This window comes from Pseudomonas sp. H1_D05, from assembly GCF_054682705.1.
The window spans coordinates 1297844-1355514 of sequence record NZ_CP162825.1 but is presented as its reverse complement, the minus strand read 5'-3'; the positions used below and the strand labels follow the sequence as shown (position 1 = coordinate 1355514).

General features: G+C 60.0%; 47 protein-coding genes (2 of these 47 running past the window's edge). 23 read left to right on the top strand and 24 right to left on the bottom strand.

Annotated features, from left to right (window positions below):
* From AB4O11_RS06185 to betI, 4 genes are all read right to left on the bottom strand, one after another.
* Positions 1 to 1314, bottom strand: partial view of a TldD/PmbA family protein gene (locus tag AB4O11_RS06185; RefSeq protein WP_460097190.1) — the 5' portion only. 129 nt of this gene lie to the left of the window's left edge; only the first 1314 of its 1443 coding nucleotides appear in the window; it begins with the start codon at positions 1312 to 1314; its stop codon lies beyond the left edge, outside the window.
* A 257-nt stretch (positions 1315 to 1571) separates the two neighbouring features.
* Positions 1572 to 3275: a choline dehydrogenase gene (gene betA / locus AB4O11_RS06180; RefSeq protein WP_099757387.1), complete on the bottom strand. Its 1704-nt coding sequence runs from the start codon at positions 3273 to 3275 to the stop codon at positions 1572 to 1574.
* A 153-nt stretch (positions 3276 to 3428) separates the two neighbouring features.
* On the bottom strand, positions 3429 to 4901 hold the full coding sequence (gene betB / locus AB4O11_RS06175; RefSeq protein WP_007949771.1) for a betaine-aldehyde dehydrogenase: 1473 nt from the start codon (positions 4899 to 4901) through the stop codon (positions 3429 to 3431).
* Positions 4902 to 4990: 89 nt separating this feature from the next.
* Positions 4991 to 5584 carry a transcriptional regulator BetI gene (gene betI, locus AB4O11_RS06170; protein ID WP_460130347.1) on the bottom strand — a complete coding sequence of 198 codons (594 nt, stop codon included), beginning with the start codon at positions 5582 to 5584 and terminating at the stop codon, positions 4991 to 4993.
* A gap of 486 nt (positions 5585 to 6070) precedes the next feature.
* Here betI and AB4O11_RS06165 point away from each other — a divergent pair, with 486 nt between their 5' ends.
* Positions 6071 to 8011 (top strand): BCCT family transporter, encoded by a 1941-nt coding sequence (locus AB4O11_RS06165; RefSeq protein ID WP_460092282.1) that lies wholly within the window; start codon positions 6071 to 6073, stop codon positions 8009 to 8011.
* Between the two features lie 186 nt (positions 8012 to 8197).
* Here AB4O11_RS06165 and choV read toward each other — a convergent pair whose 3' ends face one another.
* The 3 genes from choV to AB4O11_RS06150 all read right to left on the bottom strand — a co-directional run bounded on the left by choV (position 8198) and on the right by AB4O11_RS06150 (position 11229).
* Positions 8198 to 9376 (bottom strand): choline ABC transporter ATP-binding protein, encoded by a 1179-nt coding sequence (gene choV / locus AB4O11_RS06160; protein WP_034153601.1) that lies wholly within the window; start codon positions 9374 to 9376, stop codon positions 8198 to 8200.
* The gene (gene choW / locus AB4O11_RS06155) at positions 9373 to 10218 is read right to left on the bottom strand and encodes a choline ABC transporter permease subunit (RefSeq protein WP_093429887.1); all 846 of its coding nucleotides are present in this window, start codon (positions 10216 to 10218) and stop codon (positions 9373 to 9375) included. Before choW ends, choV begins: the two co-directional genes overlap by 4 nt.
* A 66-nt stretch (positions 10219 to 10284) precedes the next feature.
* On the bottom strand, positions 10285 to 11229 hold the full coding sequence (locus AB4O11_RS06150; protein WP_007918300.1) for a choline ABC transporter substrate-binding protein: 945 nt from the start codon (positions 11227 to 11229) through the stop codon (positions 10285 to 10287).
* 436 nt (positions 11230 to 11665) lie between these two features.
* Between AB4O11_RS06150 and AB4O11_RS06145 the strand changes: the two genes are divergently transcribed.
* Positions 11666 to 13042 (top strand): L-serine ammonia-lyase, encoded by a 1377-nt coding sequence (locus AB4O11_RS06145; RefSeq protein ID WP_257356472.1) that lies wholly within the window; start codon positions 11666 to 11668, stop codon positions 13040 to 13042.
* Between the two features lie 542 nt (positions 13043 to 13584).
* Entirely contained in the window at positions 13585 to 14688 is a 1104-nt protein-coding gene (gene gbdR, locus AB4O11_RS06140; protein WP_007949927.1) for a choline metabolism transcriptional regulator GbdR, read from the top strand.
* 165 nt (positions 14689 to 14853) lie between these two features.
* Here gbdR and AB4O11_RS06135 read toward each other — a convergent pair whose 3' ends face one another.
* From AB4O11_RS06135 to AB4O11_RS06110, 6 genes are all read right to left on the bottom strand, one after another.
* The gene (locus AB4O11_RS06135) at positions 14854 to 15117 is read right to left on the bottom strand and encodes a hypothetical protein (protein WP_093429889.1); all 264 of its coding nucleotides are present in this window, start codon (positions 15115 to 15117) and stop codon (positions 14854 to 14856) included.
* Positions 15118 to 15504: 387 nt separating this feature from the next.
* Positions 15505 to 16668, bottom strand: a complete 1164-nt coding sequence (locus AB4O11_RS06130) for a gamma-butyrobetaine dioxygenase (RefSeq protein ID WP_460130346.1) — start codon at positions 16666 to 16668, stop codon at positions 15505 to 15507.
* A gap of 23 nt (positions 16669 to 16691) precedes the next feature.
* Positions 16692 to 17168, bottom strand: coding sequence for a thioesterase family protein (locus AB4O11_RS06125; protein WP_460130345.1), 477 nt, complete (start codon positions 17166 to 17168; stop codon positions 16692 to 16694).
* A 337-nt stretch (positions 17169 to 17505) separates the two neighbouring features.
* The gene (locus AB4O11_RS06120; protein ID WP_093429892.1) at positions 17506 to 18471 is read right to left on the bottom strand and encodes an L-carnitine dehydrogenase; all 966 of its coding nucleotides are present in this window, start codon (positions 18469 to 18471) and stop codon (positions 17506 to 17508) included.
* Positions 18472 to 18612: 141 nt separating this feature from the next.
* Complete coding sequence (locus AB4O11_RS06115) at positions 18613 to 19500, bottom strand: beta-keto acid cleavage family enzyme (RefSeq protein ID WP_093429893.1); 888 nt, start codon at positions 19498 to 19500, stop codon at positions 18613 to 18615.
* A 119-nt stretch (positions 19501 to 19619) separates the two neighbouring features.
* Entirely contained in the window at positions 19620 to 20564 is a 945-nt protein-coding gene (locus AB4O11_RS06110) for a choline ABC transporter substrate-binding protein (RefSeq protein WP_095050254.1), read from the bottom strand.
* 206 nt (positions 20565 to 20770) lie between these two features.
* Between AB4O11_RS06110 and AB4O11_RS06105 the strand changes: the two genes are divergently transcribed.
* A complete protein-coding gene (locus tag AB4O11_RS06105) occupies positions 20771 to 21715 on the top strand; it encodes a GlxA family transcriptional regulator (RefSeq protein WP_093429895.1) in 945 nt (314 codons plus the stop codon).
* A gap of 140 nt (positions 21716 to 21855) precedes the next feature.
* On the opposite strand, the gene AB4O11_RS06100 is transcribed toward AB4O11_RS06105, so the two are convergent.
* From AB4O11_RS06100 to AB4O11_RS06090, 3 genes are all read right to left on the bottom strand, one after another.
* Positions 21856 to 22272 carry a DUF3010 family protein gene (locus AB4O11_RS06100; protein ID WP_186619993.1) on the bottom strand — a complete coding sequence of 139 codons (417 nt, stop codon included), beginning with the start codon at positions 22270 to 22272 and terminating at the stop codon, positions 21856 to 21858.
* Positions 22273 to 22301: 29 nt separating this feature from the next.
* Complete coding sequence (locus AB4O11_RS06095) at positions 22302 to 22625, bottom strand: helix-turn-helix domain-containing protein (protein WP_093429897.1); 324 nt, start codon at positions 22623 to 22625, stop codon at positions 22302 to 22304.
* Between the two features lie 101 nt (positions 22626 to 22726).
* A complete protein-coding gene (locus AB4O11_RS06090) occupies positions 22727 to 23128 on the bottom strand; it encodes a lysozyme inhibitor LprI family protein (RefSeq protein ID WP_186619990.1) in 402 nt (133 codons plus the stop codon).
* A 234-nt stretch (positions 23129 to 23362) separates the two neighbouring features.
* Between AB4O11_RS06090 and AB4O11_RS06085 the strand changes: the two genes are divergently transcribed.
* The 9 genes from AB4O11_RS06085 to AB4O11_RS06045 all read left to right on the top strand — a co-directional run bounded on the left by AB4O11_RS06085 (position 23363) and on the right by AB4O11_RS06045 (position 39038).
* On the top strand, positions 23363 to 24340 hold the full coding sequence (locus tag AB4O11_RS06085; RefSeq protein WP_460130344.1) for a dipeptidase: 978 nt from the start codon (positions 23363 to 23365) through the stop codon (positions 24338 to 24340).
* Between the two features lie 106 nt (positions 24341 to 24446).
* Positions 24447 to 24977, top strand: a complete 531-nt coding sequence (locus tag AB4O11_RS06080) for a DUF5943 domain-containing protein (protein ID WP_005792152.1) — start codon at positions 24447 to 24449, stop codon at positions 24975 to 24977.
* 15 nt (positions 24978 to 24992) lie between these two features.
* Complete coding sequence (gene dgcA / locus AB4O11_RS06075; RefSeq protein WP_099757377.1) at positions 24993 to 27053, top strand: dimethylglycine demethylation protein DgcA; 2061 nt, start codon at positions 24993 to 24995, stop codon at positions 27051 to 27053.
* 164 nt (positions 27054 to 27217) lie between these two features.
* Entirely contained in the window at positions 27218 to 29167 is a 1950-nt protein-coding gene (gene dgcB, locus AB4O11_RS06070; RefSeq protein WP_186619988.1) for a dimethylglycine demethylation protein DgcB, read from the top strand.
* On the top strand, positions 29167 to 30387 hold the full coding sequence (gene etfA, locus AB4O11_RS06065) for an electron transfer flavoprotein subunit alpha (RefSeq protein WP_460089134.1): 1221 nt from the start codon (positions 29167 to 29169) through the stop codon (positions 30385 to 30387). The genes dgcB and etfA overlap by 1 nt, the downstream gene beginning before the upstream one ends.
* Before the next feature lie 9 nt (positions 30388 to 30396).
* Entirely contained in the window at positions 30397 to 31167 is a 771-nt protein-coding gene (etfB, locus tag AB4O11_RS06060) for an electron transfer flavoprotein subunit beta (RefSeq protein WP_116254351.1), read from the top strand.
* A 1144-nt stretch (positions 31168 to 32311) separates the two neighbouring features.
* Positions 32312 to 35764, top strand: a complete 3453-nt coding sequence (locus tag AB4O11_RS06055) for an alpha/beta fold hydrolase (RefSeq protein ID WP_460130343.1) — start codon at positions 32312 to 32314, stop codon at positions 35762 to 35764.
* Positions 35765 to 35900: 136 nt separating this feature from the next.
* The gene (locus AB4O11_RS06050; protein ID WP_460089132.1) at positions 35901 to 37769 is read left to right on the top strand and encodes a c-type cytochrome; all 1869 of its coding nucleotides are present in this window, start codon (positions 35901 to 35903) and stop codon (positions 37767 to 37769) included.
* 24 nt (positions 37770 to 37793) lie between these two features.
* Positions 37794 to 39038 carry a metallophosphoesterase family protein gene (locus AB4O11_RS06045; protein ID WP_093429905.1) on the top strand — a complete coding sequence of 415 codons (1245 nt, stop codon included), beginning with the start codon at positions 37794 to 37796 and terminating at the stop codon, positions 39036 to 39038.
* 96 nt (positions 39039 to 39134) lie between these two features.
* On the opposite strand, the gene gbcA is transcribed toward AB4O11_RS06045, so the two are convergent.
* The gene (gene gbcA, locus AB4O11_RS06040; RefSeq protein ID WP_093429906.1) at positions 39135 to 40430 is read right to left on the bottom strand and encodes a glycine-betaine demethylase subunit GbcA; all 1296 of its coding nucleotides are present in this window, start codon (positions 40428 to 40430) and stop codon (positions 39135 to 39137) included.
* A gap of 297 nt (positions 40431 to 40727) precedes the next feature.
* Between gbcA and gbcB the strand changes: the two genes are divergently transcribed.
* Positions 40728 to 41828 carry a glycine-betaine demethylase subunit GbcB gene (gbcB, locus tag AB4O11_RS06035; RefSeq protein WP_093429907.1) on the top strand — a complete coding sequence of 367 codons (1101 nt, stop codon included), beginning with the start codon at positions 40728 to 40730 and terminating at the stop codon, positions 41826 to 41828.
* Between the two features lie 180 nt (positions 41829 to 42008).
* Here gbcB and AB4O11_RS06030 read toward each other — a convergent pair whose 3' ends face one another.
* From AB4O11_RS06030 to AB4O11_RS06020, 3 genes are all read right to left on the bottom strand, one after another.
* Positions 42009 to 42833, bottom strand: a complete 825-nt coding sequence (locus AB4O11_RS06030; RefSeq protein ID WP_099757370.1) for an SDR family oxidoreductase — start codon at positions 42831 to 42833, stop codon at positions 42009 to 42011.
* Between the two features lie 151 nt (positions 42834 to 42984).
* On the bottom strand, positions 42985 to 43518 hold the full coding sequence (locus tag AB4O11_RS06025) for an REP-associated tyrosine transposase (RefSeq protein WP_093429909.1): 534 nt from the start codon (positions 43516 to 43518) through the stop codon (positions 42985 to 42987).
* A 314-nt stretch (positions 43519 to 43832) separates the two neighbouring features.
* Positions 43833 to 44873, bottom strand: coding sequence for a threonine aldolase family protein (locus tag AB4O11_RS06020; RefSeq protein ID WP_093429910.1), 1041 nt, complete (start codon positions 44871 to 44873; stop codon positions 43833 to 43835).
* A gap of 126 nt (positions 44874 to 44999) precedes the next feature.
* Here AB4O11_RS06020 and AB4O11_RS06015 point away from each other — a divergent pair, with 126 nt between their 5' ends.
* The 8 genes from AB4O11_RS06015 (at position 45000) to fdhA (ending at position 55090) form a co-directional block, all read left to right on the top strand.
* Positions 45000 to 45710, top strand: coding sequence for a TraX family protein (locus tag AB4O11_RS06015; protein WP_116254355.1), 711 nt, complete (start codon positions 45000 to 45002; stop codon positions 45708 to 45710).
* A gap of 284 nt (positions 45711 to 45994) precedes the next feature.
* Positions 45995 to 47248: a serine hydroxymethyltransferase gene (glyA, locus tag AB4O11_RS06010; protein WP_460089128.1), complete on the top strand. Its 1254-nt coding sequence runs from the start codon at positions 45995 to 45997 to the stop codon at positions 47246 to 47248.
* 20 nt (positions 47249 to 47268) lie between these two features.
* A complete protein-coding gene (locus tag AB4O11_RS06005; protein WP_034155011.1) occupies positions 47269 to 48519 on the top strand; it encodes a sarcosine oxidase subunit beta in 1251 nt (416 codons plus the stop codon).
* A gap of 14 nt (positions 48520 to 48533) precedes the next feature.
* Positions 48534 to 48863 (top strand): sarcosine oxidase subunit delta, encoded by a 330-nt coding sequence (locus AB4O11_RS06000; RefSeq protein WP_007913119.1) that lies wholly within the window; start codon positions 48534 to 48536, stop codon positions 48861 to 48863.
* Positions 48860 to 51877, top strand: a complete 3018-nt coding sequence (locus tag AB4O11_RS05995) for a sarcosine oxidase subunit alpha (RefSeq protein WP_460130342.1) — start codon at positions 48860 to 48862, stop codon at positions 51875 to 51877. The genes AB4O11_RS06000 and AB4O11_RS05995 overlap by 4 nt, the downstream gene beginning before the upstream one ends.
* Before the next feature lie 132 nt (positions 51878 to 52009).
* Complete coding sequence (locus tag AB4O11_RS05990) at positions 52010 to 52642, top strand: sarcosine oxidase subunit gamma (protein ID WP_008086919.1); 633 nt, start codon at positions 52010 to 52012, stop codon at positions 52640 to 52642.
* 217 nt (positions 52643 to 52859) lie between these two features.
* Positions 52860 to 53717 (top strand): formyltetrahydrofolate deformylase, encoded by an 858-nt coding sequence (gene purU / locus AB4O11_RS05985; protein WP_064589552.1) that lies wholly within the window; start codon positions 52860 to 52862, stop codon positions 53715 to 53717.
* 173 nt (positions 53718 to 53890) lie between these two features.
* Entirely contained in the window at positions 53891 to 55090 is a 1200-nt protein-coding gene (fdhA, locus tag AB4O11_RS05980; protein WP_093429915.1) for a formaldehyde dehydrogenase, glutathione-independent, read from the top strand.
* Between the two features lie 71 nt (positions 55091 to 55161).
* Here fdhA and AB4O11_RS05975 read toward each other — a convergent pair whose 3' ends face one another.
* The 4 genes from AB4O11_RS05975 to AB4O11_RS05960 all read right to left on the bottom strand — a co-directional run bounded on the left by AB4O11_RS05975 (position 55162) and on the right by AB4O11_RS05960 (position 57470).
* Positions 55162 to 55374, bottom strand: coding sequence for a cold-shock protein (locus AB4O11_RS05975; RefSeq protein WP_460130341.1), 213 nt, complete (start codon positions 55372 to 55374; stop codon positions 55162 to 55164).
* A 37-nt stretch (positions 55375 to 55411) separates the two neighbouring features.
* Positions 55412 to 55636 (bottom strand): hypothetical protein, encoded by a 225-nt coding sequence (locus AB4O11_RS05970; protein WP_460130340.1) that lies wholly within the window; start codon positions 55634 to 55636, stop codon positions 55412 to 55414.
* A gap of 527 nt (positions 55637 to 56163) precedes the next feature.
* Positions 56164 to 56838 carry an anti-sigma factor gene (locus tag AB4O11_RS05965; protein WP_460130339.1) on the bottom strand — a complete coding sequence of 225 codons (675 nt, stop codon included), beginning with the start codon at positions 56836 to 56838 and terminating at the stop codon, positions 56164 to 56166.
* Complete coding sequence (locus AB4O11_RS05960) at positions 56835 to 57470, bottom strand: sigma-70 family RNA polymerase sigma factor (RefSeq protein WP_257356440.1); 636 nt, start codon at positions 57468 to 57470, stop codon at positions 56835 to 56837. The genes AB4O11_RS05965 and AB4O11_RS05960 overlap by 4 nt, the downstream gene beginning before the upstream one ends.
* Before the next feature lie 150 nt (positions 57471 to 57620).
* Here AB4O11_RS05960 and AB4O11_RS05955 point away from each other — a divergent pair, with 150 nt between their 5' ends.
* Positions 57621 to 57671, top strand: partial view of a DUF2780 domain-containing protein gene (locus tag AB4O11_RS05955; RefSeq protein ID WP_099757364.1) — the 5' end (the start) only. 507 nt of this gene lie beyond the right edge of the window; 51 of the gene's 558 nt are visible here — the first part of the coding sequence; it begins with the start codon at positions 57621 to 57623; the stop codon falls past the right edge of the window.

Sequence of the window (57671 nt, the reverse complement as noted above, 5' to 3'; positions counted from 1 at the left end):
GTCGCCGACGGCGCGCAGGCTTTTCCAGAAGTGCGCGGAAATCGCCCGGTAGTTCGGGTTTTTCACCACACCTTTCAGTTCACCGTTTTCGATCAACTGGCCCCATTCACAGCCGAACTGGAATTTGTTGCGCGCATCGTCGATCGACCATGAGCGGTTGGTGCTCATCAGGATGCCGTGCTCGATGCCTTCGATCAGTTTGTTCAGAGGCTGATCGCCCGGTTCGATATTGAGGTTGGCCATGCGGTCTATCGGCGGGCGGTTCCAGCCGCAGGCGCGGCTGTTGGCAACGCCATCGAGACCGGCGCGGAACTGCGACAGCGCACCGCCCAGCGGGCGCAACAACAGGCCATCGCGGATCAGGAATTGTTTGCTGGCCTTGCTGCCATCGTCATCGTGGCCATAGCTGGCGAGTTCTTCGGGAATGCCCGGGTCGAACGTCACGTTGAGCAGTTTCGAGCCGTATTGCAGGCTGCCGAAGTCGCTGGCTTTGACGAAACTGGTGCCGGCGTAATTGCGCTCGTCGCCGAGGATGCGGTCGAGTTCCAGCGGGTGGCCGATGGATTCGTGGATTTGCAGCATCATTTGATCGGGCATCAACAGCAGGTCGCGCGGGCCTTGCGGGGTGTTCGGCGCAAGCAGCAGTTGCAGGGCCTGATCGGCGACTTGCGGGCCGGCGCCGATCAAACCGCAGCGGCTGATCACATCAGCGCCGCCCTGTTGGCCGAAATTCTCGCGGCCAAGGCTACGAGTCTGGCTGTCGTTGCCATCGTAAGCGGTGACGTCGAGGCCCGGATAGACGAAGCGCTGCGCTTGGCGCAATTCAGCCCCGGCGCTGCTCAGGTAGATCTGTTCGACGTGGGTAAGGCCAATGCTCACTTCCCAATTCACCAGGCGCTCATCCTTTGGCACCGAGGCGGATTCCGCGCCGAGCAGCTCAAAACATTCGCTCAGGGACGGGAAGGCTTGGTCGAGATTGGGTGAAAAGTAATCAGCACGATCGCTGGACACCGGCTGATCGCGCAGGTCGAGCAAGGCGTGCGGTTTGAGGCGGCGGGCTTGCTGCTCGGCGCGTTCGAGGGCGGCTTGCAGACCTTGTTGCGAGAGGTCGTTGGTCGCCGCGTAGGCCTCAACGCCATTGACGCGCACGGTGAGCATCGCGCCTTCGTCGCGTCTCAGGCTCGGCGGCTCGGCGACATTCTTGCGCACCGACAGATATTGCCCGGACTCGCGTACATACCGCAGGGAAAAAAACTCAGCGCCCGTGCGCAAGGCAGCAAAGCGCTGCTTGAGCTGGGGGTGGAAATCGAACATTCGGGAACCTCCTTGTCAGGGGGAAGCGGTAGAGCAGCGGCGGGGAGGGGGTGAAACGGTTGCGCGAGGTCTAGAGTAGGCCTGCGTGGGGGGTAGGATCAAGTGAAGAGGGGGTGTAGGGGGATTTACTGTGCGAGGCAGGAGATCGTTCCCACGCTCTGCGTGGGAACGCCGCCATGGACGCTCTGCGTCCGCTGTGTGACGCGGAGCGTCAGGGGATGCATTCCCACTCAGAGCGTGGGAACGATCACTTCAGGCTACTGAGCAGCCGGGGTGATATCACGCATCGGCTTGCCCTTCACCGGCGCATCGCCCGCGACGTAGTACGGCGCGGTGCTACGCGGCAGCGGCTGGCGGCCACGGATCTTGTCGGCGATTTTCTCGGCGATCATGATCGTTGGCGCGTTGAGGTTGCCAGTGGTGATGATCGGCATGATCGAGGCATCGACCACACGCAGGCTCTGCATGCCGTGCACGCGACCTTCGCCATCCACTACAGCCATTTCGTCGGTGCCCATCTTGCACGAGCAGGACGGGTGGAACGCAGTTTCGGCGTGCTCGCGGATGAACTTGTCCAGCTGCTCATCGGTTTGCACTTCGATGCCCGGGCTGATTTCGCGGCCACGGAAAGCGTCGAGCGCCGGCTGTTGCATGATTTCACGGGTCAGGCGAATGCCGTCGCGGAATTCCTGCCAGTCTTGCTCGGTGGCCATGTAGTTGAACAGGATGCTCGGGTGCTGGCGCGGGTCTTTCGACTTGGCCTGGATGCGACCACGGCTTGGCGAACGCATGGAACCCATGTGTGCCTGAAAGCCGTGCTCTTTCACACCGTTGCTGCCGTTGTAGTTAATCGCTACCGGCAGGAAGTGGTACTGGATGTTCGGCCATTCGAATTCCGGACGCGAACGGATGAAACCGCCGGCTTCGAACTGGTTGCTGGCGCCGATGCCGGTGCCGTTGAACAGCCACTCGGCACCGATGGCTGGCTGGTTGTACCAGAGCAGCGACGGGTACAGCGAAACCGGCTGAGTGCAAGCGTATTGCAGGTACAGCTCAAGGTGATCCTGCAGGTTTTCACCGACGCCCGGCAGATCGTGAACGACCGGGATGTCGAGGGATTTCAGCAGTTCGGCAGGGCCGACACCGGAGCGCTGCAGAATCTGCGGCGAAGCGATGGCGCCGGAGCACAGCAGCACTTCTTTGCGCGCTTTGGCTTCAACGCGCTCTTCAGCGTCGCCGACCAGGTAACGCACGCCGACCGCACGTTTGCCTTCAAACAGAATCTTGTCGGTCAGGGCGTGGGTGACGATGGTCAGGGTCGAACGCTTCTTGGCGACGTCGAGGTAGCCACGGGCGGTGGATGCACGACGGCCGTTCGGCGTCACGGTGCGGTCCATCGGGCCGAAGCCTTCCTGCTGGTAACCGTTGAGGTCTTCGGTGCGCGGGTAACCGGCCTGCACACCGGCTTCGACCATGGCGTGGAACAGCGGGTTGTTGCCCGCCTTCGGCGTGGTCACGCTGACCGGGCCTTCGCCACCGTGGTAGTCGTTCGGGCCGATGTCGCGGGTTTCCGCTTTGCGGAAGTACGGCAGGCAGTCGAGGTACGACCAGTTTTCCAGGCCTGGCAGTTTTGCCCAGCCGTCGTAGTCCATCGCGTTGCCACGGATGTAGCACATGCCGTTGATCAGCGAGGAACCGCCGAGGCCTTTGCCGCGACCGCATTCCATGCGGCGACCGTCCATGTGTGGCTCTGGATCGGTTTCGTAGGCCCAGTTGTAGCGACGACCTTGCAGCGGGAATGCCAGGGCAGCGGGCATTTGCGTGCGGAAGTCGAAACGGTAGTCCGGACCGCCAGCTTCGAGCAGCAGAACGGTGACGCCTTCGTCTTCAGTCAGACGGGTCGCCAGGGTGTTACCGGCCGAGCCGGCACCGATGATGATGTAATCGAATTCTTGGGACATTGAATGCACCCTCTTTAGATGTGGTCAGGTCGGGCCTGACGAGTGCTTTGCACTCGAATCGCGAGCGGGCTCACTCCCATAGGAGACACTGTTCCAATGTGGGAGCGAGCCTGCTCGCGAAGACGGCCTCACGAGCAATACAAGACTCGGGTCTTAGAACACCGAGACGTAATCGCCCAGCTCGACCTGTACCGATTTGATGCGGGTGAAGTTGTTCAGCGAGCTGATGCCGTTCTCACGGCCAACACCCGACTGCTTGTAACCGCCGACCGGCATTTTTGCGTCGGACTCGCCCCAGGCGTTGATCCAGCAGATACCGGCTTCCAGTTGATGAATCACGCGGTGTGCGCGGTTCAGGTCTTTGGTGACGATACCGGCGGCCAAACCGAAGTCGGTGTCGTTGGCGCGGCGGATCACTTCTTCTTCGGTCTCGTAGGAGAGGATCGCCATCACTGGGCCAAAGATTTCTTCGCGAACGATGGTCATGTCGTCGGTGCAATCGGTGAACACGGTAGGTGCCACGAACGCGCCTTTGGCGAATTCGCCGTCGGTCAGACGGTCGCCGCCGCACAGGACGCGGGCGCCTTGTTCTTTACCCTTGGCGATGTAACCCAACACGCTTTCCATGTGCGCGAAGCTGACCAGCGGGCCGAAGTTGGTGTTTTCGTCTTCCGGGTTGCCGACGCGGATGCGTGCAACGCGCTCAACGATCTTGGCTTCGAAAGCGGCTTTCAGGTGCGCCGGAACGAACACGCGAGTGCCGTTGGTGCAGACCTGGCCGGAGCTGTAGAAGTTGGCCATCATCGCGGTGTCGGCAGCACGATCGAGATCGGCGTCGTCGCAGATGATCAGCGGAGACTTGCCGCCCAGTTCCATGGTCACGTCTTTCAGCGACGAAGCCGAAGCGCTGGCCATCACCTTCTTGCCGGTGTCGGTGCCGCCGGTGAAGGAGATTTTTTCGATGCGCGGGTGCTCGGTCAGCCAGGTACCGACTTCACGGCCGCTGCCGGTCAGTACGTTGAAAACGCCATTTGGAACGCCGGCTTCGGTGTAGATCTCGGCCAGTTTCAGGGTGGTCAGCGAGGTCACTTCGCTTGGCTTGAAGATCATCGCGTTACCGGCCGCCAGGGCTGGCGCGGATTTCCACAGCGCGATCTGGATCGGGTAGTTCCACGCGCCGATACCGGCGACAACGCCCAGCGGCTCGCGACGGGTGTAGACGAAAGAAGTGTCACGTAGCGGGATCTGCTCGCCTTCGATCGCTGGCACCAGGCCTGCGTAGTATTCCAGCACGTCAGCACCGGTAACGATGTCGACGTACTTGGTTTCGGAGAAGGCTTTACCGGTGTCCAGGGTTTCCAGCGCGGCCAGTTCATCGTTGCGCTCGCGCAGGATGTCGACGGCGCGACGCAGGATGCGCGAACGCTCCATGGCGGTCATCGCGGCCCAGATTTTCTGGCCCTTTTCAGCGCTGACCACAGCGCGCTCAACGTCTTCCTTGGTCGCACGTTGCACCAGTGCGAGGACTTCACCGTTAGCCGGGTTGATGGCTTCGAAGGTGGCATCGCTGCCGGCGTCGGAGTACGCGCCATCGATGTAAAGTTTTTGCAGTTCGAAACGGGCCATAGTGTCCTCGCAAGTGCATTGGTGGTTGGCGTTGACCACCGCGGTGAGGCTGCGGTGGCGGTTCAGGGGCCGAGCGTTTTCTGTGTGCTCTAGCTCACCTTCTTGGCCAATTGGAAATCCATGTATTCGTAAGCGATCTGTTGCGCCTGCGCCGTGTCGAAAGCGTCTCCCGACAGCGCGCCGCGCAACCACAAGCCGTCAATCAACGCTGCCAGCCCCCGCGCTGCGCTGCGCGCATTTTCGAGCGGCAGCACACGGCGGAACTGACAGCACAGGTTGGAATACAGACGGTGATCGTTGATCCGCTGCAACCTGTGCAAAGACGGCTGGTGCATGCTGGTGGCCCAAAAGGCCAGCCAGGTTTTCATTGCCGGGCCATTGACCTGGCTGGCGTCGAAGTTGCCTTCGATGATCACCTGCAGATGCGCCCGTGGGCTGTCATCTGCCAGCGCCTGCCGGCGCGCGGTGACGCTCTCGCTGAGGGCGGTCATCAGATACCGCATCGTGGCGGCAATCAGGCCGTTCTTGTCCTGAAAGTAATGACTGATGATGCCATTCGAGACACCGGCCAAACGGGCGATCAGCGCAATGCTGGCGTCCCCCATTCCGACCTGATCGACCGCCTGCAATGTGGCTTCGATCAGTTGTTGGCGGCGGATGGGTTGCATACCGACCTTGGGCATCTTGCACATCTCCTTAGGCCTTCCGAGCGGCGAATCACGCCGATCGGATTGAGGGCCAGTCTATTTTGTTTTGATTGAACGTTCAATCAACAAAGAATAAGATCTGCGACAAATCGTCGCTGCCTACAGCTTTTTCCTACGTGTAAGTGGCGATAAAACCGACATCCGAAAAAGCTCGAAACCTGCGTGGGGCATGGCGCGGTTCGCGATTCGATGGACGTGTTGAAAGGGCAAGACGCTCAGGGCCAGGTTTCGGATGACCGTCCGTCCACCTTCGGCCACGAAAGCGATTCGCAGCGCCATTTCGGCAGGTTCGGGCTTTTTTCGGGGTGTCTTTATATCACCCGCCGGTCGGCTGCCAACTAACCGATTGGTCGGGTTCCGTGTTGCCTTGTGTTCTTCTCTCGCACTGCCTGGAGCATTTGTGCCATGAGTTCTGCCTCGCTTATAAAGACCCCGCCCGAGAAGGTGACGGTCAACGGTTGGGTGTTTTACACCTCTACCGCGCTGATTCTGTTGTTGACCGCCATTCTGATTATCGCCCCGCAAGAGGCCGGCAGACTGTTGGGTATCGCTCAGGCCTGGTTGTCGCGCAGCTTCGGCTGGTACTACATGGTGGTCATCGCCGCCTACCTGGTGTTTGTGGTGGGCCTGGCGTTTTCTTCGTACGGCAAACTCAAACTGGGCAGCAAGGACGACACCCCGGATTTCAGTTACGGCGCCTGGGCGGGGATGCTGTTCTCGTCGGGTATCGGTATTTCGCTGTTGTACTTCGGCGCATCCGAGCCACTGGATCACTACTTCAACCCGCCGGAAGGCGCTTCGGCCAGCAACTTGGCCGCGCGCCAGGCGGTACAGCTGACCTTCCTGCACTGGGGTCTGCACGGCTGGGCGATCTACGCACTGGTCGGTCTGGCCGTGGCGTACTTTGCTTATCGTCATAACCAGCCGCTGGCCCTGCGTTCGGCGCTGTATCCGCTGGTCGGCGAGCGTTGGGTCAAGGGTGCGGCCGGTCACGCGGTGGACGGCTTCGGCATGTTCGTGACCCTGCTGGGTCTGGTGACCAACCTGGGGATTGGTTCGCTGCAAGTGTCCTCGGGCCTGGAAAACCTGTTCGGCATGGAACACAGCAACACCAACCTGCTGATCGTGATCATCGTGATGAGCACCGTGGCGACCATCGCAGCCGTGTCCGGCGTGGAAAACGGCATCCGTCGTCTGTCCAACCTGAACATCGTGCTGTTCAGCGGTCTGCTGATTTTCGTGCTGTTGTTTGGCCCGACTTTGCACCTGCTCAACGGCTTCGTGCAGAACATCGGCGACTACCTCAATGGCATCGTGCTGAAAACCTTCGACCTTTATGTGTACGAAGGCGACAACGCCAAGTCCGAGCGCTGGATGGGCCTGTGGACCCTGTTCTACTGGGCGTGGTGGATTTCCTGGGCGCCATTCGTAGGCATGTTCATCGCGCGTATTTCCCGTGGTCGTACCGTGCGTGAGCTGGTGGCGGGTGTACTGCTGATTCCGCTGGGCTTCACCCTGGCCTGGCTGTCGATCTTCGGTAACTCGGCACTGGACCTGGTGATGAACCATGGCGCGGTGGAGCTCGGCAAGACGGCGCTGGAACAGCCGTCGATGGCGATCTATCAATTGCTTGAGCACTACCCGGCGTCGAAAGTCGTTATCGGTGTGTCGATCTTTGTTGGCTTCGTGCTGTTCCTGACCCCGGCCGACTCCGGCGCGGTGATGATGGCGAATCTGTCCTGCAAGGGCGGTAACGTCGATGAAGATGCGCCGCACTGGCTGCGGATCTTCTGGTCGGTGGTGATCACCCTGGTGACCATCGGTCTGCTGTTTGCCGGTAACTTCGAAGCCATGCAAACCATGGTGGTGCTGGCCGGTCTGCCGTTCTCGGTGGTGCTGGTGTTCTTCATGTTCGGCTTGCACAAGGCCATGCGTCAGGACGTGCAGATCGAACAGGAGCAGGCGCAGCTGGCGGAGCGCGGTCGTCGTGGTTTCAGCGAGCGTCTGACGCAACTGGATCTGCAACCGAGCCAATCGGTGGTGCAACGCTTCATGGACAAGCAGGTCAGCCCGGCGCTGGAAGATGCTGCTGCGCAGATGCGTGCGCAGGGTCTGGAAGTGCAGACGCTGTTGGGTAAATCCAAGCGCTGCATGGGTGTGCGCGTGGAGATGGAAGAGGGCAACCCTTTCGTTTACGAAGTGAGCCTGGACGGCTATCTGGCGACCCCGACCGAATCGGCGCAGTCCGATGAAGCGCGCCAGCGTTACTACCGCGCCGAGGTGTACCTGCACAACGGCAGCCAGGATTACGACCTGATGGGCTTCACGCAGGATCAGATCACACGCGATGTGCTCGATCAGTTTGAAAGCCATCGGCAGCTCCTTGGCCGGGTGTATAGCTAAACCGCTAAAACAAAAGGGGCTCGATTGAGCCCCTTTTGCATGATCGTTCCCATGCTCCGCGTGGGAATGTCTCAATGGACGCTCTGCGTCCGCTGTTGTGGGACGCGGAGCGTCCCGGCTGCATTCCCACGCAGAGCGTGGGAACGATCAGGGATCGCTCACCGCGATCCCTTTTTTTATCCCGCCTTAACCGAGATTCTTGCCCAGCAACGCGTGATACAACTCACTGTCGCCCAAGATCCCCACCACATGATTGTCATCGTGCAGCACCAGCTTGTTGCCGGTCTGATAACGAATCTGCAACGCATCGCGCATACCGATATTAGAGTCCACCAGCGTCGGCTTGCGCTCCAGGCCTTCCACCGCTTGGCCCGGTGCCCAGTTCTGCAGGTTCAGCACCGAACCATTCTGCCGCGCACCTTTGATGGTGTTGCCTTCGGCCAGGTCCAGCCACGAATCGCCGCCCGGATCGAGGCACACCGAACCATTGATGCGTTTGCACTTGTCCAGGGTGCGCATCAGGCTGCGGCCGCAGAGCACGTTGAGCGGATTGGTGTGCGCAACGAAAGTGCGCACGTAGTCGTCCGCCGGGTTCAGCACGATCTCTTCCGGCACGCTGTACTGGATGATCCGGCCGTCTTTCATGATCGCGATGCGGCTACCCAATTTGAGCGCCTCGTCGAGGTCGTGGCTCACGAAGACAATGGTCTTGCTCAGCTTGCGTTGCAGTTCCAGCAGTTCATCCTGCAGGCCCTGACGGATCAGCGGGTCGAGGGCCGAGAACGGTTCGTCCATCAATAGAATGTCGGCGTCCATCGCCAGCGCCCGCGCCAGACCAACACGCTGCTGCATGCCGCCGGAGAGTTCGTCGGGCTTCTTGTTGCGCCATTGGGTCAGGCCGACCAGTTCGAGTTTCTCGTCGACGAGCTTCTTGCGTTCCTTCTCCGGGCGACCCTGCATTTCCAGACCGAAACTGATGTTCTCGCGCACCGTTAGCCAAGGCATCAGGGCGAACTTCTGAAAGACCATGGCGATGCGTTTGGTGCGCATCATTTTCAGTTCGGCCGGGGTGCAGGAGGCGATGTCGATCTGACGGTTTTCATGCTCGACGAACAGCTTGCCGCGGCTCACGGTGTTGAGGCCGTTGATGCAGCGCAGCAGGCTCGACTTGCCCGAGCCGGACAAGCCCATCAGCACGCAGATCTCGCCTTTATTGATGTCCAGCGTGGCTTTTTCCACGCCGACGATCTGTCCGGTCTTCTTCAGGATCTCGTTGCGGGTCATGCCCTGATCCAGCAGCTTGAGCGCCTCGCGCGGGTCTTTGGAGAAGATTACGTCGACGTCTTCGAAGCGAATTATGCTCATGCGTCACCCCCTGCTTTAGCGTCGGGTTGTTTGCAGATACGGTCGAGCATGATCGCCAGCAGTACGATCGCCAGGCCCGCTTCGAAGCCCAGGGCGATATCAGCAGTGTTCAGTGCGTTGACCACCGGTTTGCCGAGTCCGTCGGCGCCTACCAGTGCCGCGATCACCACCATCGACAACGACAGCATGATGCACTGGGTGATGCCGGCCGCGATGCTCGGCATGGCGTGCGGCAGTTCGATCCGTGAGAGCAATTGGCGACGCGAGCAGCCGAAGGCCTTGCCGGCGTCCATCAGTTCTTGCGGGACATCGCGGATGCCCAGGTAGGTCAGGCGGATCGGCGCAGCGATGGCGAACACCACTGTGGAGATCAGGCCTGGCACCACACCCAGCCCGAAGAGGGTCAGGGTAGGAATGAGGTAAACGAAGGTCGGTACGGTCTGCATCAGATCGAGTACCGGACGCATGACCGTGTAGAACATCGGTTTGTGCGCGGCGACGATGCCCAACGGCACGCCGATGACCACGCAGACCAGGGTTGCGAACATGACCTGGGCGAGGGTTTCCATGGTCTCCTGCCAGTACCCCAGATTGAGGATCAGCAGGAAGGAGGCAATGACGAACGCAGTCAGGCCCCATTTACGCTGAATGAAGTGAGCGAGTAGTGCGATCAGGCCAATCAAGACCAGTGGGTTGAACCAGGTCAGCGCAAACGTCACGCCGTGGATCATCGTTTCCAGTGTCACGGCGATTGCGTCGAAGGTGTTGGCGCCGTGTTGCGTCAACCATTCAACGAAGCCCGCGATGTACTGGCCTAAAGGTATTTTCTGATCAATCAGCATGGTAGTGAACGTCCGCATGCAAGGAAATAAACAGCCCGGGCGGGCGAACCCACCCGGCATAAGCGATTACTGAAGCTTGGCTTTCACGGCCTCCAGGCCAGGTTTACCGTCAATGGTGGTCACGCCAGCGAGCCAGGTATCGAGCACTTGTGGATTCTTTTTCAGCCAGGCCTTGGCGGCCGCGTCAGGCTTCATCTTGTCGTCGAGGATGTTGCCCATCAGTTCGCTTTCCATGTCGACGGTGAACTCCAGGTTCTTCAGCAACTGACCGACGTTGCTGCATTCCTCGGCGTAACCCTTGCGGGTGTTGGTCGCTACGGTCGCAGCACCGAAATCGGGGCCGAAGAAATCATCGCCACCGGTCAGGTATTGAATCTTGAAGCGCTTGTTCATCGGGTGCGGCGCCCAGCCGAGGAAGACCACGGCGGTGTCGCGTTTTTGCGCGCGATCCACCTGCGAGAGCATGCCCGCTTCCGACGATTCGACGACTTTGAAACCGGCGGTTTTCAGGCCGAAAGCGTCCTTGTCGATCATGCTCTGGATCAGACGGTTGCCGTCATTGCCGGGCTCGATGCCGTAGATCTTGCCGTCGAGTTCTTTCTTGAATTTGGCGATGTCGGCGAAGTCATGCAGACCTTTGTCATACAGGGCTTGCGGCACGGCGAGGGTGTACTTGGCGCCCTTGAGGTTGGTGCGCACGGTTTCCACGGTGCCGGCGTCGCGGTAAGCCTTGATGTCGTTTTCCATGGTCGGCATCCAGTTGCCGAGGAAAACGTCCATGTTCTTGCCGTCGGCCAGCGACTTGTAGGTCACGGGCACGGAGATCATGGTGGTCTTGGTCTTGTAGCCGAGGGCGTTGAGGACAACGGAGGTGGTAGCGGTGGTAGCGGTGATGTCGGTCCAGCCGACATCGGAGAAGTTAACGGTACTGCACTGTGCCGGTTCTGCAGCTTGCGCCAGTAACGGCAGACTCAGCATGGCGGCCAACAACAACGACGGGGAACCTTTCATGGATGGACTCCTTGGTGTTTTTTTTGGCAGTGTTCCGACTGTGGACCACCGCACTTATAGGTTGCGGTTGGATGGCGTTCTGGAGACAGCTCTACCACGGCGCCTTGCAATCGAGTCATAACGATCATGTACCAGTGAAAATCTGACGCCTACAGGGGGGGTCGTATCCAGTACAGGGATGGTCGCATCCAGTGTCAGTGACGTCGTTTACAGCTTTTTTCAGCCCCGAATGGCCATCTGAACCGCACAAAAACGGCGAAAAACCGGGGCGAAAACGGCGCGGCGCTGGTGGACATGAGTGCGTCGGTGTCAGACGCCGTGCGCTCCGACAAAAGCCTGATGATGCGGGCATTCCGGCGGATCGCAGCTTGAGCGTAGCAGCTCCGCCAGCGGGCGCTTCACGCCCCGGACCGGCATCCTCAGGAGCTCTGCAGCAATGGCTATCAGCGTTTTCGACCTGTTCAAAATCGGCATCGGCCCTTCCAGTTCCCACACCGTCGGGCCCATGCGCGCCGCGGCGTTGTTCGTCGAGTCGCTTCGGGACAAGCACCAGTTGGAACAGGTGCGTCGTATAGAAGTGCAATTGTTCGGATCGCTGTCGGCTACCGGTATCGGTCACGGCAGCGACAACGCGGTGATCATGGGGTTGATGGGCGAGTGGCCGGACGCAATCGACCCGTCGCAGATCGGCCCACGTATCCAGGCGCTGCGCGAAACGCACACCCTGCTATTGGATGGTCGCTTGTCGGTGCCGTTTGTCTGGGCACGGGACATGCGCCTGATCGATGAAAATCTGCCTTTCCATCCCAATGCCATGACGATTGTTGCTGACGGCGATCACGGCGAACTGCATCGCGACACCTACTATTCGGTGGGTGGCGGTTTTGTCGTCGATCAAAAGCAGGCGTCCAGCGGAGTGGTCGATCTGGATCGCACTGAGTTGCCGTACGACTTTTCCAGCGCGGTTGAGCTGTTGGAGTTGTGCAAGAAAAACAACCTGCGCGTTGCCGAATTGATGCTGGCCAACGAAAAGGTCTGGCGCAGTGAAGAAGAGATTCGCGCCGGGCTGATGAAGCTGTGGCGAGCGATGCAGGATTGCGTTGAGCAGGGCCTCAAGCACGAAGGCATCCTGCCCGGCGGTTTGAATGTACGTCGACGTGCGGCGAAGTTGCATCGCAGTCTTCAGGAATTGGGCAAGCCCAATGTGATCGGCTCGACGCTGAGCGCGATGGAGTGGGTCAACCTGTTCGCTCTGGCGGTTAATGAAGAAAACGCGGCGGGTGGGCGCATGGTCACGGCGCCGACCAATGGCGCGGCGGGCATCATTCCGGCGGTGTTGCACTACTTTATGAAGTTCAGTGAAGCGGTGACTGACGCCAACGTGGTCGATTACTTCCTCGGTGCAGCGGCGGTGGGGATTCTGTGCAAGAAGAATGCTTCGATCTCGGGCGCCGAAGTGGGTTGCCAGGGCGAAGTCGGTTCGGCGTGTGCGATGGCGGCGGCGGGGCTGGCGGAGATTCTTGGTGCCACGCCGGAGCAGTTGTGCAACGCAGCGGAGATTGGTCTTGAACACAACCTTGGGCTGACTTGCGATCCGGTCGGTGGCCTGGTGCAGGTGCCGTGCATCGAGCGTAATGCGATTGCCGCGGTCAAGGCGATCAACGCGGCGCAAATGGCATTGCGTGGCGATGGTCAGCACTTTATCTCGCTGGATCGGGTGATCCGCACCATGCGTGATACCGGCGCTGATATGCATGACAAATATAAAGAGACATCGCGTGGTGGATTGGCGGTCAGTGCGGTTGAGTGCTGAGACCGAGTCGCCTCCATCGCGAGCAGGCTCGCTCCCACAGTAGATCTCCAGTGAACACAAAATGTGTGAACGCCAGGGTCCAATGTGGGAGCGAGCCTGCTCGCGAAGGGGCCAGACCAGTCAAAATTGCTCATCAAGTGAACACAGACAATAAATCACGCCACCTTTTAGCGCGTCGCAAACAGATAAGAGTCTTTCCCAGCTGTTACATGCATTCAGCACCCCCTACCGTCCGTCACCCGTGCTTGCGGTGACACTCCCCACAAACTGCGCGCAGGCCAGTTCCCACAAGTGCTACCGATTTGCTCACACCCTTGGGGGCAGGGCGCTCAGCAACGCTGATGGCACTTCGAAACACCTTTCGTCGGACGGCTCGTATAGACACGTCGCGACGTCGTTTTCAGGAGTTATTGAACAGCCATTCAATTTTAGGCATGGCAATTGCTCTGTCATAACAAAGCCCGTCTCCCACGCGAGAACGCTGGCAATAACAAGAGCCTCCGCCTGAGGCCATCACCCGCTTTGAGTGAGGAGATACCGCGATGACGTCGTTCAACTCCGGGGCCCAACCCCAGAACCGTGCGCCTCAATCCATCGGCTTTCTGCTGCTGGACAATTTCACGCTGATTTCTCTGGCGTCCGCAGTAGAACCCCTGCGCATGGCCAACCAATTGTCCGGTCGCGAGCTGTATCGCTGGAGTACCCTCACCGTCGATGGCGGCCAGGTGTGGGCCAGTGACGGTCTGCAAATCACGCCAGACGCCTCCATGCACAAAGCCCCGCCACTGGACACTGTGATTGTCTGCGGCGGCATCGGCATTCAACGCACTGTTACCCGTGAACACGTTTCCTGGCTGCAAAGCCAGGCGCGTCAGTCCAAGCGTCTCGGCGCGGTGTGCACCGGCAGTTGGGCTTTGGCCTGCGCCGGGTTGCTCGATGGTTTCGATTGCAGCGTGCACTGGGAATGTCTGGCGGCGATGCAGGAAGCTTTCCCGCGCGTGGCCATGAGCACCCGTTTGTTCACCCTCGACCGTAACCGTTTCACCAGCTCCGGCGGTACCGCGCCGCTGGACATGATGCTGCACCTGATCAGTCGCGATCACGGCCGTGAACTGTCCGCCGCGATCTCGGAGATGTTCGTCTACGAACGTATCCGCAACGAACAGGATCACCAGCGTGTGCCGCTCAAGCACATGCTCGGCACCAACCAGCCGAAGCTGCAGGAAATCGTCGCGCTGATGGAAGCCAACCTCGAAGAGCCGATCGACCTCGATGAACTGGCGGTGTACGTCGCCGTGTCGCGTCGACAGCTGGAGCGCCTGTTTCAGAAATACCTGCACTGCTCGCCGTCCCGTTACTACTTGAAGCTGCGCCTGATCCGCGCCCGGCAGTTGCTCAAGCAAACGCCGATGTCGATCATCGAAGTGGCGTCCGTGTGTGGTTTCGTCTCGACGCCGCACTTTTCCAAGTGCTATCGCGAATACTTCGGCATTCCGCCGCGTGACGAGCGCGTAGGGTCCAACACCACCCAGCAAGTGGCGATGCTGCCGCTGCCGCAGGCCATCGTGATGTCGCCGCTGTCGGGGCCGATGTCGGCGTTGAGTCAGGCGCGCAATGAATCGACGTTTGCCAGCGTAAGGCTCTGATGAGGATCGTTCCCACGCTCTGCGTGGGAACGCAGCCCGGGACGCTCTGCGTCCCAAAAGGCCGAACGCGGAGCGTCCGTTGAGGCATTCCCACGCATAGCGTGGGAACGATCATTGTGTCAGACGCAAACCCTGTGGGAGCGAGCCTGCTCGCGAATGGATTTATCAGGCGCTATGGCTTTGCTGATAGTCCGCCAATGCCGGCAACAACTGCTTGTCGATCGCCTGACGTACGCACGGCAGAATCGTCGCGCTGCTGGTGTACATCTCCTTGACCATCCTGCGCAGTTCATTTGCCCGAGCCTTATCCAAGCCACGCACCGCGCATTCGCAAGCCTGCTCGGCCGTTGAACCGCTCGGCACCTGGAAACCCAACGCCTTGAGCTGGCCCAGCAAATCTTCCTGATCGATCAAATCGGCATACATCATGACGCGCATCCTTCTTCGGTAACGGAGGTCGTGGCTCGATTCTGGTAGCCATGCGGGAGCACGGCAAGGGCGATTTGTCGCAGTGGCTGCGACGGCTATGAACAGGTCGTTTTCGGCTAACTCGCCGCTCAAGGGAGTGGGCACACTGAACTCAGCTTGCAACACGAAGGTTTGGTCACCCTCGCTTGGCAGCTCCTCAACAGTAGCTTGAGCCCCGATCCAGTCACGGCTGGTATCGGGGCTTTTTTTGTCTGTGATTCAGTTAGTGACGCGTTGTCTGGACTGACGCTTTCGCGAGCAAGCTCGCTCCCACAGGTGATCGCGTTCATTCATGGGAATGAGGTTGAATGTGGGAGCGAGCCTGCTCGCGAAGAACGATGACGCTGTCTACCGCTGCAACACCAGAATCCGCGACAACAACTCATCCCGGTCGATATAGCAGCCTTGGAAGTGCCGCGCCCCGGTGGCCGGGTCAAACGCATTGCGCGCATGCAGCGTGCGGCGATTATCGAAGCACCACAGCTCACCGGGATTGAGCCTTTGCATGAGCCGAAACCGTGGCTCACGGGTCATCGCAATAAACCGCCGATAAGCCCGATAAAGCACCGGCATCTGCTCTACCGAGGTATCGAACGCTCCGCGCAGAAAGTTTGCCATGCGGATTTCCGCCACGCGTCCCAAGGCGTCCAAAGCGATGATCGGCGCCAGGCAGCGATAGTCGCTATGACGATCCTTGTTGCGAAACTCCACCGGTATTTCACACAGCGCCTGAAACGATGCAGGGTCTTCACTGCGCAACGCATCGGCAATCGCAAAACCGTCGACAAAAATACTTTCGCCACCCTCGGCGTCATTCACCAGGCAATGCAGAAATTGCAGCCCCGGTTGCAGCTCGCGGGTCGGTAGATCGGTGTGCAACGGCAGGTTGAAAGCGGTGTAGGCATTGCTGTCGGCATCGGCTTTGGATTGCACGTTGAACAGCACACCGAAGTTGCTCTCGCGAATGAAGGAAATGCGTTGCGCGATGAGCTTCAGTGAACCGGCCTCGGTGGGCACGCCGCGTACTTGCGTCAGGCCGATGTCGCGTACGGCGAGCAGCCATTGCAGCAGGGCGGCGTTGTCGTTCATCAATGCCGCATATTCGAACACTGGCAACTGCAGATCGCTGCGCCACAGATAAGACTTAGGTTTGCCGGCCAAGCGTTCGGCGCGGGATTCATCGTCATAGGCATGAGCGCGCAGCCAGCCGGGATCGAAACGGCTGAGATGACCGTCCTGCCAGTCGATGCGCAGGCAGCCGTCGGTATCGATATGGGCGGCGGCAGGTTTGAGGTCTTCAGCGACATCGACAATCTCGAACACCTGCTCGCGGGTAACGTTGTAGACGCACTGCGGGCACGGGCAGTTATCCCGCAACCAGACGTGGTGAAACGGGCTGACGCGACCGTCAGCCCATTCAATGGCAACGCGATCCGCCAGGGTCTGCACGCCACCGAGCGCGCTGATCAACGGATAAGTACGGAAATCGGCAACAGCGGCAGCGGTGTTCATGGCGGCTCCTTGTGATCGATGGATTACCTGGCGGGTGGCAGTGCGATAACGCGGCCGATGTAAGCGGGAGCGGGCAAGTCTTGCTGATCGGCGACGATGCTTTGCAGGCGGCTCAGGGTGTCCGCGCTGAACGGCGCCGAACGCGGGCCGGCGAGATCGACGTGCAACAGCATCTGTTCGTTGCCGGCCAGTTCCTGCTCGTCACCGACCTTGTGCAGGCTGTGATAGAGGTGCAGGCGTTTGCTGTCGTGGGCGATGATTTGCGTGCGTACTTCGACTTCGCTGTCGAGCTTCACTTCGTGCAGATAGTTGAGGTGCAGTTCAAGGGTGAACAGTGAGTGGCCGCTGGCTTCGCGGTTGTTGCTGTCCATGCCGAGGCGATCCATCAGGGCGTCGGTGGCGTAGCTGAAAATCAGCAGGTAGAAGGCGTCGCGCAGGTGGCCGTTGTAGTCGACCCAGTCGGGGATGATTCGGGTTTGGTACGTGGTGAGCTGGGGCATGGTTTGGGTTCCGGCAGTTAGGTGGTCTTCAAGATCAAAAGCTACCCCCTCACCCCATCCCTCTCCCCCAAGGGGAGAGGGGGAAAGGGAGTAGATCGGGGGCCTTTCAAAACTTGAGTTCGGCTCGATAGATCAAGTCGGCGTAGCTCGGGAAAAACACCGCGGTCAGTCCCCTTTCCCAATGGAGGAGAGGAGAAAGGGGGCTGATCTTCAAGCTTTTCAAGTCTTGAATTCGGCTCGATGGTGCAAGTCGGCGTAACTTGCACACTCAACGCGGTCAGTCCCCTCTACCTCTGGGAGAGGGCTAGGGTGAGGGCAGCGGTCTGACGCGAACGCATTACTCGCTGAACGCCATCCCATGCTTTTCCTTTGTGGTCTTCACCGCCTCAAGCACCGCCAGCAAGCAATCATCACGATAGCGCTCCAGTGCCGAAATGCTGTGACGACCAAGCTGATCACTGGTGCCATCAACCACATCATCAATCAACTTGTCAGTCAGTTCCGGCGCCGGCAGATAGGTCCACGGCAACTGCAACGCCGGGCCGAATTGCGACATGAAGTGGCGCATGCCGGCATCACCCCCGGCCAAGGTATAAGTCAGGAACGTACCCATGAACGACCAGCGCAGGCCGGCGCCAAAGCGGATCGCATCATCGATCTCGCCAGTGGTCGCGACACCATCGTTGACCAGGTGCAGCGCCTCACGCCACAGCGCTTCGAGCAAGCGGTCGGCGATAAACCCCGGCACTTCTTTGCGCACGTGCAGCGGACGCATGCCGAGGGATTCGTAGACTTTCATCGCTGCCTGAACGGCCTCGGGCGCGGTGTTCTTGCCACCCACGACTTCGACCAACGGCAGCAGATAAACCGGGTTGAACGGGTGGCCGACCACGCAGCGTTCAGGGTGCGTTGAGCTCTCGTAGAACTCACTTGGCAGCAGGCCCGAGGTACTCGAACCGATCAACGCATTGGGCTTGGCCGCGGCGCTGATTTTGCTGTGCAGATCGAGTTTCAGTTCCAGGCGTTCCGGAGCGCTTTCCTGAATGAAATCGGCATCGCGCACGCACTCCTCGATGGTCGCGACGAAGCGCAGACGATCCTGCGAAGCGCCCGGTGCCAGACCGTTTTTTTCCAGCGCGCCCCAGGCGTTGGCCACGCGTTTGCGCAGTGCCGCTTCGGCACCGGGTGCCGGGTCCCAGGCGATCACATCCAGGCCATGGGCGAGGGCGCGGGATACCCAGCCGCTGCCGATGACACCGCTGCCCAGCGCGGCGAAGGTTTTGATTTCGGTGATAAAGCTCATGGTGATTTCCTGAATAGTTCGGCGATCAACTGTGGGAGCGAGCTTGCTCGCGAAGGGGGCGGTACATCCGCAGTATCTTCATCAGCAGATCCATCGCATTCGCGAGCAAGCTCGCTCCCACAGGGTTTTGAGGTGAGTTCGTTAGCCGCGCTGGGTCAGGCCCATTTTCTTGCGGCCCTCGGCCGGGGTCAGCACCCGGGCGCCGAGGCGGCTGAGGATTTCGGTGGCGCGTTCGACCAGTTGGCCGTTGGTCGCCAGCACGCCTTTGTCCAGCCACAGGTTGTCTTCCAGCCCCACCCGCACGTTGCCGCCGAGCAGCACTGCTTGCGCGGCCATTGGCATCTGCATGCGGCCAATGCCAAACCCGGCCCACACCGCATCGGCGGGCAGGTTGTCGACCATGGCTTTCATCGTGGTGGTATCCGCCGGCGCGCCCCACGGGATGCCCAGGCACAGCTGGAACAACGGGTTATCGAGCAGACCTTCCTTGATCATCTGCTTGGCGAACCACAGGTGACCGGTGTCGAAAATCTCCAGCTCGGCCTTCACGCCCAGCTCGGTAATGCGCTTGGCGCCGGCACGCAGTTGCGCCGGTGTGGAGACGTAAATGGTGTCGCCATCGCCGAAGTTCAGCGTGCCGCAATCGAGGGTGCAGATTTCCGGTAACAGCGCTTCAACGTGAGCCAGACGAGTCAACGGGCCGACCAGATCGGTATTCGGGCCAAACTCCATCGGGTTCTCGCCAGCGCCGATTTCCAGGTCGCCGCCCATGCCGGCGGTGAGGTTGACGATGATGTCGACGTCGGCCTCGCGGATGCGCTCCATCACTTCGCGGTACAGCGCCACGTCACGGCTGAACTTGCCGGTCTGCGGATCGCGCACATGGCAGTGCACAACCGTGGCGCCGGCCTTGGCCGCTTCCACCGCAGCAGCAGCAATTTGTTTCGGGGTGACCGGCACGTGCGGGCTCTTGGCGGTCGTGTCGCCAGCACCGGTGAGTGCGCAGGTGATGATGACGTCGTGGTTCATGGTGCGGTTTCCTTCAGGCGTGATGGGTCTGTCCGCAGCCCTTTTCGGGGCTGCGAGCTTCGTCCGGTTCCCTCTCCCCTTGGGAGAGGGCTAGGGTGAGGGGCTTTTAAATGAGAGGGTTATTTGCTGGTCAGTTGCAGGTTTTCAGCCGCCGGTTTGCCATCGAACGTGGTCACACCTTCCAGCCAGCGCTGCTTGTCTTCGGGGTGATCCTTGAGCCATTGCTTGGCCGATTCGAAAGCGTCCTTGTGGTCGAGCAGCGGCTGCATCATCCGGCTCTCGTCCTCGGCGGTGAACGTCAGGTTGGTCAGCAGGCGACCAATGTTCGGGCACTGCTCGGCGTATTTCGGCGCGGTCACTGTCCACACGGTGGCCATGCCTTCATTCGGGCCGAGGGCGTCGTCGCTGCCGGTCAGATAAGTCATCTTGACGTTGACGTTCATCGGGTGCGGCGCCCAGCCAAAGAAGACCACGGCCTCTTTGCGGCGCACAGCACGGTCGACGGCGGCGAGCATGCCGGCCTCGCTCGACTCGACCAACTGGAACTTGCCGAGGCCGAACTGGTTCTTGGCGATCATTGCCTTGATCTGCGTGTTGGCGCCCGAGCCCGGCTCGATGCCGTAGATCTTGCCGCCCAGTTCTTTTTCAAACTTGGCGATGTCGGCGAAGGTTTTCAGGCCCTTGTCGGCCAGATAGGTCGGTACGGCGAGGGTCGCGCGAGCGTCTTTCAGGCTTGGTGCTTCAAGAACTTTGACCTGATTGGCGTCGACAAACGGCGTGATGGTCTGGGTCATCAGCGGGTTCCAGTAACCGAGGAACAGGTCCAGGCGCTGATCGCGGATCCCGGCGAAGATGATTTGCTGGGACGCGCTGGTTTGTTTGGTGTTGTAGCCGAGGCCGTCGAGCAGGACCTGGGTCATGGCACTGGTGGCGATCACGTCGGTCCAGTTGACCACGCCCATGCGTACGTTCTGGCATGACGCAGGTTCGGCCGCCATGACGCTGGCGCTCAAGAAAGCGGTACCGCTGAGTGCAAGAACACAGCTGCTGATCAGTCGTTTCATGTCGGGTTCCTCGGCAGGTCGTTATTGTGAGTTCCGGCATCTGTCGTGCCGGTGATGCAAAGTTACGCAGCTATACGCCCATGAAAGCGCACTGCGGCGACTGGCATTTGCACTGTAGCGACCTGTGCGCTTGAACGCTGACGACAATCGGCGTATCAACGAGCCACGCTCCCCTCCCTCTCGTTACCCGCGAATCGAGTGCGCCCATGTCCCAGGATTTCTACTTTCTGCTGATGCCGGGGTTCTCCGCCATCGGCTTTATTTCGGCGATCGAACCGCTGCGCGTGGCCAACCGCTTTCGTGGCGAGTTGTACCGCTGGCACGTGCTCAGCGCCGACGGCGGGGCGGTGCTGGCGAGCAATGGCATGTCGGTCAACGCCGATGCGGCGCTGGAGCCGCTGAAGAAAGGCGCGACGCTGCTGGTGGTGGCCGGGTTTGAACCGCTGAAGTTCGCCACGCCAACCCTTGAACACTGGTTGCGGCGACTGGATAACGAAGGCGTGACCCTCGGTGCTATCGACACCGGCAGCTTTGTCCTCGCTGAAGCAGGTCTGCTCGACGGTCATCGCCTGACCCTGCACTGGGAAGCCATCGACGCATTCAAGGAATCTTATCCAACGCTCAGCGTCACCCAGGAACTGTTCGAGATCGACCGCCGGCGCATCACCTCGGCGGGCGGCACGGCGTCCATCGATTTAATGCTCGATCTGATCGCCCAGGCCCATGGCCCGCAACTGGCGATTCAGGTCAGCGAGCAGTTTGTGCTGGGGCGCATTCGTCCGCGCAAAGACCACCAGCGCATGGAAGTCGCCACGCGTTATGGCATCAATAACAAGAAGCTGGTTCAGGTGATCGGCGAGATGGAGCAGCACAGCGAACCGCCGCTGACTACTTTGCAATTGGCAGAATCGATCAAGGTCACGCGGCGGCAATTGGAGCGCTTGTTTCGGCTGCATCTGAACGATACACCGAGCAATTTCTATCTCAGGTTACGGCTGGAAAAAGCCCGGCAGTTATTGCGCCAAACCGACATGAGCGTGCTCGAAGTCAGCATCGCCTGCGGCTTCGAATCGCCGTCGTACTTCACCCGCAGCTACCGGGCACGCTTCGCCCGCTGCCCGCGTGAAGACCGCCGTACCGCCCAGGCCTGATCTTGAGACCAGCAAATAAACCTGTGGGAGCGAGCTTGCTCGCGAATGCGGTAGAGCATTCAAAAAAACTGTCGACTGACACTCCCTCTTCGCGAGCAAGCTCGCTCCCACATGGATTTACTGTGATTTCGGAAATCGGGTTACTTCTTCATTAACGCCGAACACGCCGCTTTATAAGCCTCATGCTGATACTTGTTCAACGTCCCCGGCAGCTCGAAATTATGCTTCTTCGCCTGCGCATTGATCGTCTGCGGCGACAACAACGTCACCTCGCAACCATCCAGCAACTGCAAAATCCCCTCAATCTTGAACGTCGTCGGGCCACCGGCAAACTCGCCCTTCTTGCTGCGCTTCTTGATCGCAATCCGGTCAACCGAATTCTCCCGCACAAACGACGCCACCTGCGCCGCAAACATCTTCACGTTCGCCGCCTCGTCATCGTCTTCGAGGGCAATCTTCTTGGTGGCGAGGGGAACGTGGCTCAGGTTCGAACCGTCGAGAGCGGCCACGGCGATGATCGCTTCGCTGCCTTTGATTTCGATGCCGCAGATGTTCATGGGGAATTCCTTGAAGTGAAGAGGGCAGCTTACAGCTCTAGCTGATTGGCGGTGATGCCGAACGCCGACGCAATTTTCTCACGCGTAACCTTGCGAGGCTTGGCGACTGTTTCCTGCTGGGCAAACGCCGGTTGCGAAATACCCATGCGTTTGGCGACTTCTTCTTGAGTCAGGTTGAGGTGTTCGCGCCAGGCACGGATCGGTGTTGCCCCATCGACCATCCGACTGACGACCTCATGGGGAATCAGGTCGGGCTGCATTTTCTGCGCAACGTACTGCGCGTAAGGGATGACGACGAAGGCGGGGTTGCCCTCGGCGTCGTTGATGATTTGGATATCTGTGGGTAACTTCATATTAGGAGAAATATAAGTCTTTTATAAGATTTCAGAATCTTTGCTTATATTTTTCCCAAAGCCAATCAACAAGTTTGACCGCATGTTGCGAGAAGTCAGGATCACTCCTGCCCAATAGACTCCAAAAACTCCGACCGTTCATCACTCATCCGCGCCACGCAATCGTTCTGCGCAATCTTGAACGCCTTGCTGCCTTCGGTCGCCGGAAACGCTTCCACCGCACAATCCGCGTCCCGCGTCTTCAACCACTGCTGCTGAGCCGTCTTGATCTTGGCGGTAATGTCCGCCAATTGCGTCGGGTTCTTGCCATACGCCGTCTGCATGCGTTCGTTGAGGCTGGCGTAGTTGTCCTTGAGCAGGTCTTCGGCGGTGGTGCGGCTATAGGTCGAGCATTCCAGGGTCTGGACGTCGTTTTCGACGGCGTCGCACGGGTTGTTGTCGGACTCTTCAGCGGCGTGCACGCCGGTCGCAAGCAAAGCCAAAGCCAGGAAGATCGATTTCATTGTTGTCGCCGCTCTAATCCAGTGGTGTTTCCAAGATGGGCCAGATTCTGGCTCAAGCTGGCGGGCTTGAACAGGTAGCTGATCGGAGCGTCTGGCGACCCTTTGTCGCGGATTGACGCTTTCGGCAATTCCCCTGTCGTTTTTGCACCCGGTCGCCCCGGCACCGAGGCATATGCTGGCCCCAAAGCGCCGGCAGACGATTCGGCGCATGAATCGCCAATAAGGGGACGCCTGATGAGCCCAGCCGAATTACACGCCGACAGCATCGTTATCGACGGTCTGATCATTGCCAAATGGAACCGCGAGCTGTTCGAAGACATGCGCAAGGGCGGTCTGACGGCAGCCAACTGCACTGTGTCGGTGTGGGAAGGCTTTCAGGCGACCGTGAACAATATTGCCGCCAGCCAGAAGCTGATCCGCGAAAACGGCGACCTGGTGATGCCGGTGCGCACCACCGCCGACATCCGTCGCGCCAAGGAGCAAGGCAAGACCGGCATCCTCTTCGGCTTCCAGAATGCTCACGCGTTTGAAGACCAGATCGGCTATGTCGAAGTGTTCAAGCAGCTCGGCGTCGGCATCGTGCAGATGTGCTACAACACCCAGAACCTGGTCGGCACCGGTTGCTATGAGCGTGACGGCGGCCTGTCGGGTTTCGGTCGCGAGATCGTCGCCGAGATGAACCGCGTCGGCGTCATGTGCGACCTGTCCCACGTCGGCTCGAAGACTTCCGAAGAAGTCATCCTCGAATCGAAAAAACCGGTCTGCTATTCCCACTGCCTGCCGTCGGGTCTCAAAGAGCACCCGCGCAACAAGTCCGATGCAGAATTGAAGTTCATCGCCGACCACGGCGGCTTCGTCGGCGTAACCATGTTCGCGCCGTTCCTCGCCAAGGGCATCGATTCGACCATCGACGACTACGCCGAAGCGATCGAATACACCATGAACATCGTCGGCGAAGACGCCATCGGCATCGGCACCGACTTCACCCGGGGTCACGGCCAGGACTTCTTCGAATACCTGACCCACGACAAGGGCTACGCCCGCCGTCTGACCAGCTTCGGCAAGATCATCAACCCGCTGGGCATCCGCACCGTCGGCGAGTTCCCGAACCTGACCGAAACCCTGCTCAAGCGCGGCCATTCCGAGCGCGTCGTGCGCAAGATCATGGGCGAAAACTGGGTCAACGTCCTGAAAGACGTCTGGGGCGAGTAACGCTGACTCAAGACCGCCGCCGATCTGCCCCCTCTCCTGTGGGAGAGGGCTGGGGTGAGGGCAGCGGTCACCACTGAATCCACTATTTTTCTGGAGTTAAGTTTCCATGGCCAAGATCGCCCCGCAATTGCCAATCGAAGTCGACAGCGAAACCGGTGTCTGGACCTCCGACGCCCTGCCGATGCTCTACGTACCGCGTCACTTCTTCGTCAATAACCACATGGGCATCGAAGAAGTTTTGGGCGCCGACGCCTACGCCGAAATCCTCTATAAGGCCGGCTACAAATCCGCCTGGCACTGGTGCGAGAAAGAAGCTGAATGCCACGGCCTGGAAGGCGTCGCGGTGTTCGAGCACTACATGAAGCGCTTGTCGCAACGCGGCTGGGGTCTGTTCAAGATTCAGGATATCGACCTCGACAAAGGCACTGCCAGCGTCAAGCTCGAACACTCGGCGTTCGTCTACGTGTACGGCAAGGTCGGGCGCAAAGTCGATTACATGTTCACCGGTTGGTTTGCCGGGGCCATGGATCAGATTCTTGAGGCTCGCGGCAGCAAGATTCGCACCGTCGCCGAGCAAGTCTACGGTGGCTCCGAAGAAGGCCACGACGACGGCCTGTTCACCGTCAAGCCGTTGTAAGTCGAGGAACCCGCCATGGCTTTCGAAGCAATGTTCCAGCCGATCCAGATCGGCAAACTGACCATCCGCAACCGCGTGCTCAGCACCGCGCACGCTGAGGTCTACGCAACGGACGGCGGCATGACCACCGACCGCTACGTCAAATACTATGAAGAGAAAGCCAAGGGCGGCATCGGCCTGGCGATCTGTGGCGGCTCCTCCGTGGTCGCCATCGACAGCCCGCAGGAATGGTGGAGCTCGGTCAACCTGTCGACCGACCGGATCATCCCGCACTTCCAGAATCTGGCCGACGCCATGCACAAGCATGGCGCCAAGATCATGATTCAGATTACCCACATGGGCCGCCGCTCGCGCTGGGACGGCTTCAACTGGCCGACGCTGATGTCGCCGTCGGGCATCCGTGAACCGGTGCACCGCGCCACCTGCAAAACCATCGAACCAGAAGAAATCTGGCGGGTGATCGGCAACTACGCCCAGGCTGCGCGCCGGGCCAAGGCCGGTGGTCTCGACGGCGTTGAACTGTCGGCGGTGCACCAGCACATGATCGACCAGTTCTGGAGCCCGCGCGTCAACAAGCGTACCGATGAATGGGGCGGCACCTTCGAAGGCCGGATGAAGTTCGGTCTGGAAGTGTTGAAAGCCGTGCGCGCCGAGGTTGGTGATGACTTTTGCGTGGGCATGCGTCTGTGCGGTGACGAGTTCCACCCGGACGGTTTGTCCCACGAGGACATGAAGCAGATCGCCAAGTATTACGACGACACCGGCATGCTCGATTTCATCGGCGTCGTCGGCTCGGGTTGTGACACCCACAACACCCTGGCCAACGTGATTCCGAACATGAGTTATCCACCGGAGCCGTTCCTGCATCTGGCCGCTGGGATCAAGGAAGTGGTCAAGGTGCCGGTGCTGCACGCACAGAACATCAAGGACCCGAACCAGGCCACACGGATTCTTGAGGGCGGTTACGTCGACATGGTCGGCATGACCCGTGCGCACATCGCTGATCCGCACCTGATCGCCAAGATCAAGATGGGCCAGATCGATCAGATCAAACAGTGCGTCGGCGCCAACTACTGCATCGACCGCCAGTATCAAGGCCTCGACGTGCTGTGCATCCAGAATGCCGCGACGTCCCGCGAATACATGGGCGTGCCGCACATCATCGAGAAATCCACCGGGCCGAAGCGCAAAGTGGTGATCGTCGGTGCCGGCCCTGCCGGGATGGAAGCGGCACGTGTTGCTGCCGAGCGAGGCCACGACGTGACCCTGTTCGAGAAGAAGGAATTCATCGGCGGGCAGATCACTACCGCATCGAAAGCGCCGCAGCGTGACCAGATCGCCGGTATTACCCGCTGGTTCCAGCTGGAACTGGCGCGGCTGAAAGTCGATCTGCGTCTGGGCACGGCGGCTGATGCCGAGACCATCATGGACTTGCGTCCGGACGTGGTGGTGCTGGCGGTCGGCGGGCATCCGTACCTGGAACAGAACGAACACTGGGGCGCCGCCGAAGGCTTGGTGGTCAGCAGTTGGGACGTGCTCGACGGCAAGGTTGCGCCGGGCAAGAACGTGCTGGTCTACGACACCATTTGCGAGTTCACCGGGATGTCGGTTGCTGACTTCCTCGCCGACAAAGGCAGCCAGGTCGAGATCGTCACCGACGACATCAAACCGGGCGTGGCCATCGGCGGTACGTCGTTCCCGACCTACTACCGCAGCATGTACCCGAAAGAAGTGATCATGACCGGCGACATGATGCTGGAGAAGGTCTACCGCGAAGGCGACAAACTGGTCGCGGTGCTGGAAAACGAATACACCGGCGCCAAAGAGGAGCGGGTGGTCGATCAGGTGGTGGTGGAGAACGGCGTGCGTCCGGATGAAGAAATCTACTACGCGCTCAAAGAGGGTTCGCGCAACAAGGGCCAGATCGACGTTGAAGCGTTGTTCGCGATCCAGCCGCAACCTTCGCTGAGCGAGGCGGGCGAAGGCTACTTGCTGTTCCGCATCGGCGACTGCGTGGCGCAGCGCAACACCCACGCCGCGATCTATGACGCGCTCAGACTGTGTAAAGACTTCTAAAGGCTTGCACACAACCCTGTGGGAGCGAGCTTGCTCGCGAAAGCGGTGGATCAGTCGACATCGATGTTGAATGTCAGTCCGCCTTCGCGAGCAAGCTCGCTCCCACAGTGACCGAGTAAGGCAACTCGACCTGCAAGACCCTGCGGTCTTTGGGAGCTTCACCTATGTTGAACACCCTTCTTCCAATCCTGTTGTTCGCCGCCCTGGGCCTTGGTGTCCTTGGTGCGTTGCGACGGGTAGCGATGTGGCGTCGGGGCCGGGCCTCGAAGGTCGATCTGATCGGCGGCCTGTTCGCCATGCCCAAGCGCTACATGGTCGACTTGCACCATGTCGTGGCGCGGGACAAATACATCGCCAACACCCACGTGGCCACGGCCGGCGGTGCGGTGGCGTCGATTGTGCTGGCGCTGCTGGTGCATGGTTTTGGCCTGCACAATCGCATCCTCGGTTATGCCTTGCTGCTGATGACGGCGGTGATGTTCGTCGGTGCGATCTTCGTTTATCTGCGTCGGCGCAACCCGCCGGCGCGGCTGTCGAAAGGCCCGTGGATGCGCCTGCCGAAAAGCCTGCTGGCGTTCTCGGCGTCGTTCTTTCTGCTGACCTTGCCAGTGGCCGGAATTCTTCCGGTGAACTTTGGCGGCTGGATACTCGCGGTCATCCTCGGGATCGGCGTGTTGTGGGGCGTGTCGGAACTGTTCTTCGGCATGACCTGGGGCGGGCCGATGAAACACGCCTTTGCCGGTGCCTTGCACTTGGCCTGGCACCGTCGCGCCGAACGTTTTGGCGGCGGCCGTTCCACGGGTTTGAAGCCGTTGGATCTCAATGATCCGTCAGCGCCGTTGGGTGTTGAGAGACCCAAGGATTTCACCTGGAACCAGTTGCTCGGCTTTGACGCCTGCGTGCAGTGCGGCAAGTGCGAAGCGGCGTGCCCGGCCTTCGCCGCCGGCCAGCCGTTGAACCCGAAAAAACTGATTCAGGACATGGTCGTCGGCCTCGCTGGCGGCACCGATGCCAAGTTCGCCGGCAGTCCGTATCCCGGCAAACCAATTGGCGAGCACAGCGGCGATCCCCATCAACCCATCGTCAACGGTCTGGTCGACGCCGAAACCCTGTGGTCGTGCACCACCTGCCGTGCCTGCGTCGAGGAGTGCCCGATGATGATCGAGCACGTCGATGCCATCGTCGACATGCGTCGCCATTTGACCCTGGAAAAAGGCGCAACCCCGAACAAGGGCGCAGAAGTCCTCGAAAACCTCATTGCCACCGACAACCCCGGCGGTTTTGCCCCGGGCGGACGGATGAACTGGGCAGCGGACTTGAACCTCAATCTGCTCAGCGAGAAGAAATCCACTGACGTGCTGTTCTGGGTCGGCGACGGTGCCTTCGACATGCGCAACCAGCGCACTTTGCGCGCGTTCGTCAAAGTACTGAAAGCGGCAAAAATCGACTTCGCCGTATTGGGGCTGGAAGAACGTGACAGCGGTGACGTGGCCCGTCGTCTGGGCGATGAAGCGACCTTCCAGTTGCTCGCCAAACGCAATATCCAGACCTTGGCCAAATACAGCTTCAACCGCATCGTCACCTGCGATCCGCACAGTTTCCATGTGCTGAAAAACGAATATGGCGCCTTCGACGGCAACTACCTGGTGCAGCACCACAGTACCTACATGGCGGAAATCATTCAGGCCGGTGCGCTGAACCTCGGTCAGCACAAAGGCAACAGCGTGACCTATCACGACCCGTGCTACCTCGGTCGTTACAACGGCGAGTACGAAGCGCCGCGCGAAGTGCTGCGTGCCCTCGGCATCGAGGTCAAAGAGATGCAACGTTCCGGCTTCCGCTCGCGTTGCTGCGGCGGCGGTGGCGGGGCGCCGATCACCGACATTCCGGGTAAGCAACGGATTCCTGATATGCGCATGGAAGACATCCGCGAGACCGGCGCCGAACTGGTGGCCGTGGGTTGTCCACAGTGCACGGCGATGCTCGAAGGCGTGGTCGAACCGCGTCCGCTGATCAAGGACATCGCCGAACTGGTGGCCGACGCGTTGCTCGAAGACGCCGCGCCGAACAAGCCTGCCACCCCGGCCAAACGTGAACCTGCGGAGGCCCATTGATGAGCGACATTATCCGCCGCGACCCACGCGCCGAATGGATTGCGCGTAACCGCCTGCATCCGCTGCACGCGGCGATGCAACCGGCGCAACACAGCTGGATGGGGCCCAACGGCATCATCCGCAAGAACCTGCACGGTATTGGTTTTATCGGCCCCAACGGCATCAAGCGGATCGATCGCAGCGGCGCGCAACAGGGCGGGGCGGTCAAACGTTCGGCCACGGTTGAAGTGCAATTGCCGCTGCATCAGGTGCCGGCCCCGGCGTTCTATATCAGTGTGGTGCCGGAAATGGTCGGCGGCCGCCTGAGCAGCCACGATCGCGACTTGCTCGGCCTCGCTCATCAGCTCGCCGGCAATGACGGCGCGGTGCTGGCGGTGGTCTTTGGCGAGCACAAGGAAAACGCCTTCGCCACAGCAGGCGTCGATCGTTTGCTGGTGCTCGAAGGCGAAGCCTTTAGTGGTTATGCACCGGAGCAACGCGTGCAAGGTTTGCGCGCTGTGGATAACCAGTTCAACCCGCGTCACTGGCTGCTCCCAGACAGTCGCAGCGGTGGCGGCGAACTCGGCCGGCGTTTTGCCGCTGCACTGGGCGAGCGCCCGGCCACGCGAGTCTGGCAGGTCAAGGATCAGGAATGCATCGGCCGTGCCGGTGCGGGTCTGCAAGACCTCGCCCGTCCGTTCGCACGGTTGATTCTGGCCGCCGCTGAATGCGCCGAACCGGTCAGCGAAACCCGTCATGAAGCCTTGTCGGTGGAGTTATCCACAACAGTAGCGCGCAGCCTGTCGCGGATTGAAGATCTCGGCGCCGTGGCGGTCGACCCGGCAGCAATTCCTATGGCCGAAGCGGAGTTCATTTTCTCCGGCGGCAACGGGGTCAAGGACTGGGCGCTGTTCCACGAAACGGCGGCGGCACTCGGCGCTACCGAAGGCGCGTCGCGGGTGGCGGTGGACGATGGCTTCATGGCCCGTGATCGCCAGGTCGGCGCGTCCGGCACCTGGGTTACCGCGCGGGTCTATGTGGCTGTGGGCATCTCTGGCGCGATCCAGCATCTGCAAGGCATTGGTGCCTGCGACAAGGTGGTGGCGATCAACCTCGATCCGGGTTGCGACATGATCAAGCGTGCCGACCTCTCCGTGATCGGCGAGAGCGCAGAGATTCTTCAGGCGTTGATCGAGGCGGTGGCGGCTTACCGCAACGAAGCCAAGCGCGATGCGGCTTAAGGAAACGCTATGAACACGAAAGTAATCAGTCTGGTTTCAATCGGCGCTCACCCTACTTCCGGGCGGCCACGCCGCGCTGATCAGGACGCGCGCGCCGTGGAACTGGGTTTGCAACTGGCTGGGGATAACTTGCAAGTGCTGCATGCCGGCGACGTTGCGGAGCCGGCGTTGCGCGCTTATCTGGGCATGGGTCTTGAGCAGATGCATGTGCTGGAGCAACCGGCTGGTGCCGATGCGCTGCCGGCGCTGACCGCGTATCTGCGTGATGCCGGTGCGCAGGTGGTGCTGACCGGCAGCCAGGCAGAGACCGGTGAAGGTTCGGGGATGTTGCCGTTCTTGCTGGCGGAAGGTCTGGGCTGGCCGCTGGTGGTGGGACTGGCGCAGGTCGAGTCGATCAATGACGGTTCAGCACTGGTGCTGCAAGCGTTGCCGCGCGGGCAACGGCGCCGGTTGAAAGTGAAACTGCCGTTTCTGGCGACTGTGGATAACGCCGCGCCGAAACCTCGGCAGAGTGCTTATGGACCGGCGCGACGTGGGGTTTTGCAGGCTGAAGACGTTGAGGTGGTGGACGATGAGTTGCTCGCGGTCGGCACTTTGCAAGCGGCCAAGCCACGGCCGAAACGCTTGAAGGTGATCAAGGCCAAGAGTGGGGCGGACCGGATGAAAGCCGCGACGGCCAAGGCCAGTGGGGGCGGGGGGCAAGTGCTCAAGGGTGTTACCCCTCAGGCCGGTGCTGAAGCGATCCTCAAGTTGCTGATTGAAGAAGGCGTTGTCCGCTGAAAAGCCCCTCACCCTAGCCCTCTCCCAGAGGGAGAGGGGACCTACCGAGTGGTATTGGCTAATTACATCGACCTGCGACTGCGCGGTGACCTTGGCTTGGCCAAGCCTGAGATCGCAATGTTCGTTCAGGTCGATGGAGTTCAAATAGGCGATTCGGTCGGCTCCCTCCCCCTCCGGGAGAGGGTTGGGCGGGCGGCGTTCCGATGAGGGTAGGCGGTTTACCCACAATCCCTGTTGGCGGATCTGTGGATAACGTGTTCGCCCATCCCTGCACCCCGTGCCAATCAAGCCCTACAGCCCTCCGATCAAAAAACAACCAGCCTAAGTCACGGATTTTCAGGGCTTTTTCGCCAGAATAACTCAGCAAGTTGCCCCCAATCTCTGTTGGCGCTTCTGTGGATAAGATGTTCGCTATCCGCTGCGACCCATACAAAACGTGGCCTGGGAAGGATTGATCGAAAAATAATCAAATCATCTCTTTCTACGCAAAACTCCCACGTAAACCCCGATTTCACACAGTCAGGAACACTTTTCCACAGCACAGGCAAAGTTACCCCCGATCTCTGTTGGTGCTTCTGTGGATAACGTGTTTGCCATCCTCTGAAAGCCATGAAAGGCGTGGCTTTCAAGCTTATGATCAAAAAACAACCAATGCGTCTCGCAAACCGTCCTTCTGGATAAGTCACGATTTTTCTTCATAAATCAGCGGTTTATTTTTCCAGTCATCCACAGTTACCCCCATTTGCTGTGGGTGGCTATGTGGATAACTTGTTTGCCAAACCTTGCAAGCCCCGTCCGGCATAGTCCAAACGGCAATTGATCACATTTCATACAGTTCTAAGACGTTGCCTTGACTTCGATTCCTGCGCTGTCTTCACTGCAATGGCACAAGGACAGCCGTCACTTATCCACATCAGGTTCTGGGAGAACGCATGATGGATAGTCAGCCGCACCGCCCCCCGCCCTCGCCACGCAAGCGCACGCTACGGCGCGCCGCCAATCAGCACGCTCGCCTGTAGCGCGCCCCACCCGCCAGACCGCTGTGCTGTCGCCGGACTTGATCCGGTGGCCAGGTGCCCGTTCGCCCATCGATTGCAGGCAACCGCAGAGTTGCCCCCATCTGCCTGATTAGAGGAACCACCTCATGACACGGATCGCAACGCCCATCAGCGAGATCAAGGAACACTACGATGTGATTGTCATTGGTTCAGGCTACGGCGGCGGCATCGCTGCCTCGCGCCTGTCCCGTGCCGGCAAACGTGTGTGCCTGCTCGAACGCGGTCGGGAAATCCAGCCCGGCGAATACCCCAACACCATGATCGCCGCCACCGAGGAACTGCAGGTGCATGACCCGGATGGCCATATCGGCTCGCGCACCGGGCTGTTCGATTTACATGTGAATGCCCAGCAGAACGTCGTGGTCGGTTGCGGCCTCGGCGGCACGTCGCTGATCAATGCCAACGTGGCCCTCGAACCGGAGCCGGGCGTATTCGATGATCCGCGCTGGCCGCAAGCGGTGCGTGAACACCGCGATACGCTGCTCAAGGACGGTTATGCCCGCGCCCGGGAAATGCTCAAACCCAATCCTTACCCGAACACTGCGCCGAACCTGCCCAAACTCGACGCCAACAAGAAATCCGCGGATTACCTCAAGCAAGGCGCGCACTTCTACAAGCCGCCGATCAACGTGACCTTCGACAAGCTGCCGAACAACCTCAACCATGTCGGCGTCGAGCAACTGCCGTGCAACCAGTGCGGCGACTGCGTTTCGGGCTGTAACAACAAGGCCAAGAACACCACGCTGATGAACTATCTGCCGGACGCCTGGAATCACGGCGCGGAGATTTTCTGTCAGGCCGAAGTGCGGCACCTGGAGCGTGATGGTGAAGGCTGGATCGTGCACTTCCAGTACCTCGACAGCGGGCGGGAGATGTTCAGCGCGCCGACGTTGTTCGTGAAGGCCGACATCGTCGTGGTCTCCGCCGGCACCCTCGGCTCCACGGAAATTCTTCTGCGCACGCGCGACAAAGGCGTGGTGATGTCCGCCCAGCTCGGCGAGAACATGAGCGGCAACGGCGACATCCTCGGCTTCGGCCACAACTGCGAGCAGACCATCAACGGCATCGGTTTCGGTGCGCACCCGGCCAAGGAACTGCACCCGGTCGGCCCGTGCATCACCTCGGTGATCGACATGCGCACCGAGGGCGATTGGCGCAGCCGCATGGTCATCGAGGAGGGCTCGATCCCCGGCGCGCTCGGCCGGCCGATGGTGCCGGCCATGGCCGGGTTTGCCGAGATGATTGGCGTGGCCACGGATGACAGCTTCAGCGGCAAGGTGAAATACAAGGAGCGTGAAGCGGAAAGCTTTCTGCGCGGCCCGTATTACGGCGCACTGCACAACATGCAGACTTACCTGATCATGAGCCACGACAGCGGCCAGGGACGGATGGTCCTCGACAACAAGGATCAACTGCGTATCGACTGGCCGGGCGTTGGCGAGCAGGAGAACTTCAAGCTCGGCAACGAGCGTTTGCAGCAGAGCACCAAGGCACTGGGTGGCGTGTGGGTGGAGAATCCGATCTGGACCAAACTGCTCAAGCACAGCATCGTCTCGGTGCACCCGTTGGGCGGTTGCGTAATGGGCGAAGACGCGGCGCAAGGCGTGGTCAATCACAAGGGGCAGGTGTTCAGCGGTGCCAGCGGCACGGATGTTTACGCTAATTTGTACGTGACTGACGGCGCGGTGATTCCGACGTCGCTGGCGGTCAATCCGCTGCTGACCATCTCCGCGGTGAGTGAGCGCAACATGGGCTTGCTCGCCGCCGACCGTGGCTGGCAGATCGACTACACGCTGCCTTCGGCGCCGCGCAAACAGGTGGCGCCGCCAACCCTCGGCGTGCAGTTCACCGAAACCATGAAAGGCTATTTCTCTCGCGCCTTCACCGCGGCGCAAAGCACTGATCTGAAAGTCTACGAAGCGGCGGCCAAACGCGGTGAGGCGGACAATTCGCCGATCGACTTCACCCTGACCATCACCGCCAACGACCTCAACCGCATGATCAAGGAGCCCGAGCACGCGGCAACCATTGTCGGCACGGTGAATGCTCCGGCACTGTCGCCACAACCGCTGACCGCCAGCAATGGCGTGTTCAACCTGTTCGAGCAATTCGAGCAACAGGTCGATACGCGCCACATGAAGTACGACATGAAACTGACCGCCGAGGACGGCAGCGACTATTTCTTCAGCGCCTTCAAAACCGTGCCGGAAGACAACGGCGTGCTGAATATCTGGCACGACACCAGCACGCTGTACGTGACGCTGTATCGCGGGCCGGACAAGACCGGCGAAGTGATCGGTTCCGGGGTGATGCACATCCATCCGACCGATTTCGCCAAGCAGATGACCACCATGAAAGTCCTCAACGCGCGTAACGAACGTGAGCGCATTGAAGGCCTGGCGCGGTTCGGCAAGTTCTTCGCCGGGATCCTCTGGGAAAGTTACGGCGGGGTGTTTGCCGGGGATATTTACTTCAACCCGGATGCACCGCCACGCCTGAAACGACCGCTGGATGCGCCGACGCCAGCGGTGCATTTCTTCCCCACCGAGGACGGTGTCGAGTTGCGCCTGACCCGGTATCAGGCCGGGAGCAAAGGCCCGGTGATGCTGGTGCATGGTTTGGGCGTCGGCTCGAATATCTTTTCCACCGACACCATCCAGACCAACCTGCTGGAATATCTGTGCAAACACGATTACGACGTGTGGTTGCTTGATTTCCGCGTGAGCATTTTGCTGCCGGCGAGCAAGAAGGAATGGAACGGCGACCAGATTGCCCAATACGATTTCAAGGCTGCCATCGCGCAGATTCAGCAGCAGACCCAGGCCAAGGACGTGCAGTGCGTGGTGCATTGCTACGGCGCAACGACCTTCTTCATGTCGTTGCTCGCCGGTTTGCAGGGTGTGCGTTCGGTGGTCTGCTCGCAGATTGCCGCTGACACCGTAGTTGCCACTGCCACAGGGCTGAAGGCCGGATTGCACCTGCCGGGGATGCTCGATGCGATCGGCATCAAGTCGATGACCGCTTACGCCGACAGCAAGGAAAACTGGTTCAACAAACTCTACGACAAGGCCCTCAACGGCTATGCGCGGATCGAGGCGCAGGGTTATTGCACCAACCCGGTGTGCCACCGCATCACCTTCATGTACGCGTCGCTGTATCGCCACGACACCCTCAACGAAACCCTGCACGACAACCTGCACGAGTTGTTCGGCGAGTCGAATATCGAGACCTTCGAGCACCTGGCGCTGATCGTGCGCAAAGGGCACCTGGTGGATTTCAAAGGCAACGATGTGTACATGCCGCACTTTGATCGCCTGACCATGCCGATCTGCTTCATCAGCGGTGCCGACAACCAGTGTTACCTGCCGGAAAGCACCCTCAAGACCTATCAGCGTTTGTGCGAAATGCATGGGCCGGAGCGCTATAGCCGGCAAGTGGTGCCGGGCTATGGCCACATCGACTGCATGTTCGGCAAGAACGCGGTGGTCGATGTCTATCCGATCATCCTTGAACACCTTGAGAAAACAGCCCTCGGTTGACTATTGACCGAGTCGAATGCTTCGCGAGCAAGCTCGCTCCCACAGGGGCACGCATTCCAATGTGGGAGCGAGCTTGCTCGCGAAAGCGGTAGGTCAGGCGCTACACCTCTTGGGTCTGCACAAGGAAATGGATGACATGGACAGCTACATCCGCTGGTTTCAACGCTTCATCTGGATCGGCATTGCGATAAACATGGTGTTCGCCCTCCCTGCGCTGTTCGCGCCGGGGTTGCTGACATCGGTGGTCGGGCTGCCGCCGCAACTCTCTGACCCATGGCTGGAGAACGCCGGGATGCTGCTGGTCGGCATCAGCGTGTTTTACATGCCGTCGGGTTTCAACGCGCCGCGTTACGTGGTGCATTCCTGGTTGTGTGTGCTGACGCGATTGATCGCGGTGATTTTCTGGATTTACCTGATCAACACCAGCTCTCAAGGCTCGGTATTCGTGCCGATGTTGATGGGCGATCTGAGCTTCTTTCTGATCCTCGGCATTCTGCTCTACCTCGGCACCGCGCCGGAGAATCGCCCTTGGGCATTGCTTTGCGATGGCTGGCGCGAGTGGCGCGCGGCGTGGCAGCGGCAATGGCAGAGTCACGCCTTCAAGGTAGGCACGCTGTTTGTCGTCGCGGTGCTCGGTTTCATCGGTTACGAGACTTGGTATCAGATGCTGCGAGTGGTGCCGGAGCAGGAATACGCCTCCGACGAAGACCACTACAAGTACGCTGCCATCGGCCTCGGCATCGAAGCGCGCATCCCGTATTACCTGTTCGCCGTGCTGCCGCAGATGTGCCCGGAGAAAATGCCCAAACCCGGTGGCTGGGAGGTTTTCGGCTTCCTCTTTGAAAACGGCAAGGACCTGCCGATCGGCATGGCCAAGCGGCAGATCGGTTACCCGACGGTAGAGCCGAACTGCGCGCTGTGCCACACCGGCTCCTACCGCGCCAATGCCAGCGACGTCGCCGTCAATGTGCCCAGCGCGCCGGCCAACACCCTGCAACTGCAAGCCTTCCAGTGGTTCGCTTACGATTGCGCCAGCGATCCGAAATTCACCACCGACGCGGTGATGGCGGCGATCAACAGCAAGTTTCAGTTGGGCTTCTTCGAGAAGCTCTACAACCGCTACCTGATCATGCCGATGGCCAAAAGCGCATTGCTCAAGCAGAAACAGGCCTACGCCTGGCAGAAGCTGCGTCCGCAACAAGGCCCGGGGCGCACCGACACCTTCAACCCGACGAAAATGGTGGTGTTTGGCTTCCCGGATGACTCGACGATCGGCACCGTCGACCTGCCGCAAGTGTGGAATCAGAAACCACGCGAATCGATGTACCTGCACTGGGACGGCAATAACAACAAGATCCACGAACGCAACTACGCCGCCGCGATGGCCGTAGGCGCAACGCCAGAATCGGTGTTGCCGCCGAGCTTCAACCGCGTGACCAACTGGCTGCTCGGGCACAAGGCGCCGGCGTGGCCGTGGGCGCTGGATCAGGCCAAGGTCGCCCAGGGCAAACCGATCTGGGAGGCCAACTGCGCGGCTTGTCATGACTTCGGGCGCGCCGATACCGGGCAGGTCACGACCAACATCGATCAGCTCGGCACTGATCCGCACCGGCTCGACTCGTTCACCACGGGGCTGGTCGCCGCGTTCCACACCTTCAAAAAACCGCCGTTCGATTTCGGCGCCTACCGCAAGACCCAGAGCTACAGCAATACGCCCACCGACGGCGTCTGGTTGCGCGCACCGTACCTGCACAACGGCTCGGTGCCGACCCTGTGGGACTTGCTGCAACCGCCGGAAAAACGTCCGCAGGTGTTCATCACCGGCTCGGATATTTACGACCCGGTCAACGTCGGTTTCGTCACCAGCGGCGCTCAGGCCAAAGCCTCGGCGGACTTCAAATACGACACGCGGCTGGAGGGCAACCACAACAGCGGTCACCTGTACGGCACGACGCTGTCGGACGACGACAAGCGTGCCTTGATCGAATTCATGAAAACCCTGTGAACCTTACGGAAAGAGGATTACGCCATGTCACTGGTCAGTCATTGGGAACACGAGTACGACAAGGTCAAAGTGCGCATTCACGGCTTGTTCACGCGCATGGAAATGGCCTGGATGAAACTCATCAGCGAGCTGGAGCCGCAGGAGTTTCAGGCGATCATCAAGCTGCTGCAACGCGGACATGATCAGGCGCAGTACGTGCTGAAGAACGGCGAGTTGCCGGACGACGAACCGAGCGTACCCTGGGAGCTGTCCCACGGTCTGTCGATCCTGCGCATCGGCAACGCCGCACCGTTGCCGCAGTCCACCGATCAACTGGCGACCCGGGTGCTCAAGGACGGCAGCCTGCTCGGCTGTCGCAAGTGGGAACTGCTGGATTTGCTGTGGAGCGAGGCGCTGCTGAAGTGGATCGAAAACCTGCGCCATCACGCGACCTTCGGTACTGACCCGGCGGTGGTGCAAATGGATCGCGACGTGACCCTGGCGATTGCCGGCGACTGGGGCACCGGGCCGTTCGACAGTCATGCGCCGGCGGTGTCGGTGGCCAATCAGATGCAACTGGCCCAGGCCGATTTCACCATTCATTTGGGCGATGTGTATTACGCCGGCAGTCATTCCCAGGAAGACGTCGACATGGCCGGTTGGCCGATGGGTACGCATGGCTCGTTTACCCTCAATTCCAACCACGAGATGTACAGCGGCGCCCACGGCTACTTCAAGGAACTGGCCAAGCGTTTTCCGGGGCAGCAGGGCACCAGTTACTTCGCCTTGATCAACGATGACTGGCTGGTGGTAGGGCTGGATTCTGCGTACGCGTCTGATGCGATGAATTTGTACATGGACGGCACTTTGAACGAGCCGCAGATCGCGTGGATGAAAGGCCTGCCAAAACGCAAAAAGCTCATGGTGCTCAGCCATCATCAGGGCTTCGATATTTCCGGGCACAACAAGACCGCGCTGTATCAACCGGTGTGCGATGCGCTGGGGCGTGAGCCGGATTACTGGTATTGGGGGCATCTACACAACGGCATCGTGTACGCGCAGCAGGGCGGTTTGCATGCGCGTTGTGCCGGGCACGGGGCCATTCCCTATGGCAATGCCAGTGAACTGGACGGGCATTCGCGGGTGTTGTGGTCGGAGACGCAGGATGCCAAGGACCCGGCATATCCGCTGCGGGTGTTGAACGGGTACGCAAAAATCAGGTTGGTGGGGGAGGAGATATTTGAGGAGTTTATTGGTGAGGATGGATCGGTGAGGTGGTCATCGAAGTGATGCAGCGATTGTAATGACGCCATCGCGAGCAGGCTCACTCCTACAATTGGAATGCGTTCCCCTGTAGGAGTGAGCCTGCTCGCGAAGCTTTTGCTTTTAGCCTTGGACAGGCACGCCTTTGAGGTATGGCGCCGGCTCGGCGCCGAGGTTGCTCAGCAAGCGCTCGCTGTACCAATCAACGAAGTTGACCACGCCAAACTCATAAGTCTTGGAGTAAGGCCCTGGCTGATAGGCGGTGGAGTTGATCCCGCGCTGGTTCTCTTCCGCCAGACGACGGTCCTGATCGTTGGTCGCGTCCCACACCTGGCGCATACGGTCGACGTCGTAATCCACGCCTTCCACTGCATCTTTGTGCACGATCCACTTGGTGGTGACCATGGTTTCCTGCGCGCTGATCGGCCACACGGTGAAGACGATGATGTGATCGCCCATGCAGTGGTTCCAAGAGTGCGGCAGGTGCAGGATGCGCATCGAACCCAAATCCGGGTTCTTGATCCGGCCCATCAGTTTCGCGCAGCCCTGCTTGCCGTCGAGGGTCATCGACACGGTGCCCTTGAGCAGCGGCATGCGCACGATACGGTTACGCAGGCCGAAACTGGCGTGGGCGTAAGGAATCTTCTCGGCTTCCCAGGCAGCAGCGGACGCAGCAACGTGATCCTTGAACGCCTGATCGGCGCGCGGGTCGGTGACGTCGTCCCACTCCAGCAAGGTTTTCAGCAGTTCCGGGTGCGACGCGTTGCAGTGGTAGCACTCGCGGTTGTTTTCCAGCACCAGTTTCCAGTTGGCCTTTTCCATCAAGGTGGTGGTGATCGCCACCTTGGTGTTCTCCATGTCGTACGGTTCCATGTAATGGTTCAGCGTCGACAGGAAGTCATCAATGGCCGGCGGGTTCTCGGCCAGGCTGATGAAGATGTAGCCGCCGGCAGTCTTCACGTTCACCGGTTTGAGGCCGTACTGCTTCATGTCGAAGTCGGCGCCCATCTCGGTGCCGGCGAACAGCAGGCGACCGTCCAGCTCGTACGTCCACTGGTGGTAGTGGCAGACCAGTTTGGCAACCTTGCCTTTTTCGCTGGTGCACAGGCGCGAGCCACGGTGGCGGCAGACGTTATGGAACGCGTGCACCACGCCTTCGGCGCCACGGATGACGATGATCGGGTTTTTGCCGACCTGCAGGGTCAGGTAGTTGCCCTTGGCCGGGATCTCGCAGGTCATACCAGCGATCAACCACTCTTTCTGGAAGATCTCCTGCATGTCGATATCGAACAGCCGTTCATCGCTATAGAACGGCTGTGGCAGTGAAAAGGTGCGCTCGCGCTCTTGCAGCATTTGTGCGGTGGCCTTGCGTGCGGGTTCCAGCGGATCGCCCAGGCTGATTTTTGCGGTGACGTCCATCGATGTGATCCTCATGGCCATCTGCGTGGCCGGCGAAAAGTGGCTGATCAGGTGTGCTGCTAACGGTTGCTACGCAAGGTGTAAAGAATCTGTATTGGTGTTGGGGCGAGTGTGGGGCCGGCGCGGGGCGGAACCTTATCCATGGGCGACATGGTGCAATCTGTTCCCGACGCGCAACCCCCGGTGGTTGGGGGCTGGTCGCGATAAGTATGCCGATGTCGCGGATAGGTAAACGGACGGTTCACGCTATACGCAGAATCGCCGACATGAGGCCGACAGTCGGCCGTGGAGAACAGCATGTCCAACAGCTTCCTGAATCCGGTCACCACCCAGACCTGGGCCAATGGCCGACACATCGTCCGTTGCGTCAAAGTCATCCAGGAAACCTGGGACGTGCGCACCTTCTGCTTTATGGCCGACCAGCCGATCCTGTTCTTCTTCAAGCCCGGGCAGTTCGTGACCCTGGAGCTGGAAATCGAAGGCCAGCCGATCATGCGCTCGTACACGATCTCCAGTTCGCCGTCGGTGCCGTACAGCTTTTCGGTAACGATCAAACGTGTGCCGGGCGGCAAGGTCTCCAACTGGTTGCACGACACGCTGCATGAGGGGCAAGAGCTGGCGGTGCACGGGCCGGTCGGGCTGTTCAATGCCATCGACTTCCCGAGCCCGAAAGTGCTGTACCTCAGCGGCGGCGTCGGGATCACGCCGTGCATGTCGATGGCGCGCTGGTTCTACGACACCAACGCCAACGTCGACATGACCTTTATCCACAGCGCGCGCTCGCCGAAAGACATCATTTACCACCGCGAGCTGGAACACATGGCGTCGCGGATCGACAACTTCAGCCTGCACCTGATTTGCGAGAAGCATGGCTTGGGTGAGCCGTGGGCCGGGTATCGCGGCTACCTCAATCACAAGATGCTCGAGCTGATGGTTCCCGACTTCCTTGAGCGCGAAGTATTCTGCTGCGGCCCGACGCCGTACATGAACGCGGTCAAGCGCCTGCTGGAAGTGGCCGGTTACGACATGTCGCGTTATCACGAGGAATCCTTCGGTGCTACGCCACCGGAAGCTCGTGCCGATGCGGTCGAGCAAGCCGAACAGGCAGCCGATGCGCCGGAAATCGATGCAGCGGATCTGCATCAGGTCGAATTCACTTCGTCTGGCAAGAGCATTCGTGTGGCACCGGGTGAGACGGTGCATGCGGCGGCGGCCAAGCTTGGCTTGATGATTCCGAAGGCGTGCGGGATGGGGATTTGCGGCACGTGCAAGGTGATGAAGCTGGGCGGCGAGGTGGAGATGGAGCACAACGGCGGGATTACCGAGGATGACGAGGCTGAAGGGTTTATCTTGTCGTGCTGCAGTGTGCCTAAAGGGGATGTGCGAATCGATTTTTGAGTGGTTCGAATTTTTGCGCACGGCTTGCCCCTCACCCCAGCCCTCTCCCGAGGGAGAGGGAGCCGATTTTTGGGCTTTTCAAAATGTGAGTTCGGCTCGGTATTTCACGTCGGCGTAACTCTGATAAACACCACGGTCAGTCCCCTCTCCCTCTGGGAGAGGGCTAGGGTGAGGGGCTTTTCAGTCGATAAACAAATCCGTCATCAACGCCGCATTACTCCCCGGTTCAAACCGGTAATGCTCAAATTCGCCAACGCCGCTCTCCCGCAAAATCTCCTCATCAATCAACAACCGCCCGGTAATCTGCCGCCCGCTGCTATCCAGAATCACATGCGCCGCATCCGCCATGATCGCTGGCGTTCGCGCCTGCTTGAACGACTCCCGATTACCCAACTGAAATTCAATCGCCGCCGTCGCAATCATCGTCTGCGGCCACAACGAATTGACACTGATCCCGTAACTGGCAAATTCCTCGCTCATCCCGATCGTCAGCATGCTCATGCCGTATTTGGTCACGGTGTAAGGGCTGAACTGGGCAAACCACTTGCTTGCCAGATTCAGCGGGGGCGACAGGTTGAGAATGTGCCCGGCAGATTTCTTCAGATAAGGCAGGGCGGCCTGGCTGCACAGCAGCACGGCGCGGGTGTTGATCTGGTGCATCAGGTCGAAGCGTTTGAGCTCGATGTGTTGCACACCGGTGAGTTTGATCGCCCCGGCGTTGTTCACCAGTGCATCGATGCCGCCGAAATGATCGTTGGCCTGAGCCAGTGCCTGGCGTACGGCGTCTTCATCACGCACATCGACTTGCAGGGCTAAAGCCTTGCCACCCGCCGCTTCGACTTCGGCGGCGACGCTGTGGATGGTGCCGGGCAGTTTGGCGTGGGGTTCGGCGCTCTTCGCCGCAATCACGATATTGGCCCCGTCCCTCGCGGCCCGTAGCGCAATCTCGCGGCCAATGCCACGGCTGGCGCCGGTGATGAACAGGGTTTTGCCTTGTAACGACATGCCGATGCTCCTGCTTATTGTTATGTGAGCGGAGGGTTCGACAGACAATGTAGACCAAGTCTTCAGGTGCGAACGAGGAGGGCTGAGTGGGCGAGTTGATCGTTCCCACGCTCTGCGTGGGAATGCAGCCCGGGACGCTCCGCGTCCCATTTTAATACCAGCACTGAACCTCGATCAGCCCCGGCATTCCCGCGTAGTTCCTGGCACTCGAATAACGCCATTGTTCTGGCAAATCCACATATCCGCGTTTCACTGGGTTGTTGTGGATGTATTCAAGCTTCTGGCGCATCACCGATTCGCTATAAACCATCTCTGCGTGGGAGCCTTCTTGCCACAACTGGTAAACCCGGTCTTGCTTGTGCGCACGTTTGCTAAAGCGCAGACGTTGCAGGGCTTTGTCTGCACCTTTGCTTTGCAGATCATCAATAATCTTTCGAGCGGTGAATGACTTGAACTGACTGAGGCATTTGCTCAGGTCGGGTGCTTGGGCGACGAAGTGAAGATGGTTTTCCAGAATCACGTAGCCGTACAGCTTCAAGTCATGGTGGGTCTGTTGATAACGCCAGCAGTTGAGCAGGTGGTCGACGATGTAGGGACGGATAAACAGCGGCAACCACTCCATGACCGTGCAGGTCAGAAAATGTGGCTTGTCGGTTTCGGTAAGGGTGTAGCGGCTGCGGCCCATGGGATTCTTCCTTGAATCTTGCGGTGCATTGGAGATGGAACGCGGAGCGTCCCGGGATGCGTTACCACGCGGAGCGTGGGAACGATCAGGATGAGTCGGGTGGCATGTTCTCGCTAGAAGAGAAGTCTGGTGTTGCGGTGGGAAAAATCATTCCCGATCGAAGATCGTCCCCACGCTCTGCGTGGGAATGCAGCCGTCGACGCTCCGCGTCATAGCGGTGTTAAGCATGTCGACAGTGGTGAGGCTGGAACGCGGAGCGTCCACGGCTGCATTCCCACGCGGAGCGTGGGAACGATCAGTGTGCGGGAGTCAGGTCAGGCGGACATGACTTCGCGGATGTCGCGAGCCAGTTCGCGGACGCGTTCTTCTTCGGTGTCCCAGGAGCACATGAAGCGCGCGCCGCCCTTGCCGATGAAGGTGTAGAAGCGCCAGTTTTTTGCGGTCAGCGCGGCAATCGCCGGTTCCGACAGTTGCAGGAACACGCCGTTGGCCTGCACCGGGAACATCAATTCGACGCCTGGAATGTCGCTGACCAGCTCTGCCAGCAATTGCGCGCAGTGGTTGGCGTGGCGGGCGTATTTCAGCCAGGCGCCGTTTTCGAGAATGCCGACCCAGGGTGCCGAGAGGAAACGCATTTTCGACGCCAGTTGCCCGGCTTGTTTGCAGCGGTAATCGAAATCTTCGGCGAGTTTGTGGTTGAAGAACAGGATCGCTTCACCCACGGCCATGCCGTTCTTGGTGCCGCCAAAGCACAGCACATCGACACCGGCCTTCCAGGTCAGATCCGCCGGCGAGCAGCCGAGGAACGCGCAGGCGTTGGAGAAACGCGCGCCGTCCATGTGCAGGTGCAGACCCAGCTCTTTGCAGGTGGCGCTGATGGCGCGGACTTCTTCCGGGGTGTAGACGCTGCCGACTTCAGTGGCTTGGGTCAGGGTGACCACACGCGGTTTCGGGTAGTGAATGTCCTGGCGCTTGAGCGCGACTTCGCGGATCGATTGCGGGGTGATCTTGCCGTTTTCGGTGCCAGCGATCAGCAGTTTCGAGCCGTTGGAGAAGAATTCCGGGGCGCCGCATTCGTCGGTTTCGACGTGGGCGGTTTCCGAGCAGATCACGCTGTGGTAACTCTGGCACAGCGACGACAGGGCCAGCGAGTTGGCGGCGGTGCCGTTGAAGGCGAAGAACACTTCGCAGTCGGTTTCAAACAATTGGCGGAAATGGTCGGCCGCGCGTGCGGTCCATTCATCGTCGCCATACGCGCGCTGGTGGCCGTGGTTGGCCTGTTCCATCGCAGCCCAGGCTTCAGGGCAGATTCCGGAATAGTTGTCGCTGGCGAATTGTTGGCTCTTGTCGGTCATGGCCGGCTTCCGTGGTCGAGACTCTTGTGAAGGCTCGTGGTCAATGAGGGTGCGCACTTTACCGAAGATCTTCCGGGGAGCACACGGGATGTCACGTTCAGGAAATTACCAGTTTGTAGGACGATTATGCACCTGAGCAAACGCGACGGCGCACTGGATCTGCTCAAGTGGCTGGCGCTGCTGTGCATGTTGCTCGATCACCTGCGATATGCCGGGTTCTCCGCCGATTGGCTGTATGTGCCTGGGCGGCTCGCGTTTCCGTGGTTTTGCCTGGCGATGGCGGCGAATCTGGCGCGCGACGGGTCGCGGAGGATGGAATGGCGCTATCTGGGCTGGTTGATGCTGTTCAGTGCAGTCAGTGAGATTCCCTATCGGCTGTACATTCCTGAGCCCGATACGTTGAACGTGATGCCGACGCTGGCGTTGGGCTTGCTGGTGGCGCGGGGGTGGCAGGATCCCTCGAGCATGTCGCGATTGCTGGGTGTTGCTGCGCTGGTGCTGGCCGCCATGTTTCCGGAACGACTGATGTTTGGTTTGTTCGGGATTCTGTTGCCGCTGGCGTTGCTGCTGGTGTTTCGCCGGCCGTGGTATTTCAGCCTGCTGCCGGGGTTGGTGTGTCTGGCGGCCAACCAATGGCAAGTCCTGTACGACTCGGCGAGGTTCGGCAGTAGCGTCGCCATCCTCGGGATTGCCATTTGTCTGTTTGCGCCAGTGCTCGGGCTGTTCCTGTTGCGACATGTGCGACATCTCCAGCCACCGCCGATGCGGCGCTGGGCGTACGCCCTGTATCCCGCGCATTTCCTCCTGCTACTCGCCGTCCGCCAACTCTTTACATAACCCTGTGGGAGCGAGCTTGCTCGCGAAAGCGGTGTGTCAGCCAGCATTGATGTTGACTGACACGGCCTCTTCGCGAGCAAGCTCGCTCCCACAGGGTTCTTCGTCATATTGAGGACTGTGTCTGTCAGGGCATTTCCAGCCATGTCGTAAACGCACCTTTGCGTGGCGCGCGCAGGCATTTGAGCTGTCTGCGCCGGTCATACCATCGGCATCAAAGGGCACTGCCTTCAATGCCAGTGCCTTACCGAGACGAATGGCGCACAGATGCCGCTGGGAGAGACGCGATGTTCAGCAAGCAAGACCAGATCCAGGGTTACGACGATGCACTGCTGGCGGCGATGAATGCCGAGGAGCAACGTCAGGAAGATCACATCGAGCTGATCGCGTCGGAGAACTACACCAGCAAACGCGTGATGGAAGCGCAAGGCAGCGGCCTGACCAACAAATACGCCGAAGGTTATCCGGGCAAGCGCTACTACGGTGGCTGCGAGCATGTGGATAAAGTCGAAGCGCTGGCCATCGAACGCGCCAAGCAACTGTTCGGCGCCGATTACGCCAACGTCCAGCCGCACTCCGGTTCTTCGGCCAACAGCGCCGTTTACCTGGCGCTGATCCAGCCGGGCGACACCATCCTCGGCATGAGCCTGGCCCACGGCGGGCACCTGACCCACGGCGCCAAAGTGTCGTCTTCGGGCAAGCTCTACAACGCCGTGCAGTACGGTATCAACACCGACACCGGGCTGATCGATTACGACGAAGTCGAGCGTCTGGCCGTCGAGTGCAAGCCGAAGATGATCGTCGCCGGGTTCTCCGCGTACTCCAAGACCCTCGACTTCCCGCGCTTCCGTCAGATCGCTGACAAGGTCGGTGCGCTGCTGTTTGTCGACATGGCTCACGTCGCCGGTCTGGTCGCCGCCGGTCTGTACCCGAACCCGCTGCCGTACGCCGACGTGGTCACCACTACCACGCACAAAACCCTGCGCGGTCCACGTGGCGGCTTGATCCTGGCCAAGTCCAACGAAGAGATCGAGAAGAAGCTCAATGCTGCCGTGTTCCCCGGCGCCCAGGGCGGCCCGCTGATGCACGTCATCGCCGGTAAAGCCGTGTGCTTCAAGGAAGCGCTGGAGCCAGGCTTCAAGGCGTATCAGCAACAGGTGATCGACAACGCTCAGGCGATGGCCAGCGTGTTTATCAAGCGTGGCTACGATGTAGTGTCCGGCGGCACCGACAACCACTTGTTCCTGGTCAGCCTGATCCGTCAGGGCCTGACCGGCAAAGACGCCGACGCCGCCCTCGGGCGCGCGCACATCACCGTCAACAAGAATGCCGTGCCGAACGACCCGCAATCGCCGTTCGTGACCTCGGGCCTGCGCATCGGCACCCCGGCCGTCACAACTCGCGGCTTCAAGGTGACCCAGTGCGAAGTGTTGGCTGGCTGGATTTGCGACATCCTCGACAACCTCGGTGATGCCGATGTCGAGGCCAATGTTGCCCAGCAAGTGTCGGCCCTGTGCGCTGACTTCCCGGTTTACCGCTGAGCGTTCTGGAGTAAATGACTATGCAACGCTATTCGGGCTTCGGCCTCTTCAAACACTCCCTCAGCCACCACGAAAACTGGCAGCGCATGTGGCGCACGCCAACGCCGAAGAAGGTCTACGACGTGGTCATCGTCGGCGGCGGCGGGCACGGTCTGGCGACTGCTTACTATCTGGCCAAAGAGCACGGCATCACCAACGTCGCCGTGGTCGAGAAAGGCTGGCTGGGCGGCGGTAACACCGCGCGCAACACCACCATCGTGCGGTCCAACTACCTGTGGGACGAGTCGGCGCACCTCTACGAACACGCAATGAAACTGTGGGAAGGCCTGTCACAGGATCTCAACTACAACGTGATGTTCTCCCAGCGTGGCGTCTACAACCTGTGCCACACCCTGCAGGACATCCGTGATTCCGAGCGTCGGGTCAGCGCCAACCGCCTCAATGGCGTCGATGGCGAACTGCTCAACGCCAAGCAAGTCGCTGACGAGATTCCGTACCTCGACTGCTCGAAAAACACTCGCTACCCAGTGTTGGGCGCGACTGTTCAGCGTCGCGGCGGCGTTGCCCGTCACGATGCCGTGGCCTGGGGCTTTGCCCGTGCCGCTGACGCCCTCGGTGTCGACTTGATCCAGCAGACCGAAGTGATCGGCTTCCGCAAGGAAAACGGCGTGTGCATCGGTGTGGAAACCAACAAGGGCTTCATTGGCGCCAAGCGCGTCGGTGTGGTCACGGCCGGTAACTCCGGGCACATGGCCAAACTCGCCGGTTTCCGTCTGCCGATCGAATCCCACCCGCTGCAAGCGCTGGTGTCCGAGCCGATCAAGCCGATTATCGACAGCGTGATCATGTCCAACGCGGTGCACGGTTACATCAGCCAGTCTGACAAGGGCGATCTGGTGATCGGCGCCGGTATCGACGGCTACAACGGCTACGGCCAGCGCGGTTCGTATCCGGTGATCGAGCACACCATCCAGGCCATCGTCGAGATGTTCCCGGTGCTGTCGCGGGTACGCATGAACCGGCAGTGGGGCGGCATCGTCGACACCACGCCGGACGCTTGCCCGATCATTTCGAAAACCCCGGTCCCGAACATGTTCTTCAACTGCGGTTGGGGCACCGGCGGCTTCAAGGCCACACCTGGCTCGGGCAACGTGTTTGCCGCGAGTCTGGCCAAGGGTGAAATGCACCCGTTGGCCGCCCCGTTTTCCATCGACCGTTTCCACAACGGCGCACTCATCGACGAACACGGCGCTGCTGCCGTCGCCCACTAACAGGAGAAATCCCCATGTTGCATATCTTCTGTCCTCACTGCGGCGAACTGCGCTCCGAAGAGGAATTCCACGCATCCGGTCAGGCGCACATTCCGCGCCCGCTCGACCCTGGCGCGTGCACCGACGAGGAGTGGGGCGACTACATGTTCTTCCGCGATAACCCGCGCGGTCTGCACCACGAACTGTGGGATCACGTTGCCGGTTGCCGCCAGTACTTCAACGTCACCCGCGACACCGTGACCTACGAGATTCTCGAAACCTACAAGATCGGCACCAAGCCGCAATTCACCGACAAGGCTGATTCGGCGAAAACAGCCACGACGGCGCTGGGAGAGAAGGTATGAGCCAGACCAATCGCCTGTCCAACGGTGGACGGATCGACCGCAACAAAGTGCTGAGCTTCACCTTCAACGGTCAGAGCTACAAAGGCTTCGAGGGTGACTCGCTGGCCGCCGCACTGATCGCCAACGGCGTCGACATCATTGGCCGCAGCTTCAAGTATTCGCGTCCTCGCGGGATCTTCGCCGCCGGTGCCGAAGAGCCGAACGCGGTGCTGCAGATCGGTGCTACCGAAGCCACGCAGATTCCCAACGTGCGCGCCACGCAACAGGCGCTGTATCAAGGTCTGGTTGCGACCAGCACCAACGGCTGGCCGAGCGTCAACAACGACATGATGGGTATTCTCGGCAAGGTCGGCGGCAAGCTGATGCCGCCGGGCTTCTACTACAAAACCTTTATGTACCCGCAATCGTTCTGGATGACCTACGAGAAGTACATTCGTAAGGCTGCCGGTCTGGGCCGTTCGCCGACCGAAGTCGATCCGGACACCTACGATTACATGAACCAGCATTGCGACGTGCTGATCGTCGGCGCTGGCCCGGCCGGTCTCGCCGCTGCCCCGGCCGCTGCGCGCAGCGGTGCCCGAGTGATTCTTGCCGATGAGCAGGAAGAGTTCGGTGGCAGCCTGCTCGATTCCCGCGAAAGCCTCGACGGCAAACCGGCGATGGACTGGGTAGCCAGCGTCATCACTGAACTGAAGAACACCCCGGACGTGCTGCTGTTGCCGCGCGCCACGGTCAACGGTTACCACGACCACAACTTTCTGACCATTCACGAACGCCTCACCGATCACCTCGGTGACCGTGCGCCAATCGGTCAGGTGCGTCAGCGTATTCACCGTGTCCGCGCCAAGCGTGTCGTGCTGGCGACCGGTGCTTGCGAACGTCCGCTGGTTTACGGCAACAACGACGTGCCGGGCAACATGCTTGCCGGTGCGGTGTCGACTTACGTGCGTCGCTACGGTGTGGCACCGGGCAAGAAGCTTGTCCTCAGCACCAACAACGATCACGCCTACCGCGTTGCTCTGGATTGGCTCGACGCCAGTCTGCAAGTGGTGGCCATCGCCGATGCGCGCAGCAATCCGCGTGGTGCGCTGGTAGAAGAAGCGCGCGCCAAAGGCATCCGCATCCTCACCGGCAGCGCCGTGATCGAAGCCCGTGGCAGCAAGCGCGTCACCGCTGCTCGTATTGCCGCGATCGATGTCAAAGCGCACGCCGTGACCAGCCCGGGCGAATGGCTCGACTGCGATGTGATCGCCAGTTCCGGCGGTTACAGCCCGGTCGTTCACTTGGCCTCGCACCTCGGTGGCAAGCCGACCTGGCGTGAAGACATCCTCGGTTTCGTACCGGGCGAAGCACCGCAGAAGCGCGTGTGCGTTGGTGGCATCAACGGCGTGTACGGTCTCGGCGATTCGCTGGCTGACGGTTTTGAAGGTGGCGTGCGCGCTGCCGCTGAAGCCGGTTTCCAAACCGTCGAAGGCGTGCTGCCAAAAGCCCTGAGTCGTCTCGAAGAGCCGACGCTGGCGCTGTTCCAAGTGCCGCATGAAAAGAACACCGCACGGGCGCCGAAGCAATTCGTCGACCTGCAAAACGACGTGACCGCCGCCGCCATCGAACTGGCAACCCGCGAAGGTTTCGAGTCGGTCGAGCACGTTAAACGCTACACCGCACTGGGCTTCGGCACTGATCAGGGCAAGCTCGGCAATGTCAACGGTCTGGCCATCGCGGCCCGCTCGCTGAACGTGACCATCCCGCAGATGGGCACCACCATGTTCCGTCCGAACTACACGCCGGTGACTTTCGGCGCCGTGGCCGGTCGTCATTGCGGGCACATCTTCGAACCGGTTCGTCACACCGCGCTGCATGCCTGGCATGTGAAGAACGGTGCCGAGTTTGAAGACGTCGGTCAGTGGAAGCGTCCATGGTACTTCCCGAAAAACGGTGAAGACCTGCATGCCGCCGTGAAGCGCGAATGCAAAGCCGTGCGCGACAGCGTCGGCCTGCTCGACGCCTCGACCCTCGGCAAGATCGACATTCAAGGCCCGGATGCCCGCGAGTTCCTCAACCGCGTGTACACCAACGCCTGGACCAAACTCGACGTGGGCAAGGCGCGCTACGGTTTGATGTGCAAAGAAGACGGCATGGTCTTCGACGACGGTGTCACGGCGTGCCTGGCGGACAACCATTTCGTCATGACCACCACCACCGGCGGCGCGGCGCGCGTGCTGCAGTGGCTGGAGCTGTACCACCAGACCGAATGGCCGGACATGAAGGTTTACTTCACCTCCGTGACTGACCACTGGGCGACCATGACCCTGTCCGGGCCGAACAGCCGCAAGCTGCTCAGCGCCGTGACCGACATTGATCTGAGCAACGAAGCGTTCCCGTTCATGACCTGGAAAGAAGGTCTGGTCGGCGGCGTGCCGGCGCGGGTGTTCCGCATCTCGTTCACCGGTGAGCTGTCGTACGAAGTCAACGTGCAGGCCGACTATGCGATGGGCGTGCTGGAGAAAATCGTCGAGGCCGGCAAGCAGTACAACCTGACCCCGTACGGCACTGAAACCATGCACGTCCTGCGTGCCGAGAAGGGTTTCATCATCGTTGGCCAGGACACTGACGGCTCGATGACTCCGGACGACTTGAATATGGGCTGGTGTGTCGGTCGCACCAAACCGTTCTCGTGGATCGGCCAGCGTGGGATGAACCGTGAAGACTGTGTGAAGGATCAGCGTAAGCAGTTGGTCGGCTTGAAACCGATCGATCCGAACGTGTGGCTGCCGGAAGGTGCGCAACTGGTGTTCAACACCAAGCAGGCGATCCCGATGACCATGGTCGGTCACGTGACCTCCAGTTACGCGCACAACTCCCTCGGTTATTCGTTTGCCATGGGTGTGGTCAAGGGCGGTCTGAAGCGCATGGGTGAGCGGGTGTTTGCACCGCTGGCCGATGGCAGCGTGATCGAGGCGGAGATTGTTTCTTCGGTGTTCTTCGATCCGAAGGGTGATCGCCAGAACATTTGACACTGATCGTTCCCACGCTCTGCGTGGGAATGCATCCCGGGACGCTCCGCGTCCCAAGAGCGGACGCAGAGCGTCCATGGCGGCATTCCCACGCAGAGCGTGGGAACGATCAAGAATTCAGGAAGGTGCTTTATGACCACAGCCAATGTTTACCAACAACGCCCGACCACCGGGGCCAAGGCCGAGTCGTCGCTGCACCATGCCGACCTCGCCAGCCTGGTCGGCAAGGGCCGCAAGAACGCCGGCGTGATCGTGCGGGAAAAGAAACTCCTCGGTCACCTGACCATTCGTGGCGATGGCCACGATGCCGCGTTCGCCGCCGGTGTGCACAAGGCCCTGGGTATCGAACTGCCCGGCGCTCTGAGCGTGATCGTCAAAGGTGAAACCAGCCTGCAATGGATGGGCCCGGACGAGTGGCTGCTGATCGTGCCAAGCGGTGAGGAATTCGCCGCCGAACAGAAACTGCGTGAAGCCCTGGGCGATCTGCACATCGCGATCGTCAATGTCAGCGGCGGCCAGCAAGTGCTCGAACTGAGCGGGCCGAACGTGCGTCAGGTGCTGATGAAGTCCACCAGCTACGACGTGCACCCGAACAATTTCCCGGTGGGTAAAGCGGTCGGCACGGTGTTTGCCAAGTCGCAGTTGATGATTCGCCACACGGCCGAAGACACCTGGGAATTGCTGATTCGTCGCAGTTTTTCGGATTACTGGTGGTTGTGGTTGCAGGATGCTTCGGCTGAGTACGGGTTGAGCGTTCAGGCCTGAAAGATCAAAAGCCACCCCCTCACCCCAGCCCTCTCCCCCAGGGGGGGGAGAGGGGGAAGGGAGCCGATTTCGGGTGTTTTTGTGATCTATATTCACCCGCGATATTTCAGGTCGGCGTAGCTCGAAAGAACACCTCGGTCAGTCCCCTCTCCCTCTGGGAGAGGGCTAGGGTGAGGGAAAACCTGACACCCCGCACAAGAACAGGAGTCACCGCACCATGAGCCGCGCCCCAGACACATGGATTCTGACCGCCGACTGCCCCAGCGTCCTCGGCACGGTGGACGCGGTGACGCGTTTTCTGTTCGAGCAGGGCTGCTACGTCACCGAGCACCACTCGTTCGATGACCGCCTCTCCGGGCGATTCTTCATTCGCGTGGAATTCCGTCAACCCGACGGTTTCGACGAGCAATCCTTCCGCGCGGGTTTAGCCGAACGTGGTCAGGCCTTCGGCATGGTCTTCGAACTGACCGCGCCGAACTACCGGCCGAAAGTGGTGATCATGGTCTCCAAGGCCGATCACTGCCTCAACGACTTGCTCTACCGCCAGCGCATCGGCCAGTTGTCGATGGATGTGGCGGCGGTGGTGTCCAACCATCCGGATCTCAAGCCATTGGCCGACTGGCACCAGATTCCCTACTACCATTTCCCCCTCGACCCCAACGACAAACCGTCGCAGGAACGTCAGGTGTGGCAGGTGATCGAAGAGTCCGGCGCTGAACTGGTGATCCTCGCCCGCTATATGCAGGTGCTGTCGCCGGAGTTGTGCCGCAAGCTCGATGGTAAGGCGATCAACATTCATCACTCGCTGCTGCCGGGTTTCAAGGGCGCCAAGCCGTATCACCAGGCCTACAACAAGGGCGTGAAACTGGTTGGCGCGACGGCGCATTACATCAATAACGATCTCGACGAAGGGCCGATCATTGCCCAGGGCGTCGAGGCGGTGGATCACAGTCATTACCCTGAGGATCTGATTGCCAAGGGGCGGGATATTGAAGGACTGACACTGGCGCGGGCCGTTGGGTATCACATTGAGAGACGGGTGTTTTTGAACGCCAATAGAACCGTCGTTCTTTAGATCGCTTTCGCGAGCAGGCTCGCTCCCACAGGGGTAAGCATTCCAATGTGGGAGCGAGCTTGCTCGCGAAGAGGCCATAACAGGCAACACATAAACAGCATCTGTACCCGAGCACTTAACGCGCTGCCTGCCTGGGCAACGCGGTTCCATAAAAACAACAGCGAGGTGAAAGCATGTCTGGCAATCGTGGTGTGGTGTATCTCGGCGCTGGCAAGGTCGAAGTACAGAAAATCGACTATCCGAAAATGCAGGACCCGCGCGGTCGCAAGATCGAGCACGGGGTCATTCTCAAAGTGGTTTCCACCAACATCTGCGGCTCCGACCAACACATGGTGCGCGGCCGTACCACGGCGCAGACCGGTCTGGTGCTGGGTCACGAGATCACCGGCGAGGTGATCGAAAAAGGCTCCGACGTCGAAAACCTGAAAATCGGTGACCTGGTTTCCGTACCGTTCAACGTCGCATGCGGGCGCTGCCGCTCCTGCAAAGAACAACACACAGGCGTGTGCCTGACCGTCAACCCCGCTCGTGCTGGCGGTGCTTACGGTTATGTCGACATGGGCGACTGGACCGGTGGCCAAGCCGAATACGTGCTGGTGCCATACGCCGACTTCAACCTGCTGAAATTGCCGGACCGCGACAAGGCCATGGAGAAAATCCGCGACCTGACCTGCCTCTCCGACATTCTCCCTACCGGTTACCACGGCGCCGTCACTGCCGGCGTTGGTCCGGGCAGCACCGTTTATATCGCGGGCGCTGGCCCGGTCGGTCTGGCCGCTGCCGCTTCCGCGCGTCTGCTCGGTGCGGCGGTGGTGATCGTCGGCGACGTCAACACCATCCGCCTGGCGCACGCCAAGGCACAGGGTTTTGAAATTGTCGACCTGTCCAAGGACACGCCGCTGCACGAACAGATCGCCGCACTGCTGGGCGAACCGGAAGTGGATTGTGCGGTGGACTGCGTCGGTTTCGAAGCGCGCGGCCATGGCCACGACGGGGTCAAAGCCGAAGCGCCGGCCACCGTGCTCAACTCGCTGATGGGCGTGGTGCGTGTTGCCGGCAAGATCGGTATCCCGGGTCTGTACGTCACCGAAGATCCGGGTGCCGTGGACGCCGCCGCAAAAATGGGCAGCCTGAGCATTCGCTTCGGCCTGGGCTGGGCCAAGTCGCACAGCTTCCACACCGGCCAGACCCCAGTGATGAAGTACAACCGCCAACTGATGCAGGCGATCATGTGGGATCGCATCAACATTGCTGAAGTGGTAGGCGTGCAGGTGATCAGCCTCGATCAGGCGCCGGAAGGTTACGGCGAGTTCGATGCGGGCGTGCCGAAGAAGTTTGTGATTGATCCGCATAAGTTGTTTAGTGCGGCGTAAGGTTTTACACAATAGAAAACGGCGCCATTGAGGCGCCGTGTTTCATGGGGGGCGGGAATTTCCTTCCGCTTTTACTCAATTTCTACTTCTTCCGCTTGCAGTCCTTTCTGCCCTTTAGCAGCAATGTAACTAACGAACTGTCCTTCCTTCAAAGTCTTGAACCCATCAGCCTTGATTGCTTTGAAATGAACGAAGAGGTCATCGCCGCCATTCTTCGGCGTTATGAAACCAAACCCCTTTTCATCGTTGAACCACTTGACCGTGCCATTCTCTCTACCTGCCATGTCTTTGCTTCCCGTTTCGATTGATTGGTGAAAACATTTACAAAACAACAGAAGAATGAGGATGTTTGAGAAAGTCCTCGTCCTGAGCCAGTTTTATATCGACTGCGTAATATTGACCGTTATCGCCCTGCACAAGGTCATAGGTGACCTTCTGCCCCGCTTTGATGTATTTGATGATCGGATCGTCCGGGCTGATGCAAAAGATGATCGGCGGGACATCTGATTCGAGCAGTTGATCGCGCGGACTGAGTTGCTTCTCCATCACCGTATCTCCCGTTGAATGACCGTTAATTGCACCTCGCTTTCTTCGAACAATTGACACACCAGCAGCCTATTCCAGCCCGGATCGCTAGACACCTGTCAGATCTGACAGGTGTCTAGTTCTTTTTGAAATATTGATTTTCACGACAAGAAAATAATGACCTAAAAAAACTGCAGCCTTCGGTTGTTTCGGGGGGATTAAGGTCGTGTGGGAAGTTCGATGCGGGCGTGCCGAAGAAGTTTGTGATTGACCCGCATAAGTTGTTTAGTGCGGCGTAAGGCTTAAGCGCAATACAAAACGGCGACCTTAGGGTCGCCGTTTTTTGTGGGAAGGCAAAGTCAAAAGCTACCCTCACCCCAGCCCTCTCCCCGAGGGAGAGGGGGCCGACCGAGGTGTCTTGCGTCGTATATCGACCTGAAAGATCGAGTCGACTATGGATTCAACGCAAGTCTTTCAAGTCGGTGTATTGCGCAAATATCCCATGGTCAGTCCCCTCTCCCTCTGGGAGAGGGCTAGGGTGAGGGGCTTTACAAGGCCGCCAACGTCCCTTGATACAGCACCGGCCCTGTCGGCTGCCCGGTCGGCGAACCACCTTTCGGCTCAAGACTTACCGCCAGCGCAATCGGTTTACCGATCAAGGCTTTCTGCGCTTCGCTCAGCTCAACCTTGCCTTTGCCTCCCGCCGGAATGACCCCGAGGGAAATCGGTTTGCCATCCGCCGGAATCGCCCACAGCTCCAGGCTACGATCCGCATCAACCGCCGCCAGCGTCAGCGGCTCAACTTGCAGATAATCCGCATGCGCTTCGACCTTCAGCGCCGGTTGCGCATCGGCGGTCAGCAGGGTGGCGCGGTAGCGGGCGTCGTCGCGGTTGTACAGCGAGCCGAGGAACACCAGCACGGCAATGGAGCAGATCGCAGCGGTGAGTCGCAGCCAGTTCCAGAATGGCCGTTTTTCAGGCACATGCAGAACCTGTGGTTCGATGCGCGAGGTGATGCCGTGCCACACGCGGTCGGGCACCGGATGTTCCGGCAGCGCTTCGGTGAGAGTGGCGAGGCTTTCCTGCCATTGCGCCAGTTCAGCCCTTAATGCCGCGTCATCCAGTAGCAACTGTTCAAACCGCCGCCGCGCAGGCGCAGCCATCAACCCGATCGCGTAATCGGCAGCAAGGACGCGGCGCAGGGCAGGGGTCTGGTAGTTCATGATTCAAGGCACCGGCGCAGACGTTCCAGGCCACGACGAATCCACGACTTCACCGTTCCCAGTGGCGTCGCCAGGTGTTCGGCGAGTTCCGAGCACGACAATCCCTGAAAGTACGCCACGGTGATCGACTGGCGCTGCATGCTTTCCAGGGTTTCCAGGCAGCGGTTCAACGTCTGAGCCTCGCGGGCGCTGTTCAGTTGCTCGTGAGCCGAGGGGCTTTCGTCCGGCAGTGTGTCCTGTTCCAGATCAGTCAGTGGCCTTTCGCGATGTTTGCGCAACTGATCGATGGCCTGATTACGGGTGATGTTGATCATCCAGGTCAGCGGCGCCGACAGGTGCGCTTCGTAACGCGAGGCGTTGTTCCAGATGCGCACGAAGCTTTCCTGCAGCACTTCCTCGGCCAGATCGGTGCGGCGCATAAACCGCAGGGCGACACCATGCAGACGCGGGCCGACGCTGCGGTACAGCGTTTCGAAGGCGCGACGATCGCCCAGTGCACACTGGGCCAACAGCTGGCGCAACTGATCGGTGTCGGCGATGGAAATGACGACTCTCCAGGCAAAGGTCGAGCGACGAGGGCTGGGCTCGGACTGTTCACAGGCTAGTTCAGTGATAGCGGTTGTGCCATTCATCGCGAAGGTGTCCGGGATTTCACGTTTTATATACGCAGGCCGGACGAAAATGGATGCGCCGCGCCGGAACATGCCGGCGGATACCCGGTCAAACCGGCAGTTTCACTGCCCGTGCAACGGGTGGTTTTCACAGCGCAAGAGGATGTCTGAATGAAGATTTCACGCGGTATTGCCTTGGCTTCACTGATGACCCTTGCGGCC

Bases quoted from the DNA above. Each gene is read 5' to 3' on its own strand.
- gbdR (WP_007949927.1), top strand. From the start codon at position 13,585: ATGACGTCGTTCAACTCCGGGGCCCAACCCCAGAACCGTGCGCCTCAA.
- AB4O11_RS06145 (WP_257356472.1), top strand. From the start codon at position 11,666: ATGGCTATCAGCGTTTTCGACCTGTTCAAAATCGGCATCGGCCCTTCC.
- betA (WP_099757387.1), bottom strand. From the start codon at position 3,275: ATGTCCCAAGAATTCGATTACATCATCATCGGTGCCGGCTCGGCCGGT.
- gbcA (WP_093429906.1), bottom strand. From the start codon at position 40,430: ATGGACGTCACCGCAAAAATCAGCCTGGGCGATCCGCTGGAACCCGCA.
- AB4O11_RS06015 (WP_116254355.1), top strand. From the start codon at position 45,000: ATGCACCTGAGCAAACGCGACGGCGCACTGGATCTGCTCAAGTGGCTG.
- AB4O11_RS06080 (WP_005792152.1), top strand. From the start codon at position 24,447: ATGGCCAAGATCGCCCCGCAATTGCCAATCGAAGTCGACAGCGAAACC.
- choW (WP_093429887.1), bottom strand. From the start codon at position 10,218: ATGCTGATTGATCAGAAAATACCTTTAGGCCAGTACATCGCGGGCTTC.
- AB4O11_RS06045 (WP_093429905.1), top strand. From the start codon at position 37,794: ATGTCACTGGTCAGTCATTGGGAACACGAGTACGACAAGGTCAAAGTG.
- etfB (WP_116254351.1), top strand. From the start codon at position 30,397: ATGAACACGAAAGTAATCAGTCTGGTTTCAATCGGCGCTCACCCTACT.
- AB4O11_RS05960 (WP_257356440.1), bottom strand. From the start codon at position 57,470: ATGAATGGCACAACCGCTATCACTGAACTAGCCTGTGAACAGTCCGAG.
- AB4O11_RS06095 (WP_093429897.1), bottom strand. From the start codon at position 22,625: ATGAAGTTACCCACAGATATCCAAATCATCAACGACGCCGAGGGCAAC.
- AB4O11_RS05970 (WP_460130340.1), bottom strand. From the start codon at position 55,636: ATGGAGAAGCAACTCAGTCCGCGCGATCAACTGCTCGAATCAGATGTC.
- betB (WP_007949771.1), bottom strand. From the start codon at position 4,901: ATGGCCCGTTTCGAACTGCAAAAACTTTACATCGATGGCGCGTACTCC.
- AB4O11_RS06115 (WP_093429893.1), bottom strand. From the start codon at position 19,500: ATGAACCACGACGTCATCATCACCTGCGCACTCACCGGTGCTGGCGAC.
- AB4O11_RS06030 (WP_099757370.1), bottom strand. From the start codon at position 42,833: ATGTCGTTACAAGGCAAAACCCTGTTCATCACCGGCGCCAGCCGTGGC.
- AB4O11_RS06110 (WP_095050254.1), bottom strand. From the start codon at position 20,564: ATGAAACGACTGATCAGCAGCTGTGTTCTTGCACTCAGCGGTACCGCT.
- dgcB (WP_186619988.1), top strand. From the start codon at position 27,218: ATGTTGAACACCCTTCTTCCAATCCTGTTGTTCGCCGCCCTGGGCCTT.
- AB4O11_RS06000 (WP_007913119.1), top strand. From the start codon at position 48,534: ATGTTGCATATCTTCTGTCCTCACTGCGGCGAACTGCGCTCCGAAGAG.
- purU (WP_064589552.1), top strand. From the start codon at position 52,860: ATGAGCCGCGCCCCAGACACATGGATTCTGACCGCCGACTGCCCCAGC.
- AB4O11_RS06130 (WP_460130346.1), bottom strand. From the start codon at position 16,668: ATGAACACCGCTGCCGCTGTTGCCGATTTCCGTACTTATCCGTTGATC.
- AB4O11_RS06005 (WP_034155011.1), top strand. From the start codon at position 47,269: ATGCAACGCTATTCGGGCTTCGGCCTCTTCAAACACTCCCTCAGCCAC.
- AB4O11_RS06085 (WP_460130344.1), top strand. From the start codon at position 23,363: ATGAGCCCAGCCGAATTACACGCCGACAGCATCGTTATCGACGGTCTG.
- AB4O11_RS06020 (WP_093429910.1), bottom strand. From the start codon at position 44,873: ATGACCGACAAGAGCCAACAATTCGCCAGCGACAACTATTCCGGAATC.
- AB4O11_RS05965 (WP_460130339.1), bottom strand. From the start codon at position 56,838: ATGAACTACCAGACCCCTGCCCTGCGCCGCGTCCTTGCTGCCGATTAC.
- gbcB (WP_093429907.1), top strand. From the start codon at position 40,728: ATGTCCAACAGCTTCCTGAATCCGGTCACCACCCAGACCTGGGCCAAT.
- AB4O11_RS06105 (WP_093429895.1), top strand. From the start codon at position 20,771: ATGTCCCAGGATTTCTACTTTCTGCTGATGCCGGGGTTCTCCGCCATC.
- choV (WP_034153601.1), bottom strand. From the start codon at position 9,376: ATGAGCATAATTCGCTTCGAAGACGTCGACGTAATCTTCTCCAAAGAC.
- etfA (WP_460089134.1), top strand. From the start codon at position 29,167: ATGAGCGACATTATCCGCCGCGACCCACGCGCCGAATGGATTGCGCGT.
- AB4O11_RS06050 (WP_460089132.1), top strand. From the start codon at position 35,901: ATGGACAGCTACATCCGCTGGTTTCAACGCTTCATCTGGATCGGCATT.
- AB4O11_RS05990 (WP_008086919.1), top strand. From the start codon at position 52,010: ATGACCACAGCCAATGTTTACCAACAACGCCCGACCACCGGGGCCAAG.
- AB4O11_RS06125 (WP_460130345.1), bottom strand. From the start codon at position 17,168: ATGCCCCAGCTCACCACGTACCAAACCCGAATCATCCCCGACTGGGTC.
- AB4O11_RS06100 (WP_186619993.1), bottom strand. From the start codon at position 22,272: ATGAACATCTGCGGCATCGAAATCAAAGGCAGCGAAGCGATCATCGCC.
- AB4O11_RS05995 (WP_460130342.1), top strand. From the start codon at position 48,860: ATGAGCCAGACCAATCGCCTGTCCAACGGTGGACGGATCGACCGCAAC.
- AB4O11_RS06090 (WP_186619990.1), bottom strand. From the start codon at position 23,128: ATGAAATCGATCTTCCTGGCTTTGGCTTTGCTTGCGACCGGCGTGCAC.
- glyA (WP_460089128.1), top strand. From the start codon at position 45,995: ATGTTCAGCAAGCAAGACCAGATCCAGGGTTACGACGATGCACTGCTG.
- fdhA (WP_093429915.1), top strand. From the start codon at position 53,891: ATGTCTGGCAATCGTGGTGTGGTGTATCTCGGCGCTGGCAAGGTCGAA.
- AB4O11_RS06135 (WP_093429889.1), bottom strand. From the start codon at position 15,117: ATGATGTATGCCGATTTGATCGATCAGGAAGATTTGCTGGGCCAGCTC.
- AB4O11_RS05975 (WP_460130341.1), bottom strand. From the start codon at position 55,374: ATGGCAGGTAGAGAGAATGGCACGGTCAAGTGGTTCAACGATGAAAAG.
- AB4O11_RS06120 (WP_093429892.1), bottom strand. From the start codon at position 18,471: ATGAGCTTTATCACCGAAATCAAAACCTTCGCCGCGCTGGGCAGCGGT.
- AB4O11_RS06025 (WP_093429909.1), bottom strand. From the start codon at position 43,518: ATGGGCCGCAGCCGCTACACCCTTACCGAAACCGACAAGCCACATTTT.
- betI (WP_460130347.1), bottom strand. From the start codon at position 5,584: ATGCCCAAGGTCGGTATGCAACCCATCCGCCGCCAACAACTGATCGAA.
- AB4O11_RS06055 (WP_460130343.1), top strand. From the start codon at position 32,312: ATGACACGGATCGCAACGCCCATCAGCGAGATCAAGGAACACTACGAT.
- AB4O11_RS06150 (WP_007918300.1), bottom strand. From the start codon at position 11,229: ATGAAAGGTTCCCCGTCGTTGTTGTTGGCCGCCATGCTGAGTCTGCCG.
- dgcA (WP_099757377.1), top strand. From the start codon at position 24,993: ATGGCTTTCGAAGCAATGTTCCAGCCGATCCAGATCGGCAAACTGACC.